We start from the raw sequence: 53274 nt of genomic DNA on the forward strand, positions 1-53274 counted from the left end.
ACGTTGCTTGCAACACATGCTTTTTCACCGGCGCTAGTGGAGCGCGCCGGTCGACTTCGCGCGACGATCCGGGCGACGGGCGTCACCAAATATGGGCAGGATGGTGGCCAGATGCCCAGCCTCCCTAGCGCCAAGCGCACGGTATTGGTCGTCGGGCAGGTGGAGGATGACCTGTCGGTCCAGCTTGGCGGCGCTGGGGTCGAGGGCAATCTGGGCCTGTTGAAGCGGGCGCGGCGGGCTGAGCCGGATGCCCATATCATCTACCGGCCCCATCCCGATGTGCAAGCCGGGCTGCGGCGCGGGCATTTGAGCGACGCCGTCGTGCATGAACATGCCGACGCGCTCGATTGTGGTGCACCGCTGATGACATTGGTGCAGGCGGTGGACGAAGTGCATGTGCTGTCATCGCTCACCGGGTTCGAGGCACTGCTGCGAGACCGGCCTGTCACGGTGCATGGCATGCCATTCTACGCCGGATGGGGCCTGACGCGAGACCTGGCCGAGCCCAATCCGCGTCGAGGGCGCAAGCTGACGATCGACCAGCTTGTGGCGGCCGCCCTGATTCTCTATCCACGTTACCTCGACCCGGTAACAGGTCTGCCCTGCGGCCCCGAAATCATGGTGGAGCGTTTGGGTAGTGGATCGACGTCATCAATTTCATGGCTGATCCGAATGCGGACGCTACAGGGGAAAATTAGAAGATTTATGACTTTGTCTGCCGAGCATCTCCATGGCTGACGGCCAAGCCAAGACCTTCCTTTTTCTTCAGGGACCGCATGGACCCTTTTTCGCGATGCTGGCGGACGCCTTGCGGGCGCGGGGGCATGGCGCGCTGCGGATCAACATCAACGGCGGCGACAAGGTCGATTGGCCGGGCGAAGCGACCGATTATCGTGGTTCCTTCCGCAACTGGCCGCTCTTCTTTGACGATTATATCGTCCAGCATGGCGTCACCGACCTGATCCTGTATGGCGATTGCCGCCCCTATCATGCGTCCGCGCACAAGATGGCGCGGCTGCGGGGCTTGCGCGTCCATGTGCTGGAGGAAGGCTATATCCGGCCGGATTTCATGACGTTGCAAGAGGACGGGGTGAACGGCAATTCAACGCTGCCGCTCGACCCGCAATGGTATCTGGATCAGGCGCTGGGCCTGCCGCCGGAGGGCGGGCGGGAGCCGCAAATTCCTTCGACCTTCCGCAGGCGCGCGGTGAATACGACGCGCAACGGACTGGCGTCGGCGATGATGTGGCCGGTCTTTCCCTTTTACCGGACGCATCGGCCGCAAAGCTTCCTGCTGGAGGCGGCGGGATGGTTCAAGAAGCTGATGCTGCGAAAGCGTGACGTGCGTTTGTCGCGGACCCAGTGGGACGAGATTAAGGACAAGCCCTATTTCGCCCTGCCGCTACAGCTGGATTCGGACTATCAGATTCGCGTGCATTCGCCCTTCGGCAATATGCGCGCGGCTTTGAGGTTCGTGATCAAAAGCTTCGCGCGATATGCACCCGAGGGCACTAACCTGTTGGTGAAGCGGCATCCGCTGGATTCGGGATTGGTCGCCTGGGAGCGGCTGACGCGGCGGCTCGCAGCCCGATATGGTGTCGCGGATCGGGTCTATTATCTTGCAGACCTCGACATCGCGCAGGTGGTGGGCCGGTCGCTTGGCGTGGTGACCGTCAACAGCACGGTGGGTACGCTGGCGCTGAACAAGGGTAAGCCGGTGCTGGTGCTGGGACATGCTGTCTACAAGGTGCCCGGCGTTGTTTATAGGGGGACGCTGGACGAATTCTGGCTCGATCCGGGCGCGCCGGACCAGACTCTCTATGCGGCGTTCCGCCGGGTGCTGATCGATCGATGCCTGATCCGGGGCGGCCTGCTAAGCGATCAGGGCCTCGATATGCTGGTGAACAATGCCGTGGAGCGGCTTTGCGAAGAAAGGCAGCAGGGGGAGCGCCGTTCGGATGGACCAGTGCGGCGGATCAATCTTGCGCGGGTCAGCTGAAGACCGGATTCGCGCGCCGCGTAGGGCGTTGTTCAGATAGCGGGTGAAAGCTGCATTGCGGACGGGAGGGCGTGCGCGGAGCCATGCTAGCGCGACGATGGGGCGCCATCGGGAAAGCTGATCGGGCGTGACACCGCTTTGCCTTTGATAGGCGAGGCCAAGCTGACGGGCGGCCCAGTCGCGCCAGATGTTGGTGATGGGGTCGGCAGGGCCCTCGCCGAACCGCATCAGCATCTCGCTCCTGACGGCATCGGCGGCGGGCACGCCGATCGCGGCCTTCGCCCAGTCGAGGATCACCAGCCCGCCATCGTTGACCAGAATATTGTCGATGTGGAAGTCGCCGTGGAGGAGTTGATTGCCCTCTGGGAGGCGCGCGAGATAATCGGTGGCGGCGCGCTTGAGCCGATCGGGCGCCGGGCCATATTCGATATCGGTTTGAAGCACGGACTTCACCGTGCGCAGTCCGGATGCCGAGCGACCGTGCATCTTATGGAAGAGGCGAGCCATGTCCCGGAGGAGGGAGGCCGCCGAGAAGGGCTTCTTGCGAATGGCTCTGGCGACGGATGGGCCGTCTATCTTTGGATAGATGAGGGCGCGTTTGTCATCGACCTCGACGCGCGCGCGGGGTGCGGCGGTGGGGAGGCCGAGGGAATCGGCCAGTGTGGCAGCCGCCCTTTCGCGCTCGATCATGTCTTCGGACACGGCGGGATGGAAGATCTTGATGACTTTTCCGTCGCCAATATGAAAAACCTCCGAGCTCTGGCCACGGTCGAGCAGCAGCCAATCGCTTCCCATTTCCAACGACATGTGCTGCATCATTTCCTCACTTCCGTGCATTTGCCGATCGCTCAATTGATGATAGCTGCGCCGACATGGAGTCCAGGAGCTTGCCCAAATGAAAGAGTTGATCGCCTTTGATCTCGACGGAACGCTGGCGGAAAGCAAGCAACCTTTGGGCGAAGAGATGGGGGAGGCGATGGCTGACCTGATGACAGTCGCGCATGTTGCCGTGATTTCCGGGGGTGACTGGCCGCAATTCAACAAGCAGGTGGCGAGCCGCCTGCCCGGCCGCGCGGACCTGTCGCGCCTGTGGCTGATGCCGACGACCGGCACCAAGCTTTTCACGCATCAGGCAGGCGCATGGACGCCGGTCTATGCCGAATTATTTGACGAAGCGCAGAAGCAGAACATCTTCGCTGCTTTCGATCAGGCGCTGGAAGCGACCGGTTTCGTGCCGGAAGAAACATGGGGCGAACGGATCGAGGATCGGGGCAGCCAGATCACCTTCTCCGCGCTGGGGCAGCAGGCTCCTATTCATGCGAAGGAGGGATGGGACCCCGACTTTGCCAAGCGCCGCATCATCCAGGCCGACTTGCGGGAGCGTCTGCCCGGCCTGTCGATCAACATGGGTGGCGCGACATCGATCGACATCACGCGGGAAGGTGTGGACAAGGCCTATGGCCTCAAGAAGTTGCGCGACGCGAGCGGCATCGCTCTGGATGCGATGATGTTTATTGGCGACGCGATCTTTCCGGGCGGCAATGACTATCCGGCCAAGGAACTGGGGCTGGACACGGTGCGCGTGCGTGACCCGGAAGAGACGCTGTCCGTGATCGCTGCCATTGTTTCCTGCCAGAAGTGACCGATTTACACTGATGCCGAGCGCCGTCGGTTGCGGCTTGCGGCCCATGATCTGAGAGGGGCGGGGGGTGTCCTTCACAGGCGAACCCCTCCACCCGGCCTAGCCGTTGCGGGCGATGCCCTTCAGATGATGGAGCAGAAGGTCGGCATTGGCCTCCCACGTAAAGCGCAGTGCCGCATCGCGCACCGCTTCGCGCTCGGGCGGGTTGTAGAGAATCTCTCCGATGGCGGCCGCGATAGCTTCAGGGTCGCGGTCAACGATCTGGCCCGCTTCCGGACGGTCGAGTAGTTCGCGCGCTCCGCCGACATCGGTGATGACGATCGGCGTGCCGCAGGCGAGCGATTCGACCCAGGCGTTGGCGAGCCCCTCAGAGGAGGAGGGCAGCGCCATCACGTCTGCGGCAGCATAGATGCGCGGCAGCCGGTCATGCGGGACCGAGCCCAGAAAACCGATGCGGCGATCGACGGCCAGTTCCTCCGCCTGCTTTTCCAGCGCCCGGCGATATTGACCCTGACCAGCGAAGAGCAAAGTGATGCCGGGCAGACGCGGAAGCGCCTGCACCAGCAGTTCCTGTCCCTTGCGTGGAATGAGCGCGCCGACGCACAGAACCACAGGGCCTTCAAAGCCCAATGCTTCCTTGGCGGCGGCGCGATCGGCCAGTTCAAAGCGATCAAGATCGACGCCGGTATAGTGAACGCGGATCTTTTCCGCGTCCATGCCGAGCTTGACCATCGACCGGCGCATTGCGCTGGACACGGCGAGCAGGCCCGCAGCTTCCGCCCCGGCGCGTTTTACCATGCCGCGCGTGTCGCGCCGTTTGCCCCAATAATGGATGTCGGCGCCGCGTGCCTTGACGGAATAGGGGATGCCGAGGGCGCGTGACAGGCGCTGCGCGACGGGGCCATCGGGGAAGAAGAAGCTGGCGTCGATGACGTCGAAGGGCTGCTGTTCATGCAGATGGCGTACCAGCGGCAAGATCGCGCGCGTCATGCTGCCGACATTGTAGCGCGCGCCGATCTTCGGGATCGTCGAAAAAATCGGGCGATAGACGGTGAGGTTCTGCCAGCGTTCCTTGCGCGGCAGGGCGCGGAGCGGCGCATATTGATTGCCAAGGCCAATCGGCCAGATCGGAACCCCGAGCGGCGCGATCACCGTGACATTGACATCGGGGCGGCTGGCGAGTTCCCGCGCCTGCCGTTCGACGAACACCCCGAAATTCGGACGGCTCATGTCCGGGAACAGGGTCGAGAGCGTAAGGACATTCAGCGTCATGCTGTCCCCCTTAAGGCATCGCGGTTAATCGAGAGTTAGGGCTGAAGCACGGCTTTGGCTATAATTGTCTCACCAACTGAACCGCCACGGCGCCCCAGGGTGGGTCGCTGATCACCTGCTGACGGCTCCCACTTCCGAGCGGCAGTATCTGCAACTTGTCACCCTCTCGTCCGATCAGTCTGCCAAAGACGAAGCGTCCGGCATGGCGTGGCAGCAATATGTCGCGATTGAGCGCGCTTGCAAATTCGTCCGGGCCGATGCGGCGGCACCAGATTTCATCGCCGCTGCGATAATCGCCGATGCTGGCCGAGACCTGGACGCCGATCATTGCGTCGGCAGGCACGGGTGGGGGGAAGGACAGGCTCCGCGTGGGCGCGCGGGCACCCTCGGGGCCGAGCAGCGCCGCGACCGGCACCACGCTTTGACCCGGCAGCGCCACCAACTCGGACGAGCCAACGCCCAGAGCGTCGGCAATGCGGTTCAACCAGTTGACCGATACGGTTCGCGTGCCGGTTTCCAGCCTGCCTATCGTCTGCGCAGTGGTTGCAGGGCGGCAAAGCGCCGCGACTTGCTCCAGCGTCAAACCCTTGGCTTTTCGAACTTCTCTAATCCGGGTGATCATGCCTATTCCCGATTTTTCACCTATTTGGTTTTTCGTCTTTCCTACAAATGGTTCGTCGTGGCAAGCCCCTTCGCATCATTCATGCATAAGGAGGAAGCCGATGCGAAGCCAATATGTGGAGCAGAAGATCGAGGACCCCGCAGGACATGTCCAGACAGTGGCAGTGAACTTAGGCGAATCACCGCTGGCATGGCTGCATGCGCGCGGTCACCTGAGTGAGCGCTATTTCAGGGCGGGGGAGTTGTTGCGCGCTGACTGGGAGAAGGCGGGGTTTGGTCCGCGTGTCACCATGCGATGGGACGCGGCGCCTTCGATCGGTGGCCCAAGGAGTGGCTCAGGAGCGCCCGATCCCAGCATGGCCCAACTGTCCGCGCGGGAGCGTTTCCATGCCGCCATCGCCGCCGCCGGGCCGGGGCTTAGCGACATATTATGGCGGGTTGCCTGCGCTGGCGAGGGGCTGGTCGCGGCGGAGCGGGCGCTCGGATGGCCAAGCAGGGCGGGCAAGCTGGTCCTGACGCTGGCGTTGGAGAGGGTAGCCGCTTGGTATCGCGTGCCGTGACGTTTAGCGGCTCAGCTCGGCACCGAGGAGCAGCAGCAGTTTGACGTCGATGGCAAAACCTTCGGCCCGCCAGACGGCGATCTGCGCCGCCAATTGATCCAGTGGAACGCGGTGGACGCGGATATCTTCCCCGTCCACGCCTCCACCATCGCCCGTCTTTTGCAGATCATGGGCGCGGAAAAGGCAGAAGCTTTCCGATACCATGCCGGGCGAACTGTAGAAGTCGCCAGCGGCCTCCATGTGACCTGCGCGGTATCCGGTTTCCTCTTCCAGTTCGCGGATGGCCGCGCGTTCGGATGCCTCGCCCTCCTCATCGTCGCCGACGAGGCCGGCGGGCAGTTCGATGCAGCGGCGGCCAAGCGGCACCCGGAATTGGTCGACGAGCAGCACATGCCGCCGCCCGTCCGCATCCTCGTCGATGGCGAGGATGACGGCAGCATGGATGCCGCGCGCCCGGCCGACATATTCCCACCTGCCGCGACGTTTGGCGGTGATGAAGCGGCCAGCCCACATGATTTCTTCCGGGGCGGCCATATCCTGCTCACTCATAATTCGATCAGCCTGTCTGGCAATTCGTTGATGTCATTATGCTCGCGCGGGAAATGAATCGCGAGGACGGCGCCGACCTGACGCACGGCCTGTGCCAGGCCCTGTCCGGGCTGGCCCGCCCGGATCGCATCGATTAGCGTCGCCATGGCATCACCCCATGCTTCGGGCGCGACTTTTTCGTTGATGGCGCGGTCGGCGACGATCTCGGCTCGATGCTCGTCAAGCGACAGGTAGATAAGGACGCCTGTGCGGCCGCGCGTGCGTGCTTCGGCGGCGGTGCGGAAGAGAAGGATCGCGCGGCGGCGCACCCGGCGGGCCTTGGTAGCGCGCGGCGTCATCAGCATCCGCAGCGGCATGATGGCGAGCAGATAGCGGACCACGAGAAACGTCAGGATGAGAAGGCCGGTCAGGCTTAGGATGAGCTTCCAGTCGGCAAGCTCATGTTCCCAATCCAGCAGCAGAGTGGACAGAAAGGCGCGCAGCTGCGCCGGGAACGCGGCCATGGAAGACAAAGCGAGGAATATGGCCACCACCGCCCAGCTGAGGCCGACGTCATGATAGCTGTCGGAACGGCGCGTGACGATCGTCACGATCTCGCCGGATGTTTGTGCCTCTGCTTCCTTGACGGCGGTGGTGACAACGTCGTGGTCGGCCTGATTGAGAAGGACTTGCATCACCAGCCCCCCGAGGCGCCGCCGCCGCCGAAACTGCCGCCACCTGAAAAGCCGCCTCCGCCACCGCCCCAGCTTGATCCGCCCCCGCCGCCAGAGCCCCATCCAGAGCCCATGCCGGGACCCCAGATAATGACAGGCGCGCCGCCACCACGGCGATAGCGCTTGCCGCCGCGCGCTCGTGACAGCAGTGGCAGCAGGACGAAGAAGATAAAGAACATGATGATCCAGAAGCCGAGGATGCCGCCGCCTCCGCTATCCTGCTGGCGGGCTTCGGCCTCCGCCTGCACGGCACGTGCTCGCGCCTGGTCCGGGGGCAGGGCGAGCAGCGACGTGATCTGATCGACGCCCGCGTCGATCCCGCCCGCCATGTCGCCAGCCTTGAAGCGGGGCGTGATCGCGTTGCGGATAATCTGCGACGACAGCGCGTCCGTCAGTATGCCTTCGACGCCATAGCCGACCTCGATCCGCACCTTGCGTTCATTGGGTGCGATGATCAGCAAAACGCCCTGGTTATTCTTGTCGCCAATCCCCCAGGCGCGGCCGAGGCGGTAGCCATAGTCCGATATGTCATAGCCTTGCAGGTCTGGAATGGTGGCTACCACCAGCGACCGCCCGCTCGCCTGCTTCTGCGCGATCAGCTTCTGGCTGAGCGCCTGTTCCTGCGCGGGGTCGAGGATGTTCGCGGCATCCACCACGCCCTTGTCGTCGAACTTCGGAAAGCTCTGGGCTCCGGCGGACGGAGCCATGCCAAGCATCGCTGACAGGAGCGCGAAGATCAGGAGCAGGCGGCGGAGCATCGCTGGCGCTTACTTGCTGAAGTCGACCTTGGGCGCTTCTTCGGCTCCCGGCGTGGTTGCCTGGAAGGGGGTCATCGGCTTGGCGCCATAGATGATCTTGGCACCGATCGCGTCAGGGAAGGTGCGGATGCGCGTATTATAGGCGCGCACTGCTTCATTATAGTCCCGAATGGCGACGGCGATGCGGTTCTCGGTACCTTCCAGCTGTGACTGGAGGTCGAGGAAATTCTGGTTGGTCTTGAGGTCGGGGTAAGCCTCCACCGATGCAAGAAGCCGCCCGAGGCCCTGGCTCAGTTGCGCCTGCGCTTGCTGGAATTGTTGGACCTTGGCGGGGTCGGAGAGATCCTCGGCGTTGACCTGTACCGATGTCGCCTTGGCGCGCGCCTCCGTGACCTTCACCAGCGTGTCCTGTTCCTGCTTGCCGGCCGCCTTCACGGTGGCGACCAGATTGCCGATCAGGTTGGAGCGGCGCTGATATTGCGCCTGAACGTCGGCCCATTTGGCTTTGGCCGCTTCCTCCGCAGTGGGGACGCTGTTGATGCCGCAGGCGGACAGCGCAAAGGCGGTCAGCAAAGGCAGGAGGAAAGCAGGGGAAAATCGGCGCAGGATCGTCATGGAACATCCTCGGCATTGTTACGATGTCGGAAATAGGTGGTTGTCGAAGCGGGTGCAACGGCTCATCCTGTTAAACACGCAATCAGTGCAAGGGGTTCTCACATGGGACTGATTTCCGAATTCAAGACATTCATCAACCGGGGCAGCGTGATCGACCTGGCTGTGGGCGTCATCATTGGCGGCGCCTTCGCCACCATCACCAAGTCCTTGACCGATGACCTGATCATGCCGGTGGTGGGCTATCTGTTCGGTGGGGCGGACTTTTCCCGCTATTTCATCCGGCTCGGCGACATACCGGCCGGGTTCAAGGGCAATCCGGAAAGCTATGCCGACCTCAAGGGCGCAGGGGTCGCCATGTTGGGGTGGGGCGAATTCCTGACCGTGCTGGTCAATTTCCTCATCCTCGCCTTCATCATCTTCCTGCTGGTGAGGGCAGTGAACAGGCTGATGCCCAAGCCCGATGAGGCGCCTGCTGCAACCCCGGAGGAGGTGCTGCTGCTCCGTGAAATTCGCGATAACCTCAAAAAATAATTCGTTTCTGCGACGAAAGGAGCCTGCGGCGGGAACCATCTGCCGTGCGACCAGTTGATCGCGGTCAGAGTTCTGGGTGCTTTGCGCGGCCGGAATTCTTGCCGAATGACGTCAGCCCCAGGGGGGCGCAACAGGAGAACACGCCGTGAAAACCATCGTCTCAGTCCTCGGCCTTGCCAGCTTGATCGCGCTTGCTGCGTGCGATTCCAAGCAGGAAAACAAGGTCGAGAACGCATACGAGAATCAGGCGGACGCCATCGACAACCAGGCCAGCAACATGGAAGCGATGGCCGATAACCTGTCCGGCAATGCCGAGAGAGCCGCTGAGAACGCCGCCGACGCTTTGGAGAACAAGGCCGAGGCCACTCGCGAAGCGGGTGAACGCGCTGCCGATGCCGTCGAAGAGAAGACGGAGCGCTAAGCTTTCGCTTTCCCAAGCCGGAAAGGGCGTCGCGATGATGATCGCGGCGCCCTTTTTGTTTGCTGTTCAACGTCTTTAACGAGCCTTTAACCACGCCTTCTCCATGGTGCCGTCGCGCGCATCCGTGAAGGCCAAGGGAATGGACGAACTACTTCAGGAATTCATTGCCGAGACACAGGAAACGCTGGAAGCCCTGGCGGGCGAGGTCGTTGCCTGGGAGGCCGATCCCAGCGATCGCGACCGGCTGGACGCCATTTTCCGCTTCTTCCATACGGTAAAGGGCAGCTGCGGCTTCCTCAACCTGCCGCGTTTTGAACGGCTGAGCCATGCGGCCGAGGACGTGCTGTCGGAAATCCGCGCTGGAAACCGTACCGCCGATCCGGCGACGGTGAGCGCCGTGCTGGGCATTATGGACCGGATCGCCGAACTTGCCGAGGCGGTGGCGATCGGCGCTGCGCTGCCGGATGAAAATGACGACTATCTGATTGGCGCTCTCGCCGCACGCGAGGAAGGACCGGCGGCGGCGGCGGACGTTGCTCCCGCGATCGAGGCCGTGCGTCAGGGTGGCGCGCAGGCGGTGCCACGGACCATCCGGTTGCCGCTATCGCTGATCGATCAGTTGATGAACGGCGTGTCGGACATGGTGCTGGCGCGCAACGAACTGTCCCGCAAGCTGCGCGAACGGTCGAGCGACCCTGAGCTGGAAAGCAGCTTCGAACGGCTTTCCACATGCGTTGCCGACATGCGGGACGCCATTTCCAAGACACGGATGCAGCGCGTGGAGCGGCTGTTTACCGCCATTCCGCGCATGGTGCGTGATCTGGGCCGCGAACTGGGCAAGAGGATCGACCTGGTCCTTGAGGGCGGCGACGTCGAAATGGACCGCGAGATGGTGGAGATGGTGGTCGATCCACTGACCCATATCGTGCGCAACAGCATCGACCATGGCATCGAAACGCCCGAGCGGCGCCAGGCGCTGGGCAAGCCCGAAGCCGGGACGCTGAAGTTGCAGGCACGCCAGTCGGGCAATCAGATCGTGATCGAGGTCAGCGACGACGGGCAGGGTATCGACACCGGGCGACTGGTGGAAAAGGCAGTCTCAGCAGGCAAGCTGACCCGCGATGCCGCCGCCAGAATGAGCGAGGCTGAAAAGCTGGAGCTGATCTTCCAGGCCGGGCTGTCGACCGCCAGCCACGTAACCGCGATATCGGGCCGGGGGGTCGGAATGGATGTGGTGCGCGCCAATGTGGAGCGTATCGGCGGCGTCATCGCGCTGCACAATGAGCTGGGGCGGGGATTGCGGATCGTGCTGCGCGTTCCGTTGACGCTGACGATCATTCCGGGCCTCATCATTCGGTCTGGGGGGCTGCACTTCGCCATTCCGCGCGCGGCGGTGGTCGAGATACTGCACGATAATAACGAGACGCTGCACGTCGCCGAAGTCGGTGGCGCGAAGATCGCGACGATCCGTTCGGTGCGTCATTCGATGATCGATCTGGAAGATGTTCTGGGAATGGAGAAGTCCGCTCAGCCGGGTCCGCGCGCAATCATGGTGGTGCGATCCGCGACCGGCGTTCCCTTCGCCCTGGGTGTCGCCGCTGTCGATAACCATGAGGAACTGGTTATTCGTCCCGCGTCTCCGCTGGTCATGGCGACCGGCGTCTATGCGGGCATGACGCTGCCCGACAATGGCAAGCCGATGCTGCTGCTCGACGCGGCGGGCCTCGCCAATGCCGCGCGCCTGCCGAATGTTGCGGATGAACGGGCCAATGATCAGGCGGATGACAATGACGATGGCGCTGTCCGGGTCGAGATGGTGTCGGCCCTGCGTTTTGAGGAGCTGTCGGGCGAACGACGGCTGATCAAGCTGTCGCTGGTTGAGCGGGTGGAGGACGTTGACGCGTCGCTCTTTGGTCGTTCGGGCGCTCATGCCTTTGTGCGGCTGGATGGACGGCTGGTGCCGGTGGCCAACGGCGCGCATAAATTTACTGCCGATCATGTTTCGGCGCTGCGGCTTCGGGATGGCAATCAGGAAGCCTGCTATCCGGTCGCCGCTGTTCTCGACATCGTGGAAATGCCTGCCGTGCCCGACATGGTCGCCCTGCAAGGCGTGCTGAGCGGCGTCGCCATGGTCGATGGCGAACATCTTGAGGTCCTTAATCCCTTCGCGCTGTTTGCCTCCCTGCCAGATAGTGGCTTCGCAAGACGGGTTCGGGGACGGTGCGTCCTTGCTGACAGCGAGGATGGCTGGACGCGTGAGATATTGGCGCCCTTGCTGCGTCAGGCGGGCCATGAAGTCCTTCTGGGCCTGCCCCAGGAAGAGGCCGTCGATCCGGCGGACGTGGTTCTTTGTTCTGACCGTGACCTGACGCAGGCGGCCGAGATATTGGGATGCCGCATCGTTCAACTGCGCGCGTCACCAAAACCGGCGGGGCCAGAGGATGGCAGCATCTACCGCTATGATCAGGACGCCCTGATGGCGGCCATCACCGGCACCCGGCGCTAAGGAGGGATTTATGGAGCAGCTTTACCTTCTGGCGACATTGGCCGACACCCGCGTCGCCGTGGAGGCGAATGAGGTCGAGGCGGTCGTCAAGCTGGCCGACATCTCACCGGTTCCGGGCATGCTGGGGCATGTCGCGGGACTGTCCGCCCTGCGCAGCCGTGTACTCACGATCATCGACGTGCCCGCCCTGATCCATGGCGCGCCCACGCCGCCGGATCGGCGGGGCCTGGCAATCATCGCCGACATCAGTGGGCACAGCTATGGCCTGATGGTGGATGCGGTGCATGATATTTGCCAGGTGCCCGAAGGCGATCTGCCGCTGCGTGGCCAGTTGCACAGTGCCTGGGCACCGTATGCGCGGGCGATCGTCGAACAGGATGGGCATCCGCACCTGTTGGTTTCGCTGGCGAGCTTCATCGAGACCGGGCTGCTGGCACAGGCCGCATAAATTCCTGGCTCGTTTACGAATTACTCGGCTTTGGTGGCTAATCTTCCTTCACGGGGAAAAATCCAAGGGACGCTTCATGAAAAACTGTCTGGTAGTCGATGATTCGAAAGTCATCCGCAAAGTTGCACGGCATATCCTGGAATCACTTGATTTGTCGGTAAGTGAAGCGGTGGATGGGCAGGATGCCCTGACCCAATGCGAAGCCGCAGCGCCGGACGTGGTCCTGCTGGACTGGAACATGCCGGTCATGAGCGGAATGGAATTTCTTCAGGCGCTTTCCACCGCGAAGGTAACCGCTCGGCCGAAGATCATCTTCTGCACCACTGAAAATGGCATCAGTCATATCAAGGCAGCGGTGGAGGCGGGCGCCGACGAATATGTGATGAAGCCGTTCGATCGCGAGACGCTTGAAAGCAAGCTGTCGATCGTGGGCGTCATCTGAACCGTTGATTCGCTGATTCGCCCCAGTTCTTTCCTGTCGCCAGAAAGCCCATCAATGTCCGCCGTCACGCCTATCCTGGCCAGCCAGAGCAGACCGCAAGTCCGCGCGATGGTTGTCGACGATTCCGTCGTCGTGCGGACAATGATCGCGCGTATCCTGGATAGCGATCCGGCGTTTTCGGTGGTTCACAAGACCAACAGCGCCGAACATGCATTGGGCTATCTGGCCGCGCATGAGGTCGATCTGGTCCTGTTGGACATCGAGTTGCCGGGGCAGAGCGGATTGTCGGCGCTTCCCGCCCTTCTTCGCGCGAATCCCGGCGGCAAGGTGGTCATCCTTTCCGGAAATTGCGAGGAAGGCAGCGGAGCCGCGATCGAGGCACTGGCGCTGGGAGCGAGCGACATTTTCACGAAGCCCGGCAGCGGTTGCTTCGGCGAACAGTTTCCCCAGGTGCTGATCGATCGGCTGTCGCGCCTGTTCGGCGCCAATCTGGCACAGGGGGCTGAGGCGCAGCCGGTCGTCATGGCGGCGAGCAAGCCCACCGCTCCGCTCGCCTGCCTCGGCATCGGTGCTTCGACAGGCGGTATCCACGCGCTGAGTCAGTTGTTTGCCGGCATGACCGAGCCGCTGGGCGTGCCGATCCTACTGACCCAGCATCTGCCGGTCAGCTTTACATCCTATTTCGTACAGCAGCTTGCCCGGATGACCAGTCTGCGCGTGAAGGTTGGCGAGCAGGGCGAAATGCTGGTGCCCGATACCATCTATGTCGCGCCCGGCGACGCCAATTTGCAGGTCCGCCGGGGGCTATATGGGCGGGTGATGGTCACGCTGAATCCCCAGCGCACGCCTGCGGGAAACCTGCCCGGCGTCGATCCGATGTTCACCACCATGGCCGAAGCCTATGGGCCAGGCGCAGCAGGCGTCGTCCTGACCGGGATGGGCCGTGACGGCACGGTCGGCGGACATGACATCGTTGACGCAGGCGGTTGGATCGTGGCGCAGAATGAAACGAGCAGCGTCGTTTGGGGCATGCCGGGATCGGTGACAGCGGCTGGGCTCAGCTGTGCGTTGCTGGACCCCTATGCCATCATGGATTTCGTCGCGCGGCGCGGAAAGAGCAGAGGTTTGACACATTGACCCTTTCGACCGATTCATCCTCGAGCGGCGCCGCCCGCATCTTTTCGGCTCTGCTGGAGGCGCGCACCGGGCAGATATTGTCGGAAAGCCGCGCATGGCGGATGGAAACGGCGCTGAAGCCGGTCATGCGCACCCATGGCCTTGCCGACATGGACGAACTGGCCGCCCGCTTGCTGGGCAATCGGGATCCGCGGCTGGAAGATGAGGTGATCAACGCGCTGCTCAACAACGAAAGCAGCTTTTTCCGCGATCTCCAGATCTTCGACATGATCCACCGGCATATCCTGCCGTCCTTTTATGCGGATCGGCGCGACCGGGTGCTGCGGATCTGGAGTGCGGGCTGTTCCACGGGTCAGGAAGTCTATTCCCTCGCGATTCAATTGCGCAACGACATCGCGCGCTGGCGTGGCTGGCGCATCGAAATACTGGCGACGGACATTTCGACCGCCGCCATAGATCAGGCGCGCAGCGGCGTCTTTTCGCAGATGGACGTTCAGCGCGGTCTTGCCGTTGGCGACCTGATCAAATGGTTCGAACCCGCTGGAGACAATTGGCGCGCCAGTCCAGAACTGCGCCGGATGATCGATTTCCGGACGGACAATCTGTTCGATCCGAAGGCCCCATCGGGTGAATATGATCTGCTTCTTTGCCGCAATGTGCTGCTTTATTTCACGCCGGAACGGCGGCAGGAGGTATTCCGCCTTCTGAAGCGGCACAGCCAGGAAAAGTCGGTGTTGTTGCTGGGAGCGGGCGAGACCGTGATCGGCCATAGCGAGGATTTCATGCCCCATCCTGAATTTCGCGGCGGATATGCGCGGCGGCTGGAAACGGCGCGGAAGAGCGACGAGGCGCTTCGCCGCGCCATCTGACCAGGTTTTTGCGCACATCCTGTCCCTGACGCGGGGTCAAAGGGAAGTGCTTGCGCTTGATCGGCCTATCGCTCTCGGTCATTGTCTGCGGCAGTTGCCCGTCCTGATGCGGCGGGGCGAGGACAGATGATGGTTACGGGTTTCCGATGAGCGACATTCCAATGATCGAAACGCCGTCGCCCAATTTTGACGACCGCAAGCTGCCCATATCCATGCTGGTGCTGCATTATACCGGCATGCCGGACGCCCAGAGCGCGATCAACTGGATGGCCAGCCCGGAATCCAAGGTTTCCGCCCATTATGTGGTGACCGAGGAGGGGAAGATCGTCCGCATGGTCGATGAAGCCAGACGGGCCTGGCATGCGGGCCGGTCCCACTGGCGCGGCACGGATGACGTCAATTCGGCGAGTATCGGGATCGAAATCGTCAATCCTGGCCATGAATGGGGTTATCGGCCCTTTGCCGAGGCGCAGATTGAGGCACTCATTCCGCTGATGCATGACATTGTGCAACGTCACGGCATCACGCGTGGCAATATCGTCGGGCATAGCGACGTCGCCCCGGCGCGCAAGCAGGACCCGGGCGAGCTTTTCCCCTGGTGGCGACTGTCCCGGCTGCGTCTGGCGCTGCCGCGTCCCACCCGCAATCTGATGGACCCGCTTTGGTCGGACAGTGCTTTCCTGCTGGCGCTGGAGCGCTTTGGCTATGACATTGCCGAGCCCGATGCGGCGGTGGTCGCGTTCCAGCGGCGCTTCCGGCCGGAATTGATCGACGGGGTGATCGATGGCGAATGCCGTGCGATCCTGCTCGCCTTGTTGCTGCCAAAGCCGAGGGGCGATGAATAAGCGGGGATGACGGGCGCGCGCAGTGCGTGTATAGCGCGCCGTGCCAGAGGGCCGGGCGGCCGCGGCGTGGCGGGTAACTTCCACGGCGAGGAAAGTCCGGGCTCCACGAAATGACGGTGCCGGCTAACGGCCGGCTGGAGTGATCCAAGGGACAGTGCAACAGAAAGCAGGTCGCTAACGCTTCGGCGCAGCGAAATTGAAAGGGTGCGGTAAGAGCGCACCGCGTCTCCGGCAACGGAAGGCGGCACGGTAAACCCCACCGGGAGCAAGACCGAATAGGGGCGGCGCGCAGCTTCGACTGCTAGGCCAGTTTCGGCTGAGACCGCCCGGGTTGGTTGCTTGAGGGACGGAGCAATCCGTCTCCTAGAGGAATGGCCGCCCATCTCCGCAAGGAGTGGACAGGACCCGGCTTATAGGCCCTCTGGCATTTAAGATCCTCCCCATCGTCAGATGGGGAGGGGGACCAGCCGGAGGCTGGTGGAGGGGCCGTCGCGTTAGCGACGGTTGCACCGCCGCTCCCCTCCACCATTCGCTTTGCGAACGGTCCCCCTCCCCCCGCTTCGCGCGGGGAGGATGAGATAGCAGTAATTTCATGAACCGCCGGGGTGGCGTTCTGCCTGCGGCTTACCTAATTGGGACCGATGGCACGAAGCAGCCGATCAAATGACTGGGGATTTCCCCGCTGGCGCAGCTACGGCGCATCGCGTGAGGCGCAACAGGTGCGCATGTGCGACCGGTATGGCTGTGACCAGCCGGGCAACTGCCCCGCGCCCAAGTCGCCCAACAGCCCGGAACGTTGGTATTTCTGTTCCGATCATGCGGGCGAATATAACCGCAACTGGGACTATTTTCAGGGGCTGGACAAGGAAGAGCGGGAGCAGCGCGAGCGTGCCGAGCGCCGCGACGCTGGCGGCTATCAGGGCAGCGCCTATCATGGTTGGGGCGGGCCGGGTGACGGCAGCCGGTCGCGGGACGAGCTTCACGCTTTGAAAGCGCTGGAACTGGAGGACGACGCCGATTTCGAGGCGGTGAAAAAGAGCTGGCGGCGTCTGGCCAAGGAATATCACCCCGACGTGAAGCCGGGCGACGCGGACGCCGCCGTCCGTTTCCAGACGATCCAGGCCGCCTATGAAGTGCTGCGGTCGGCGGAGGAACGGCGGACGTGGAAGCCGCGGGAGACCGTGGATTGAAGGATCAGGTCCGGTCCAACTGGCAGAATGCGGTCTTGGTCTGCCGCAAATGTTCGAAGAAGCTGGATGGGGGCTTTGGTCCCGATGGGGACGAGCGGCTCGCCAAGGCGCTACGGAAGTGGTTGTCGCTGAAGAAAGGACGCAAGGCGGCGGCGGGGATTATCGAGGTGAATTGCCTCGGTGTTTGCCCCAAGGGGGCGGTGACCGTGGTCAATGGCGCGCAGGCGCGGGACTGGCTGCTGGCCCGGCCGGGCGCTGATCTGGACGAAGTCGCGCGAAGCTTGGGTCTTGCCCCGGCCGATGGCGGGGTCAGCTAGCCTGTTTGAGCGGCGGCTCAAGCCCCGCTTGGGCGAGCAGGGGCATCAGCAGTTTCTCTTCCTTGCGCATCCGGTTGAGCAAGGCATCGATGATCTGGCGGCTTTCGCGGCAAAATTCGGGCCATTCGCGAGCAATGCGATCATCGCTCCATCGGGACATATAGTGGGTGAAGTCTAGCGCCAGCGGCGCCATTTCCGCTTGCAGCTTCGCCGCTGTTTCCCGCAGGGGTGCATGTGCCTGCCGCTGCATCGCGGGATAGAAGATATGGTCTTCCAGGGCGAGACGGGACATTAATTGCCGGGCAAACTGCCAGCGGAAGGTGCCAAGCTGGCGGGGCGTGGCGTTGTCGGAAATCAGCTGCAAAAATCCATCGGCGGCTACGTCAAGCGCGTCATGCTGGCTTTGTAATTGCTGCAGGTCCATCGGCCGTTTCCAAACATAGGATAAGATGCTTTTCGCACGGCGCCGTTAATAATCCGTTCTTTTCGGCGGATATTGACCGAGGGAGGCGCCGTCCGCCGCGCCTTTCGGGCGGCGGACGGCGTGAAAAGCATCAGCCCGGCTGATCGGCGCGGCTCGCGCCTTCGCCGTCCAGATTCAGCGCCACGAAATCCCAATCGATCGCGTCCTTCAGCAGGCGCTCGGCATAGTTGGGGCGCAGATTGCGATAGTCGATATAATAGGCATGTTCCCACACATCGAGGATCAGCAGCGGCGTGTGGCCATGCGCGACAGGGGTGTCGGCGTCATGATAGCTGGTGACTTCCAGCTTGCCGTCCTTCAGGATCAGCGCGGCCCAACCGCTGGCGAAATGGCCGACGGCCTCGGCCTTCAGCTTTTCGATCAAGGCATCGACCGAGCCGAAGCCTTCGTTGATGAGGGCGAGCAGCGTGCCGGTCGGCTGCTTCTTTTCCGGCGACAGCGACAGCCAGTAGAATGTGTGATTCCAGATCTGTCCGACCTGGTTGAACAGCGCGCCCTTGCTGCTCTTGATCAGCTCGACCAGCGACTTGCCCTGCAGGGCGGGGTCTGCGACGACCAGTTCATTCGCCTTCACGACATAGGCATTGTGATGCTTGCCATGGTGATAGTCGAAGGTTTCAACCGAAAGAATGTCGCCAAAGGCATCCTTGGGGTAAGGCAGATTGGGCAGCACAAAGGCCATGTCGGAACTCCTCGGGTTCTTGGGATGGATGGCGGCATAACGGGTATGCCACCGAAAGGGTCCCGGCCCCGTAGCAGCCTTATTGCACTGCGGAAAACAGGATATTTTCGTTTAGCTGCATGGAAATATCCATGTGACAGCAGCGTAACGATGACATAGAATCATCGGTCAGGCCGTTCACAAATAGCGGCCGGATAATAGGGGACGGATCAATGGCAAAATTCTTCGGTAATTTGCATCTCGTGCTCGCCGTGGGGCTGGCGTTTGCGCTTGTGGTGATTTTCTCGGTTCCGGCGAACACGATTCCAGAGCAAGCGATCCTGCGCTGGCTCCACCTGTTCTTCGGCATCGTGTGGATCGGCCTTCTTTATTATTTCAACTTCGTCCAGATCCCGACCATGCCCAAGGTTCCGGCCGAGCTCAAGCCGGGCGTGTCGAAGTTCATCGCGCCTTCGGCCCTGTTCTTCTTCCGCTGGGGCGCGGCGCTGACCGTGTTGACCGGGGCAACCATCGCCTGGCGCAGCGCCTATCTGGTGGAAGCGCTGACGCTTCAGCAGGGCTTCGTGCTGATCGGCGTGGGCATGTGGCTGGCGCTGGTGATGGCGTTCAATGTGTGGTTCATCATCTGGCCGAACCAGAAAAAGGCGCTGGGCATCGTGCCTGCCGAGGATGCGGTGAAGGCCAAGGCTGCGACCACGGCGATGATGTTTTCGCGCATGAACACCTTGCTGTCGTTGCCGATGCTTTACTGCATGGTGAACTTCAACGGCGGTTGATGATGAATGCGCGGGCGGGGCTGGTTGAGGCTGGCTCCGCCCTGCGTTTTATATGATGTGCTCCTGCCTTCGCAGGAGAACGGTAGTATAAGGGTTCTCCATCACCCCTGCGGCGGGGTGGTTTCGCCGATTTCCTCGCTGTCGATATTGTTGCCTAGCGTCAGTCCGTGGCGCGTAAGCATCGGGATATTGGCGAGGGCGAAGAGCAGCGAGACGATGGTGACGCCCCAGACTTTCACCGACAGCCATGCGTCGAAGGTCATTGAGTGGCGCATCAGTTCATTGGCGATCGCCATGGCGACAAAGAAGAAGCCCCAGTTGCGCGACAGCTTGCGCCAGCCTTCGTCGGTGAGGCCGTCATAGGCGGCTTGCAGCAGATATTTGAGCAGTGCCTTGCCGCGGAGCAGCCCGCCGAACAGCATCAGGGCGAAGAAGCTGTAGATGATCGTCGGCTTGATCTGAATGAAGCTCTGATCCTGGAAATAGATGGTGAGGCCGCCGAAAAAGAGGACGAGCATCGCTGACAACCACAGCATCGGCGACACGCGGCCGAGCTTTATCTTCGAAATGATCACGGCGATGACGATCGCGGCCATGAATGCGGCCGTGCTGAGGGTCATCGCGGTAATCGGATTGCCGGGACCCCAGATCCAGCCCGCGCCCTTGTAGCTCAGGAAGAAGACGAGCAGCGGGCCGAAGTCGAGCGCAAGGCTCAGATTGCCGCCGTGGGTGGGTTTTGTTTCAGTCATTGTGCATTTCCGTCCTCCCAGCGTTGAAATGAGGCGCGTGACTCATTTCAACTGGGATCTTATGAGGCTGGGTTGGGCCGTAGCGGCCCGAGATCCCAGCGTTCGCTGGGATGACGGAGGTTGGGAGCTTATCGCGCATAGGCTGTTCCCGCGATCGCGCGCGCCATGTCGCCTGCGTCGAAGGGGCGCAGATCCTCGATCTTTTCACCGACGCCGATCGCGTGGATGGGCAGGCGATATTTCTCCGCCGCCGCGACCAGCACGCCGCCGCGCGCGGTGCCGTCCAGCTTCGTCATGACGAGGCCGGTCACCTGCGCGACTTCCTTGAAGACCTCGATCTGGTTCAATGCATTTTGTCCCGTGGTCGCATCCAGCACCAGCACAACGTCATGGGGTGCGGCCGGGTTCAACCGGCCGAGGACGCGGCGAATCTTGGCCAGCTCGTCCATCAGCTCGGTCTTGTTCTGGAGGCGGCCTGCCGTATCGACGATCAGTACGTCGATGCCGGTGGCGGTCGCCTGCTTCACGGCATCGAAGACGATGCCTGCCGCGTCGCCGCCTTCCTTGCCCGCGACGATGGGGATGCCGAGGCGGTCGGCCCAAACCTTCAATTGCCCGATCGCGGCGGCGCGGAATGTGTCGCCCGCCGCCAACATCACGCCATAATCCTGCTCCAGGAAATTATTGGCGAGCTTGGCGATGGTGGTGGTCTTGCCGGAGCCATTGACGCCGATGACCAGGATCACCTGGGGGCGAGGGAAGGCTTCGATCTCCAGCGGGCGGGCGACCGGGGCGAGGACCTTCTCGATCTCCTCCGCGATGATCTCGCGCAGATAATCTTCGGTGAGTTCGCGGTTGTAGCGGCCTTCGGATAAGCGATCACGCACGCGGGCAGCCATTGCGGGGCCGAGGTCGCTGACGATCAACGCTTCCTCGATCTCGTCGAGCGTCTGGTCATCCAGAGCGGCCTTGGTGAAGAGGCCGGTGAGGTTTTCGCCGAGCTTGTCGGAGGTGCGCTTCAAGCCGCCGAAGAGGCGGTCGCGCCAGCTGGTGCCGGATTCAGTCATTGCCGAGCCTATTGCGCGATCAGCACGCCATTCTCAAGGGCCGTGATGGTCGCGGGCGTGATGGAGGAGGGGGGCTGGGGCGTTTCGAAACGCACCGGAGCGAAATTTTCCGCATGGCCGCTGAGACCGTTGCGCTCGACCAGCACAGACTGGGTGCTGCCAATGAGGCTTTGCAGCCATTGCTGGCGCTGCGCTTCGCAGGCCGAGCGGAGGCGGGCGGCGCGGGCCTTTATGGTGGCGCGATCAACCTGCGGCATGCGGGCAGCGGGTGTGCCCGCACGCGGGGAGTAGGGGAAGATGTGGCCGTGGACGATGGCGCATTGCTCGACCAGCTTCAGGCTGTTTTCGAACATCGCTTCGTCCTCGGTCGGGAAGCCGGCGATTATGTCTGCGCCGATGCTGATGGCGGGGCGGGCGGCCTTCAGGAGCTCAACTATGCGGATGGCGTCGGCGCGCATGTGGCGGCGTTTCATACGCTTGAGGATCATGTTGTCGCCAGCCTGGAGCGACAAATGGAGGTGCGGCATCATGCGCGGCTCATGGGCGATGAGGTCGAAGAGGCGGTCGTCAATCTCGACGCTGTCGATGGAGGAGAGGCGCAGGCGCGGCAGGGAGGGCACGGCTTTCAGGATGCGCTCGACCAGCAGGCCAAGCGAGGGTGATCCGGGGAGGTCGGGGCCATAGCTGGTGACGTCCACGCCGGTGAGCACGATTTCCTGATAGCCTGCTTCCACAAGCTCGCGCGCCTTGTCGATGACGGCGCCTGCGGGGACGGAGCGGCTGTTTCCTCGGCCATAGGGTATGATGCAGAAGGTGCAGCGGTGGTCGCAGCCATTTTGCACTTCGAGGAAGGCGCGGGCATGTTCGGCGAAGGCGCTGGCCATGTGCGGCGCTGTGTCGCGGACGGCCATGATGTCGGAGACGTTCACGACCGCCTCCGCCTCACACGTCACCCCAGCGAAGGCTGGGGTCTCATGCCCAACGCCGTGCCCTGCCGCCTGAGATCCCAGCTTCCGCTGGGATGACGGGTAGTGGGTGGGGTCGAGTTTCTCGCGGTTGCCAATCACCGCATCGACTTCCGCCATCCGCGCAAAGGTTTCCGGCTCGGTCTGTGCGGCGCAGCCGGTGACCATGATCCTCGCTTCTGGCCGTTCGCGGCGGGCGCGGCGGATGGCTTGGCGGGTTTGGCGCACCGCTTCGGCGGTTACCGCGCAGCTGTTGACGACGATCAAGTCGTCCTGCCCGCCTGCCATCTCGCGGATGGCTTCGCTTTCCGCGATGTTGAGGCGGCAGCCGAGGGTGATGATCTGCGGGCCGCTCATGCTCTAAAAGCGGGTCCAGTCGGCCTCGCCATCGAAGACGTGGGTGGCGGGGCCGGTCATCATGATGTGGCCGCCGGGCTGCCAATCGATGACGAGGTCGCCGCCGGGCAGGGTCACGCGGGTGGGGCCGCTGACGAGCTTGCGGCGCACGGCTGCGACGGCTGTTGCGCAGGCGCCGGTCCCGCAAGCGCGGGTGAGACCGGCGCCGCGTTCCCACACAACGAGGCGGATATGATTGTTGCCAATGATCTGTGCGAAGTTGACGTTGACGCGGGCGGGGAAGAGCGGATCACTCTCTATCAGCGGGCCAAGACGCTCAAAGTTCACACCGTCCAGATCGTCCACGAAGAAGACGACATGCGGGTTGCCGACATTGACAGCGGCGGGGGCGGGAAGGTCTTCCCAGCTGACCGGCATGGTGAGCATGTCCATAGCGTAGGCGAGCGGGATGGCGTCCCAGTCCAGCCGGGGCGCGCCCATATCGACGGTTGCGCCGCCATCGATCGCCTTGGCTTCTAGCAGTCCCGCCTTGGTTTCGATCAGCACGTCCCGGCCGACGAACAGGGGCACGCAGCGGGTAGCGTTGCCGCAGGCTTCGACTTCGCTGCCGTCGCTGTTGAAGATGCGCATGGATACGTCCGCGCGATCGGACTGGCCGATGAGGATGAGTTGGTCGCAGCCTATGCCTGCGTGGCGGTCGGCTATGGCTTGGGCGCGGGTGGGGGTCATTTCGACCGCCCCCTCGCGCGCGTCGATCACCACGAAGTCATTGCCCAGCCCGTGCATTTTGGAAAATCGGCCCATAATGGTCGCGCATGTAGGGGGTGTGGGGGGAAAAGGCCAGAGTTGCCCTTCATCCGTCACCCCGGGCTTGACCCGGGATCCCGCTTACTTGCGCGGGACCAAGCGGGACCCCGGATCAAGTCCGGGGTGACGGGTAGAGAATGTGGTTCGCGTCATTGCATCCCTCCCCCCTTTCCGCTAAGGGCCACATCGCAATTGGGCGGTTCGCCGTCTGATACCCTGACAGATCCATGGCGCTCACAAGGGAGCACCGGATGGACGCTGGCCGGCGAGTTTTCGCCCGCCGGCGGTTTTGTCGTTTAGCGGGGTGGTGCTGTTTTCCGGGCTTTTCGGCCCAAATGAGGTGATGATGTTCGATTCGCTAAGCGATCGTCTGAGCGGGGTATTCGACAAGCTGCGTGGGCGCGGTGCGCTGACGGAGGACGATGTCCGCGCCGCGATGCGCGAGGTGCGAATCGCGCTGCTGGAGGCCGACGTCGCGCTTCCGGTGGTGCGCCAGTTCGTCGATCAGGCGACCGAGCGGGCGGTGGGCAGCGATGTGCTGCGGTCGGTCACGCCGGGGCAGATGGTCGTCAAGATCGTCTCCGACACGCTGACCGAGACGCTCGGTTCCGAAACGTCCGATCTGCTGATCGATGTCAGCCCGCCCGCCGTCATCATGATGGTTGGTTTGCAGGGGTCGGGCAAGACCACCACCACCGCCAAGATCGCCAAGCGCTTGAAGGAAAAAGAGCGCAAGAAGGTGCTGATGGCGTCGCTCGACGTCCAGCGTCCGGCGGCGCAGGAGCAGCTGGCGGTGCTGGGCACGCAGACCGATGTCGCGACCCTGCCGATCGTGGCGGGCCAGCAGCCGGTCGATATCGCCAAGCGCGCGTTGCAGGCGGCGAAGCTTCAGGGCTTCGACGTGGTGATGCTCGACACGGCGGGCCGTCTGCACGTCGATCAGGCGCTGATGGACGAGATGAAGGCGGTGGCCGAAGTCTCGAACCCGGCGGAAATCCTGCTCGTTGTCGATTCGCTGACCGGGCAGGACGCGGTGAATGTCGCGACCAGCTTTACCGCGCAGGTGCCACTGACCGGCGTGGTGCTGACCCGTATGGATGGCGATGCGCGTGGCGGTGCGGCGCTGTCGATGCGCGCGGTCACGGGCCGTCCGATCAAATTTGCGGGCACGGGCGAAAAGCTCGACGCGATCGAGCCTTTCCATCCCGCGCGCGTGGCGCAGCGCATATTGGGCATGGGCGATGTCGTGTCGCTGGTCGAGCGTGCGGCCGAGACGATCGACGCTGAGGAAGCGGACAAGCTCGCCAAGAAGATGGCGAAGGGTCAGTTCGACATGAACGACCTGCGCAGCCAGCTTAATCAGATGCGGCGCATGGGCGGCCTTGGCGCGCTCGCGGGCATGCTGCCGGGCCTCAAGAAGGCGCAGGCGGCGATGGCGGCAAGTGGCGCCAGCGACAAGACGTTGATCCATCTGGACGCGATGATCGGGTCGATGACGCTCAAGGAGCGGGAAAAGCCCGCCCTGATCAACGCCAAGCGCAAGATTCGCATCGCCAAGGGTTCCGGCCGCACCGTGCAGGAAGTCAACAAGCTCCTGAAAATGCATCAGGAGATGGAAACGGCGATGAAGAAAATCCGCAAGATGGGCGGATTGAAGGGCCTCGCCAAGATGTTCACCGGCGGCGGCATGGACAAGCTGATGGGCGGCGCGGGCGGCGCGCCGGACCTTGGCGGTCTTGGTGGATTGGGCGGCCTTGGCGGCGGGGGCAATATGCCCAACCTGCCGCCGGGCTTTCAGAATTTCATGAAGAAGTGAAGTAGAGCGTCATCCCAGCGCAAGCTGGGATCTCACTTCTCTCCAAGGGCAGAGAGATCCCAGCTTCCGCTGGGATGACGAATTGAGAAACAAGTAGTTTTAGTACGGAAAGGTCAAAAACAGCATGGCAACGTCCATTCGTCTTTCGCGCGGTGGTTCCAAGAAGCGTCCTTATTACCGCATCGTCGTGGCCGACAGCCGCGCCCCGCGTGACGGCAAGTTCATCGAGCGTATCGGCAGCTACAACCCCGTCCTGCCCAAGGGCGACGAGAAGCGCGTCGTGATCGACGTTGAGCGTGCGAAGCACTGGGTTGCCGCTGGCGCGCAGCCGACCGACCGCGTTGCCCGCTTCCTGGACGCCGCTGGCGTGAAGGAACGCGCTGCTCGCAGCAACCCGAAGAAGGCTGAGCCGGGCCAGAAGGCCAAGGATCGCGCCGAAGATCGCGCGACCAAGGCTGCCGAAGCCGCTGAAGCTGCTGAAGCCGCCAAGGCTGCTGCCGCTGAGGCCGCTGCCGCTCCTGCGGTTGAAGAAGCTCCGGCTGTCGAAGAAGCGCCTGCCGCTGAGGAAGCTGCTCCCGAAGCCGCTTCTGAAGAACAGGCTGAAGGCTGACATGATGAAGCCCCTCCCTTTCAAGGGAGGGGTTGGGGTGGGTAGAGCGGGCCTCAGGCTCGCTTCGCTCGCACCCACCCCTCAATCCCCTCCCTGGAAGGGAGGGGAGGCATGAGTGGCGACAAACCCCTCACTCTCGCCGTCATCATTGGCGCGCATGGGGTGGCGGGCGAGGTTCGTCTGAAGCTCTTTGGGGAAGGCGTGGAAACGCTCAAATCCTACAAGAGCTTCGACGCTTCTGGCGCCAAGCTGACATTGAAGTCGGTGCGCGCCGGTTCCAATGGCGCGGTTGCGCGTTTCGCCGAGGTCAATGACCGAAGCGAGGCCGAAGCCCTGCGCGGGACGGAACTCACCGTTCCCCGCTCTGCCCTGCCTCCATTGGAGGAGGGCGAATATTATCATGCCGACCTCATCGGCTTGCCCTGTTTCTCGAGCGAGAGTGAGGGGCTGGGCAATATCGTCGCGGTCGAGAATTTCGGCGCTGGCGATATCATCGAGGTCGAACGGCCCAACGGCAAACGCTTCATGGCGCCCATGCATGCGGTCGCGATCGCGGACGGACGGGCCGTGATCGAAGCGGCCTTTGCGGTTTGATCGGCTGTCGCTGATGCCCCAAATTCTTACCGCCCTCTATCTGCTCATGATGATCGCCGCAGGGTGGCGCCTGTTCACCATGCCATGGAAGCGCGCGTTGAAGATTGGCGCGGCGGTGGCGCTGGTCATCCCTATTCCCATGATGTTTCTCCTGCCTGCTTTGATGAACCCGGAGCGGCCCTTTGCCGATTTGCTGCGTGCGATCGGCATAGCCCTGATGGCAGGCGGCGCCGTGTCGTTGCTGGGCGGCATGTCCGCGGCGTGGCTACGCAAGCGCAAGGCGTGAGTTTTCGGACGCAAATATTGACGCTTTATCCGGAGATGTTTCCGGGACCGCTGGGCGTTTCGCTGGCGGGGCGCGCTCTGGCGCAAGGGAAATGGTCGTGCGAGCCGATCCATATCCGCGATTTTGCGACCGACAAGCACCGCACCGTTGACGACACGCCAGCGGGCGGTGGCGCGGGGATGGTGCTGCGCGCCGACATATTGGGGCTGGCTATCGATCATGCGCTGGAGCAGGGGCCGGACCTGCCGGTGATCGCCATGACGCCGCGTGGCAAGCCGATCACCCAGACACGCGTGCGCGAAATGGCGGCGGGTCCGGGCGCGACGATATTGTGCGGGCGGTTCGAGGGCTTTGACGAGCGTATTTTTGAGGCGCGGCCGGTGGAGCAGATCAGCATGGGCGACATCATTTTGTCCGGCGGCGAGATGGGTGCGCTGATGCTGCTCGATGCTTGCATTCGGCTGCTTCCCGGAGTAATGGGCGCGGCTTCCAGTGGGGATGACGAGAGCTTCGAAAGCGGACTTCTCGAATATCCGCACTATACCCGGCCCGCTCTGTGGGAAGGGCGCGCGATCCCTGAAGTGTTGCGATCGGGGGATCATGCGAAAATCGCCGCCTGGCGGAAACAAAGGGCGGAAGAAGATACACGGCTAAGGCGGCCGGACCTTTGGGAACGTCATATCGGCGTTCGGGACCAGTCGCCCTCTGGTGCGCAACGCGAAAAGTAGGACTTGAGTTATGAACTTGATCCAGCAGATCGAGGCAGAAAACATCGCGGCTCTCGCCAAGGATATCCCGGAATTCCGCCCCGGTGACACGCTGCGCGTCGGCGTGAAGGTCATCGAAGGTGACCGCAGCCGCGTCCAGAATTATGAAGGCGTGTGCATCGCCCGCTCGAACAAGGGCATGGGCAGCAACTTCACCGTGCGCAAGATTTCGTTCGGTGAAGGCGTGGAGCGCGTGTTCCCGCTTTACTCGCCGAACCTCGATTCGATCACCGTCGTCCGCCGTGGCGTCGTGCGTCGTGCGAAGCTCTATTATCTGCGTGGCCGTACCGGCAAGCGCGCTCGCATCGCCGAGCGCCGCGACGTCCGCACCGAGGATTGATCCTCCTCGCGGCTTTACGGTCGCCAAGTTGAACAGGCGGCGCTCGAAAGGGCGCCGCCTGTTTGCTTTTGGGGCCGATTGACCCGATCAGATCCTACTGGACTTCGGCAGGAAGCGTCGCCTTTTCTGGTCGCGTCTTCCACAATGACCAACCCACGCCGCCTGCCAAAATGGCGAAGGTGACGGCCAGCGAGACCGGCGGCGGGATTTTAGCCAGGCCCAACGCGTCGGCGACAAATATCTTCGATCCAATGAAGATCAGCAGCAGGCTGAGCGCATATTTGAGATAGTGGAAACGCTCCACCATCGCGGCCAGAGCGAAATACAGCGCGCGCAGGCCAAGGATCGCGAAGATGTTGGACGTATAGACGATGAACGGGTCCGTGGTGATCGCGAAGATCGCCGGCACCGAATCGACCGCGAACACGACATCGACAAATTCGATCATGACCAGCGCCAGGAACAGCGGCGTGAAGAACAGAGCCATCTTTCCATTCCGGGGATCGGCCTGCCTCACCCAGAAATGCCGACCATGCAGAGTGTCGGTCACCCTCATGCGGCGCTTCACCCAGCGCAGCACAGGCGACGCGCCGACGTCATAGTCCTTCTCTGCGGTCATCCACATCTTGATGCCGGTCGCGATCAGGAAGGCGGCGAAGAAATAGAGCAGCCAACCCCAGTGCTGCACCGCCGCCGCGCCGAAGCCGATCATCACCGCGCGCAACAGGATGACGCCCAATATGCCCCAGAAGAGCACCCGATGCTGATAGAGACGCGGTATGCCGAAATAGGTGAATATCATCGCGATGACGAAGACATTGTCCATCGCCAGGCTTTTTTCGACCACAAAGCCGGTGACGTAGTTGAGGCCCGCCGTCGCGCCTATCTGCCACCATATCCAGGCACCGAACCCAAGGCCGAGAAGGATGTAGAAGGCGGAAAGAGTAAGACTCTCGCGCACGCCAATCTCGCGTTCGCGCCGGTGCAGGACGCCGAGGTCCAGCGCCAGCAGGGCGATCACGATGCCAAGGAAGGCCAGCCACATCCAGAGCGGCGTGCCGAGCCAGACAAGCGATAGGAAATCCATGGCGTCAGCTCCCGTTCCACGCGGGGCGCGCTATCGACCGGCGCAGGCGGGCGTTCAGCTGCTCCCTGCGCTGCAACAGCCTTTCGATGCGGCGGGGATCAGGCGCTGAGCGCAGCTGCTCCATCCGCAGCCGGTCATCGACGCGCTGCGCCAGAAGCATGAGAATAAAGGTAAAAGGCTTCATATGTGCCATCCTCTTTCGTGCGTTTCGCTCGATCGGATGACAGGGAAGGATAAGGAACCTGCACCGGTGTCACCCGATGCGGTCCGACATCACGTCGCTTCTAGGGAGAAGCAGCGCCAGAGGGGCCCGGTCCGCAGAGATTGGGATAACCGGTTCCCGGGCGGGGCGCAAGTCTGGTGGGTGACCTAGCGCTAGGCCGGTTGTCGGCTTGTGAACCACAGCCCGCCCAAGCTGATCGCGGCTGCCGCTGACATATAGAGGCCGACGAGCGCCACCCCCTGCACCTGGATCAGCCATGTTGCAACGATAGGGGCGAGCGCACCGCCGATGATGCCGCCGAGGTTGAAGGAGAAGGAGGCGCCTGTGTAGCGCAGTTGGACCGGGAAGAGGTGGGGCAGATAGGCCCCCAATGGTCCATAGACGAAGCCCATTAGGAACAGGGCGAGGCTGAGGATCAGGAAGATCGGCAGCAGTTGGCCCGTGCCCATGGCGGGGCCGAAGATGATGCCCATCAGGACGGTGCCGATGCAGCCTGCGACCAGCACGCGGGTGGGGCTGGTCTTGTCCGCCCACCATCCGGCGATGATGATGCTGAGAGCCATGAAAAGGATCGCGCCGAGCTGGATCGCCAGGAAGGTCTCGCGATCGATCTTGAGGGTGGTGGTGCCATAGCCAAGGGCGAAGGCGGTCGCGATATAATAGACGGCGAAACAGGCGACGACGGCGAAGGTGCCCGCGATCGCTGCGCCCAAGTGGTTCGAGAGGAGCGTCGCGAGGGGGAGTGCGGGCGGCGGCGCTTCGGCTTGGGCGGCGGCGAACTCGGGGGTTTCGGTGAGTTTCAGGCGGACCCAGAGGCCGAGGAACACCAGCACCGCGCTGCCAAGGAAGGGCAGGCGCCAGCCCCAAGCGAAGAAATCCTTGTCCGTCAGGAACATGCCTAGGATCAGGAATAGGCCGTTGGCGGCGAGGAAGCCGACTGGCGCGCCGAGCTGGGGGAACATGCCGAAGCGGGCGCGCCATCCGGGCGGGGCGTTTTCCACCGCCAGCAGCGCCGCGCCGCCCCATTCGCCGCCAAGGCCGAAGCCCTGACCGAAGCGCAGGATGCAGAGGATCAGAGGCGCCCACCAGCCGATCATCTGGTAGGTAGGCAGAAAACCAATGGCGAGCGTCGATCCGCCCATCAGCATGAGCGACGTGACGAGCGTCGCCTTGCGGCCGATGCGGTCGCCATAATGGCCGAACACCGCCGCGCCCAGGGGCCGCGCGAAGAAGGCGAGGGCGAGGGAGCCGTAGGCGGCGAGAAGCTGCGCCGAAGGGGAGGAGGCGGGAAAGAAGAGGGGGCCGAACACGAGGCTGGCGGCGGTGGCGTAGATGTAGAAGTCGTAAAACTCGACCGCCGTGCCGATCAGGCTGGCTGCCAGCACCCGCTTGTGGCGCAGCATCGCGCCTATTCCGTCCGCAGCCATGTCTTCCCCGCCCCTTGCCATGTCTTAAGTCTTCTTCGCTCGTTTCTGGTTCAGCAGTTCATAGGCCATTACAGCACAGGCCACGGCCGCGTTCAGGCTGTCCGCTTTGCCCAGCATCGGCATTTTTACCAGCTGGTCGCACTCGGCCTCATAGGATTCGGGCAGGCCCTGCGCTTCATTGCCGACCAACAGGAAGGAGGGGCTGGCATAGCGCGGTTCTTGATAGTCCTGCGTGGCCTTGAGGCTGGTGCCGATGAGTTCGCCCGGCCCCTGCCGCAGCCAGTGCATGAATTCGCCCCAGCGCGCCTGGGTGATCGACTGGGTGAAGAGCGCGCCCATGCTGGCACGGACGGACTCCACCGAAAAGGGATCGACGCAATCGTCGATCAGGATGAGGCCGCCAGCGCCCACCGCGTCGCCGGTGCGCAATATGGTGCCGAGGTTGCCGGGATCGCGGAGCGACTGGGCGACGATCCAGATGTCGGCCTTGCTTCGGTCGAGCTTGGCCAGCGGGGTCAGCCGGTCGCGATAGACGCCGACGACGGCTTGCGCATTATCCTTGCCGGAAATCTTGGAAAGAATGTCCGGCGTGGTTTCGATGACGTCGCCACCCGATGCCTCCATCGCCCCGATCAGGTCGGCGGCGAGGGGATGGGTGGACCCGGCGTGAAACAACATTTCGGGCAGCACGCCTTCTTCGCGCGCTTCGGTGAGGATACGGAGCCCTTCGGCCAGGAAAAGCCCCTCGGCCTTGCGGAATTTCTTTTCGCGCAAGGAGCGGACACGCTTCACCAGCGGGTTGGAAAATCCGGTGATTTCGCGTGCCACTGCGCCTGCTTTCCTCCTTGGAACGAGGCGGCCTCTCTATCGGGCCGGGGCGGAGCGCGGAAGAGCTATTCTTCGCCGAACTTGTCTTCGACCAGCGTGACCAGCTTTCCCAGCGATTCTTCCGCGCTGGGGCCGGTGGCGCTGATGACGATCGAATCGCCCAGCGCCGCGCCCAGCATCATGAGGCCCATGATCGATGTGCCGGTCACTTCGCTGCCATCCTTGCGCACGGTGATCTGGGCGGGAAGGCCGCTGGCCAGCGTCACGAACTTGGCGCTGGCGCGCGCGTGGAGGCCGCGCTTGTTGCTGATCAGGACTTCCTGACTGATTTCGCTCATGTAGTGCTGCCCAACAATTCGGATGCGACGCTGATATATTTTTGGCCGGCTTCACGCGCGGCGGCGACGGCCTGGCGCACGTCCATGACCTTGCGCGCGCTTTCCAGGCGGATGAGCATGGGCAGGTTGATGCCCGCGATAACCTCGATCTCGCCCGCCTTCAGCAGCGATATGGCAAGGTTGGACGGGGTGCCGCCGAACAGGTCGGTGAGCAGGATGACGCCCGAACCGTCATTCACCCGCTCCACCGCCGATGCGATGTCGGCGCGGCGCACCTCCATATCGTCTTCCGGGCCGATGCAGATGGTCGCGATCTGCTGCTGCGGGCCGACCACATGCTCCATCGCGACGACGAATTCCGTCGCCAGCGACCCATGAGTGACGAGAACAAGTCCTATCATCTACTTACCGGCCCACATTGTTTCATGATTTAAGCTTTCGGGCCTCCCGGCTCGCGCTTCTCCAGACTATCCTGGGGCGCTGATTCCATATTGCGGTGCGAGACCGTGGGCGAAAAGCCCGCCTCTTGCAAGTATTTGGCGACCCGTTCGGCGACATGGACCGAACGGTGCCGTCCGCCGGTGCAGCCGAAAGCGACGGTCACATAGGATTTGCCGCTGTCCTGATAGCGGGGAATGAGCAGGGCCAGCAGTTCCTCGATCCGGTGCACTGCTTCCTCATAGGCGGGGTCTTCGATGATATAGGCGGCGACATCGGGGTCCAGCCCGGTCTTGGGCCTCAGTTCCGCTTCCCAATGCGGATTGCGCAGAAAGCGCATGTCGAAGACCAAATCCGCGTTCAGCGGGACGCCTCGTGAAAAGCCGAACGACATGATCGTCAGCACCGGAGCGGACAGCCCCTCGCGCGAAAAGCGGTTGCGGATTTCCTGTTGCAGCGCGTTGCTGGTCAGGCTGGTCGTGTCGATGACATGGCTGGACCAGCGGCGCAGCGGGTCGGTCAGTTCCCGTTCGCGGGCGAGGCCGTGAGTCGCGGGGCGATCCGATGCCAACGGGTGGCGGCGGCGCGTCTCGGCAAAGCGGCGCTCCAGTTCCATGTCGGAGCAATCGAGAAAGAGTGTTTCGACGTCATGGCCCCGGCGCGTTCGCAGGGCCTTTATGCGCTGAACGATCGTCTGCGCGTCGAACCCACGTGTGCGCGCGTCGATGCCGAGCGCCAGCGGACGGTCATCCAGTTCCTCGTGACCAGCTGGCACGGGCGTGTCGAGCAGCCGCTCCAGCAGGAGGAGGGGAAGGTTGTCCACGACTTCCCAGCCCATATCCTCCAGCGTCTTGAGCGCCGTCGTCTTACCCGCGCCGGAAAGGCCGGACACCAGCAGGATGGTCTTGGGCGTCCGTGCGGTCACGCCAGCCCCATCGTTTTTAGCGCGAGTTCGACCTTGATCGGCGCCGATGCTTCAAAGGGTGAAACCTTGACCACTGGCAGGGGGGCACCGGCGACGAGCCATTCTTCCGGGTCGCCCGGCATGCGATCAATGTCCTGCGAAAGGTCGATGATCAACGCCAGCCGCGCCCCGTCGATCGACGGCAAGTCTACGACTCCGACGCCGCGCACCTCCATCTTTCCGGCGATCGTGGTTGGCGCGGACGCCTCCAGCTGCCCCCCGCTGGATCGCACGATGGTGTAATCGTCGCTGATGAGCGTGGCGCCGCGGTCGATCAGGCGCAGGGCGAGATCCGATTTGCCGGCGCCACTCGCGCCGCAGATCAGCACGGCCCGCCCGTCTATCGCGACGCTGGTCGCATGCATTGTTTCGGTTGAGTCTTGCGCCGCCATGTCCCTGAACGCATCCTAGACCTAGAGACGGTGCGTGTGAATCGAATTGACGCAAAGAATTCACGCAAAGGTCAAAAACTTCGAGCAGCCGTCCTATTCCGAGACAATACCGGGGTCGCGTTCAACCCCCATGGGAAGGCGCAGCATGAAACAGGCGCCCTGCTGATTATCCTCACGGTCGGCGATGCTGATCTTGCCCTGATGCCCTTCGACGATCGACCGGGCGATGGCGAGGCCGAGACCTGAATGCTTGCCGAAGCTCTCCATTTCCGGGCGGACACTATGAAAGCGGCGGAAGACATGCTCGCGCTGGGACTCGGGTACGCCGGGGCCTTCATCCTCGACGCTGACGAGGACTTCATGATCGGCCACGGTCGCGACGATCTGCACTAGCCCGCCATCGGGTGAGAAGGAGATGGCGTTGTCGATAAGATTGTCGAGCACGCGGATCAGGCGTTGCTCTTCGCCCAGCACGACGGCGACATCCTTGCGCGGGCGGGCGAAGGCGAGGCGGATGCCGCGCGGAACGCCCCGTGCCTCGCGGGCCACCACCATGCGCTCGATCAGCAGGCCAAGGTCGATCGGCTCGAACCGCGTGCGGGAGAGCTGCGCGTCGATGCGGGAGGCTTCGGCAATGTCGGTGACGAGCCGGTCCAGCCGCCGCACATCGTCCTGGGCAATCGCCATCAGCTGATCGCGCAGCTCCGGCTTGTCGATCCGTTCCAGCGCGTCGAGGGCGGAGCGGAGCGAGGCGATGGGGTTTTTAAGCTCATGGCTGACATCGGCGGCAAAGGCGTCGGTGGCATCGATCCGCTGGCGCAGCGCGTGGCTCATGTCCGACAGCGCGCGGGCGAGCATGCCGATCTCGTCGCGCCGTTCGGGCAGGCGGGGCACCGTCACCTCTCGCGCGCGGCCAAGGCGGACGCGTACCGCTGCGCGGGCGAGGCGCTGCAGCGGCTGCACAATGGTCCGGGCGAGGAAAAGCGACAGCAGCACCGACGCCAGCACGGCCGTGGCGATCACGATGCCCAGCCTCAGCCGCTCGGCGCGCACCGTCCGGGTGATGTCGCGGGCATTTTCGGTCGCGAGGAGGCTGCCGCCGTCCTTCAAGCCCGTCGCGGCCGAGATCATGAAGGTGCGGTCGGGCGCATAGCGGTTCTTCGCCTGCGGCTGGCCGGTCTTGCGGGCGAGCAGCAGCTCCGGCCAGGCATCGGCGCGATCGATCGCAGGTTCTTCGAAATTGGGCGGTCGGTCGGCGAAGACGACGCGGTCCACCGCCTTGTCCAGAAAACGCGCGACATGGCGCCGCCACCCTTCTTCCGACGGCAGGGTCAGCCGGTAACGAGGAGCATTCATCGCAAAGCTGTCGGCGATCAGCCGTCCGTCCGGGCCATAGCGGCGAACGCGATCACGCGTCTGCCTGGCATAGGCGGCGATCAGGGCATTGTGCCGTTCGGCCGGCGCCGTCTCCAGGCCGATCGCCAGCAGCTTCAACTCGCGCGCGGACTGGTCGAGGCGCGCGTCCACGATCCGGGTGCGATAGCTGTCCAGATAGAAGAAGCCGCCCGCCAGCAGGGCCAGCGCGAACACGTTGACCGCCAGGATGCGCGGCGTCAGGCTGATCCGGCCCGACCAACGCAACCCGCCGTCCCGCGGATCACTCTTCGGAGAATCGGTATCCGGCGCCATAGAGCGTATCGATTGCGTTGAATTCAGGATCGGCCTCACGGAATTTGCGGCGTAGCCGCTTGATGTGGCTGTCGATGGTGCGGTCATCGACATAGACGTCATCCTGATACGCCGCATCCATCAACTGGTTGCGATTCTTGACGACGCCGGGGCGCGCCGCAAGTGTTTCGAGGATCAGGAATTCGGTAACGGTCAGCGTGACATCCTGGCCCATCCATTTGACGCGATGGCGGGCGGGGTCCATTTCAAGCCGTCCGCGTATGATCGGGTCGGCTGCGGGCTCGTCACTGGCATCGGCCATCCGGCCCACCTCCGCTCGGCGCAGGATGGCGCGGATGCGGGCGATCAACAGGCGTTGGGAAAAGGGCTTGGCGATATAATCGTCTGCACCCATGGCAAGGCCCAGCGCTTCGTCCAGCTCATCGGTCTTGGAAGTCAGGAAGATCACAGGCATCTGGCTTTTCTCGCGCAGGCGCCGGAGCAGTTCCAGGCCGTCCATGCCCGGCATCTTGATGTCGAACACGGCAAGATCGGCCGGGTTGTCCAGCAACGCCTTCAGCGCCGCCTCCGGGTCCGAATAAAGGCGCGTCAGGAAGCCTTCGGCCTGCAGCGCGATGGACACGGAAGTCAGGATATTCTTGTCATCATCCACAAGGGCGATGGTTGGAGTCATGCTTCTTCCCAATGATCTTGGCCGCCCTGCTCAGGCCTTCCTGTCCAGCGTTAGACGATGGCTGCCCTGCTCGCAAGAAAGGGGTAGGACGGCAATTATGCGGTTTGCGCCACTTAATCTGGGACAAACGGCTTGCTGGCGGGATTTGACGCTGGGGATGCAAAGGCTTATTGGGCCTCCCATCTGCAGGAATGTCGCCGCCCACAAGGGAGAGCGGCGCTGGGAGCGGATCGGTCGCAAGCGTTCGTTGTTGGCGAGCCGGAGTAATCACATCAGGAGCTAAGGCGTGCAGGCCAAATCCTCAATTACCCTGGATCAGCAGGGCATTTCCACGACCGCTGAACAACATTGGAATCTCGGCACTGCGCCGCTCGTCGAAGCTGCCATCGCAAATGGCGAGGGCATCCTGTCGAAGGATGGCCCGCTGGTCGTGAAGACCGGCAAGCACACCGGCCGTTCGGCCAACGACAAGTTCATCGTCAAGGACGCCGAGACCGAATCGACCGTATGGTGGGGCAAGACCAACGTTCCCATGACGCCGGAGCATTTCGCCGCGCTGAAGGAAGATTTTTTCAAGGCGCTGGGCGAGAAGAACAAGCTCTACGTCGCCGACCTGTTCGGCGGTTCGCAGCCCGAGCATCGTGTCAACGTCCGCGTCATCAACGAACTCGCCTGGCACAATCTGTTCATCCGCACGCTGCTCGTGCGTCCTGGCCACGAAGAGCTGAGCGCCTTTGCGCCTGAATATACGATCATCGATCTGCCCACTTTCCGGGCGGACCCGGCGCGTCACGGATCGCGCAGCGAAACGGTGATCGCGGTCAATTTCACCGAAAAGCTGATCCTGATCGGCGGCACCAAATATGCTGGCGAGATGAAGAAGTCGGTTTTCGGCATCCTCAACTATCTGCTGCCGACCAAGGGCGTGATGCCCATGCACTGTTCGGCCAATATCGGCTCGAACGGCGACACGGCGGTCTTCTTCGGCCTGTCGGGCACCGGCAAGACGACCCTGTCGGCCGACGCCAGCCGCACGCTGATCGGCGATGACGAACATGGCTGGTCGGACACGGCGGTCTTCAATTTCGAAGGCGGCTGCTATGCCAAGATGATCAACCTGTCGGCCGACGCCGAACCGGAGATTTTCGCCACCACCAAGCGTTTCGGGACGGTGCTCGAAAATGTCGTCATCCACGAGCATACGCGCGAGATCGATCTCGACGACAACAGCCTGGCTGAAAACAGCCGTGGTTCCTATCCGATCGACTTCATCCCCAATGCGTCGGAGAAGAATCTGGGGCCGGTGCCCAAGAACATCATCTTCCTGACCGCCGACGCCTATGGCGTTCTGCCGCCGATCGCGCGGTTGACCCCGGATCAGGCGATGTATCACTTCCTGTCGGGCTACACCGCGCGCGTGGCGGGTACGGAAATCGGCGTTACCGAGCCTTCGGCGACCTTCTCCACCTGCTTCGGCGCGCCGTTCATGCCGCGTCACCCTTCGATCTACGGCAACCTGCTCAAGGACCGGATCAACAAGGGCGGCGTGACCTGCTGGCTGGTCAACACCGGCTGGACCGGCGGCAAATATGGCGTTGGCAAGCGCATGCCGATCAAGGTGACGCGCGCCCTGCTGAACGCGGCACTGGACGGCAGCCTCAATGATGTCGAGTTCCGGATCGATCCCAATTTCGGGTTTGAGGTGCCGGTCGCGGTGCCGGGCGTTGATGCGACCATCCTTGATCCGCGTGCGACCTGGGCCGATCAGGCGGCCTATGACGAGACGGCGGGCAAGCTGGTCAAGCAGTTCGTGGACAATTTCGCCCAGTTTGAAGAGCATGTCGATGCTTCGGTGCGGCAGGCTGCGCTGACGGCGGCCTGACAAGCGGGCTGCCCGCTTCCAAAGGTTGAAAAAGAGCCGGGAGCAGTGCTTCCGGCTCTTTTGCTTTCGGGCGGCGGCTTACGGTGCTATTCTGGTGCCCAATTCAACGGGATTATGGCGATGCTTGACCAACTGATAAACAGCGTGGGCGGATTGGAAGCAGTGGCGGCGAAGCTCGGGCTGTCGGCCGAGCAGATGCAGGCGCTGATGGCGGAGATTGGCGGCAAGATCGCTGCTGGCGAAACCGATGTCGCGGCGCTCGCTACCACGGCGGCGGAGCATGGCGTGTCGGCGGACAAGTTGCAGGAATTGTTCGCTCAGTTCGGCGGTCCCGAGGCGATTCTGGGCAAGCTTGGCGGCCTGTTCGACAGCGATGGCGACGGTAGCCCGATCGGCGAACTCAGCAGGCTGGCCAAGGGGCTGTTCGGCTGAAAATCTGGCTGAAGCTGGCGGGGCATGATCGTCAGCTATCGGCCGTGAAAGTTTTTTCACCTTGCCTTAGCGGGGCCGAAAAGGCATTCGCGCCGCCATCACTTATTGCGAAAGCCACGCAACTGGCGTCCTGACCGGGCGTTGGCGAAGTGGATTTGGCAGGAGACAAGGTTTTGAGCGACGTGACGATCGAAAAGCCGGTACTGGAGCCGACCGGCGCCCTGACTGTCGAAACCGTGCTGTCGGTGCGGCATTGGAACGAGCATCTGTTCAGCTTCCGCATCAGCCGCCCCGCAAGCTTCCGCTTCCGTTCGGGCGAGTTCGTGATGATCGGGTTGCAGGGCGACAATGGCAAGCCGCTGCTGCGCGCCTATTCCGTGGCCAGCCCCGCTTGGGACGAGGAACTGGAGTTCCTGTCGATCAAGGTGCAGGACGGGCCGCTGACGTCCAAGCTCCAGCTGATCCAGCCGGGCGACCAGATCTATCTGGGTCGCAAGCCGACCGGCACGCTGGTGACCGACGCGCTGCTGCCGGGCAAGCGGCTGTTCATGCTGTCGACCGGAACCGGCCTGGCGCCCTTCCTCAGCCTGGCGCGCGATCCGGACGTGTACGACTTTTATGAAGAGGTTGTCGTCGTCCACTCCGTCCGCCGGGTCAGCGACCTTGCCTTCCATGACGAGATGACCGGCAAACTGGCGGAGGACCCGCTTGTCTCCGAACAGGCCGCGAACCAGTTCCATTATGTGCCGACCGTCACGCGCGAACCGTTCCGCAACAATGTGCGGATCGACAAGCTGGTCGAGAGCGGGGCGCTGTTCGAAGGCATCTCGGGCGACAAGAAGTTCAACCCGGAAACCGACCGCGTGATGATGTGCGGCAGCATGGAGATGATCAAGCAGTTCGCCGCGTTCTTCGAGGGCGAAGGTTTTGTTGAGGGCTCCAACGCGGCGCCGGGCGCTTTCGTGATCGAGCGTGCTTTCGTCGGGTAAGCGGGCGGAGATCAGTGGTACGAGAGGGGCTGGCGGTGACGCTGGCCCTTTTTGTTTGGGGATGGGCGAACCTCCGCGCAGGACCATTTGTTGTCACTGCACTTCGGTCATTCCAGCGAAAGCTGGGATCTTGTGAGGGTTGGCCGAGCGCCATCGACTGAGATGCCAGCTTCCGCTGGCATGACGAAGTGAGGAGGGTCCGCTAACGACCAGTTGCTGCCGCTGAATGACTAAAGCTCCTTGCCTAAAAGCGGCCATAACCTCAGGATCGTCGCATGGGGAGATATGCTGTAGTCGCGGCGGTATTGTTTGCCATCCAGGGGGCCTCGAGCCCAGCAAAGACGCCCTTGCCTAGGACAGCGGATGTCCTGAGGGCCGAGCGCGCAGATTGGCAAGCGGCGATGTTGGGTATCGTTGGAAATGATGGGGCCACTGATCCGGATTTCTCGGCTAGTCCTCAGGCGATCTTCAATCTCAGATGCAGTGCCAAAGGGGCTGGACGCGCCTTTTGCAATTATGTGGTTACCGGTTTTCGCGGTTCGCATCGCCGGACTGGCAAACGACTTATGATCATGCGCGAATCCGGTCACTGGACGCGAGCCCTAGATGACGAGTAGCTATCGACCAGAAATTGCCGTTGGTGTTTGCAAATGCCATAGCTAAAATCGGTCACTCGGTCCCTATGGTTGAGGAAACCTATGCTCCGTAGATACTTTGGGATATTCAGCGTTCTTGGATTAGCGATGGCCGCGCCGGGGCTTGCTCAAAAATCCGATGCGGAAACTCTGGTCGAGAATATGCCGGTTATGCAACTCTGGTCCGATCCGAAGTTGGCTGCCACTTACAAGCCCTACTTTGACTGTTTTGCCGAAGCATTAGGAAATGGGGGCGGTTCGATGTTGGTGAATGATACAGATGTGTCGGAAGCAGCGAGCCGTGCTCAGGCCCGATGCGGCGAACAAAAAGGTAGCTCCACCGTCCTAGCAGATCGTCACCTAACTGCGCTCAAGCCAGGCCTGCCGCAGCAAGTACGCGCCGACATCTTGGCCAAGTATCGGCGACAAATGGGATTTTTTGCTGTGGCGGAGTGGTACAGGTCAAATGGTCGCTACTCGCAATTCCAAAGTTATCTAGAAAGAAGTGGGCGCTCAGCGAAGCGTGGACATGTACCGGTGATGTTTAGCACTGAATAGGGTTCGCCCAACTGTCAGCTTTCACGGCATGCGGGCCTGAAAGCCGCCAGTCCGCTTCCCACCCGTTCAAGTCATCACTCTCCCGATTATGGGAGGGCTAGGGGAGGGTGCGAGCGGAGCGAGCTTCTGGGTTATGTTTCACATAACAAGGCAGATGTTGTGCCAGCCCACCCCCTAACCCCTTCAAACGAGTCCCGTGCCTCGTTTGAACGCTAGCGGGAGGGGGGAATGACACCTCAGGCCAACTCCACCTGTAGCACTGATGCGTCGGCTCCCACCACGCGCACGCGGCTACCCACCGGCGCGTCGGGGCCTCGGCAGGACCAGACGCTGTCGCCCACCTTCACGCGGCCGTGGCCTGCTTCGATGGGTTCGACCACCAGCACGATCTCGCCGATCAGGCGGGCGGTGCGGTCATTGAGCAATGGGTCCTGCGAGTTCACAGGATTGGCGACATACCAGCGGCGGCCGCCCCAGACCGATACCAGGCAAAGCAGGGCGAAGATCAGCAATTGCACCGGCACTGATACCGGCAACAGTAGCGCGATCAGCCCCGTCACCGCCGCCGCCAGCGCGACCCAGATCAGGAACACGCCGGGGATCATCACTTCGGCGACGCCGAGCAGGGCGGCGAAGACCAGCCAACCCCAATGATCGTCCAGCATGCTGAGCCAGTCCATCAGCTCTGACCCTGCGCGAAGGGGCTGCGGCGGGGCGGGGCGGGGGGCGAGGTCGGTGCGCCGTCACTGCCGAGCGCTTCCTTGGCGAGCGCGCCGATGCCGCCCAGCGTGCCGATCAGCTGCGTCGCCTCTACCGGGAACAGGATGGTCTTGGCATTGGGCGAGGTGGCGAATTGGCTCACCGCATCGACATATTTCTGGGCGACGAAATAGTTGATCGCCTGTGCGTTGCCGTTCGCGATCGCTTCCGACACCATCTGCGTCGCCTTGGCCTCCGCCTCGGCCTCGCGTTCACGGGCTTCGGCGTCGCGGAAGGCAGCTTCGCGACGGCCTTCGGCTTCCAGGATCTGGCTTTGCTTCTGCCCTTCGGCTTTCAGGATTTCAGAAGCGCGCAGACCTTCCGATTCAAGGATCAGCGCGCGCTTTTCGCGTTCGGCCTTCATCTGGCGGCCCATGGCGTTGACGATGTCGGCTGGCGGGCGGATGTCCTTCAGCTCCACGCGCGTGATCTTGATGCCCCAGGCGTTGGTCGCATGATCGACCACAGAGAGCAGGCGGGCGTTGATTTCGTCGCGCTTCGAGAGGGTTTCGTCGAGGTCCATCGACCCCATCACGGTGCGCAGGTTGGTCGTCGCCAGCTGCATGATCGCGACGTACAGTTCCGAGACTTCATAGGCGGCCTTGGCGGCGTCCAGCACTTGGAAGAAGACGACGCCATCGACCGACACCATGGCATTGTCCTTGGTGATGATCTCCTGCCCCGGAATGTCGACCACCTGCTCCATCATGTTGATCTTGCGCCCGACGGCGTAGAAGAAGGCCGGGTAGAAATTGAGGCCAGGGCGCGCGACTTCGGTGAAACGGCCGAAGCGTTCTATGGTATATTGATAGCCCTGACGCACCACCTTGACGCTCACGGCCAGATAGAAGAGCACCAGGAAAGTCACCGTTAGCGCGAAGGTCGTCAGCATCTTTTTCCCCCTTAAGAAGCGCTTGACTATGACGCGGATTCGTTAACGGGGAAAGTCAAACCGTCACGCCGCCGCCCAGCCCGAAAAGGAGACCTGCCATGTTGCTGCGCCACGCCCGATCGTTGCTGTTCCTGCCGGCGTCGAACAAGCGCGCCATCGCCAAGGCGCGCACGCTTTCCTGCGACATGGTCATGCTGGACCTGGAAGATGCGGTGGCTGACGACCGGAAGGAAGAGGCGCGCGCCAACGCTGTCGAAGCTGCCGCTGAAGGCTTTGGCAAACGGCTGTGCGCCGTGCGGATCAATGCTGAAGGGACGCCGTGGCACGGCCCGGAAATGATCGCGGTCAAGCGTTCCTCGGCCAACTATGTCATCCTGCCCAAGGTCGAAAGCGGCAAGCAGGTGCGCGACGTGTTCAGCGTCTGCCAGAAGCCGGTCATCGCCATGATCGAGAGCGCGGCTGGCGTTCTTGCCGCCACGTCGATCGCGGCGGAGGAGGGCACGGCTGGACTGTTCATGGGCACCAATGACCTGCGGCAGGACCTTGGCATTCCTCCTTCGGCGGGTCGGGAAGGGCTGAGCTTCGCCTTGCAGTCCGTGATCCTGAGCGCGCGGGCGGCGCGGATTGCGGTATTCGATGGCGTGTTCAACCGGCTGGACGATGAAGCGGGGTTCGAAGCGGAATGCGCCGCCGGGCATGCCCTTGGTTTTGACGGGAAGACGCTGATCCACCCGAGCCAGGTGCCGGTCGCCAATCAGGTGTTCGGGCCGGACGCGCAGGCGGTGGCTGATGCCCGGCGGCTGATCGAGGCGGCGACGGGCGGGGCTGAGCGGTTTGAGGGGCGCATGATCGAGGGGATGCATGTTGAGGAGGCACGGGCGCTTGTTGCTCGGGCTGAGGCGGTGGTGGGTTGATGGGTGGAGTGTGATTATCTCGCGTGGCTCGTCATCCCAGCGGAAGCTGGGATCTCGTTAGGCTGGGTTGAGCGCTATCGAGGGAGATGCCAGCCCGCGCTGGCATGACGGAATAGTTTGCGAGCAACTTCAACATTTTCCCCTCCCGCAGGCGTTCACACGAGGCGCGCGACTCGTTTGAAGGGTTAGGGGTGGGCGCGAGCGTAGCGAGCTTGGGGGCTGGCCGTGAAGAATAAGCTCCAGCGTTGCGCAGGCCCACCCCCGACACCTCCCGCCTGCGGGAGGGGGGATATGGCCTCTATCGCTCCGTAGCGTTGGCCGCATTCCCCGCCTCTGAAGGCACCGCCCCCTTCGCCGCAAAAACACGCAAGCTATCGAGCACCTTCTTCGCGATCGGCTGATATTGCTCGCTCAGCATCTCCGGGTAAACGAAGGTGGCGGTGACGATCCCCCCGTTCGGCTGGCGGAGCAGGCGGACGGCGACATTGTTACCCTCGCCATCATTGGCCGTGCCGCGATATTCATTGTCGCCGATGAAGTCGCCATCGACGCCTTCTGAACCGCTGCTCATCGACTGGACGACCTGCTGGAGCGTCTGCTGCTCGCCATTGCGCTGCCAGAAGACGCGGACGTCGGCGCCTGCGCCGGGGTCTTGAAAGACCGTGCCCTCGGGCGTGCTTGCGGCGGCATCCTGTTCCCAGCCTTCGGGGAAGCTGACCGAAAAGCCGCGATCGTCATTCACATAATTGCGGTTCTCGGCAGCCTCCGCCTTGCTTTCCGCGAGTGCCTTTGCCGTGGCGGCATTGGCTGCGGCGGCCAGTTCCTCCTGGCTCGGCATATCCGACACCGGCTCGGCGCGTCCGCAGGCGGCCAGCAGGAGGACGGAGAGGAGGGCGGCTTGGCTGAGCTTTTTCATGCCCTGTCCAAAGCATAGGCGGCCCGACATTTCAACGTCGCAACGATGCCGAGCGGCGGATGAGCGCTACGCCGCGACGGGCGCGGTTCAGGCGGCGCTGTCGATCCCGAGTTCGGCAAGCTTGCGGTAAAGGGTCGAACGGCCGATGCCGAGGCGGCGGGCGACCTCCGTCATGCGGCCCCGATAATGGCCGATGGCGAGGCGGATGACGTCCGCTTCGATTTCCGCAAGCTGGCGGACATGGCCGTCACCTTCGAACAGGGTGATGCCCGCCGCTTCCCGATGCGTCTGCGGCACGGTGCGCAGGCGGGGGTGGAGCGGCTCGCCACTGGCGCGCGTCCGGATGTGGGCGGCGATCTGTGGAAAATCCTGCGGCGTCAAGGCGTCCCCTTCGCACAGGACGGCGGCGCGGAAGAGGGCGTTTTGCAGCTGGCGCACATTGCCCGGCCATTCATGCTGCATCAGCAGCGCGAGCGCGTCGTCGGTCAGGCCCAGGCCACGCAGCCCCGGCTGGGTGGCGATGCGGGCTAGCAAATGGCGGCAGAGCGCGGGCACGTCGCCGATCCGCTCCCGCAGCGGCGGGATGGTCAGCTGCACGACGTTCAGGCGATAATAGAGGTCCTCGCGGAAGCGGCCCGCTTCGATTTCATCGACCAGCCGCTTATTGGTCGCGGCGATGATCCGCACATCGACATGGACCGGCCGCCGCGCGCCCAGGGGTTGCACTTCGCCATCCTGAAGGACGCGCAGCAGCTTCACCTGAGCGTCGAGCGGCATTTCGCTGACTTCATCGAGGAAGATCGTGCCCATGTCGGCGGCGACGAACTTGCCGACCTGACGCTCGAATGCGCCGGTGAAGGCGCCGCGCTCATGGCCGAACAGGTCGGATTCGACCAGGTTGGCCGGGATGGCTCCGCAATTGACTGTGATCATCGCCTGCTTGTGGCGGGGCGAGGCCGCGTGGATGGCGCGGGCGATGACGTCCTTGCCGACGCCGCTTTCGCCTTCGATCAGGACGGGCACGCGGGCGCGCGCGGCCTTTGCCGCAATGGCGAGGGCAGCGCGGAATTGCGGCGCGGCGCCGACGACATCCTCGAACGACAGGGCGGCGGAGATTTTTTCGGTGAGCGGGCGCAGTTCGCCTTTGCCATGCTCCTGCGACAGGGTGGCATTGAGCGCGGCGAGCAGCCTTTCGGGTGCGACCGGCTTGGCCAGATAGTCCGTCGCACCAGCGCGCATCGCATCGACGGCAACCGCGACACTGTTATGCGCGGTCAGTATCAATATGGGCAGGGCAGGGCGGCGGCTGCGCAATTCGCGGACGAGGCCGGTGGCTTCCGGACCCGGAATCCATTGGTCGAGCAGCACCGCGTCGAGCCGCATGCCGTCCTGCGTGCCGAGCATGGCGATCGCCATGTCACCGTCGCTGGCGAAGATCGTGCGCCACCCGGCGCGTGCGGCGAGCGCCGACACAAGCCTGCGCTGGGCAGGCTCTTCATCGATCAGCATCAGCATGGGAACGCCGTCGCGCGCCATCTTACCCCTCTTCTTGTTCCGTGGCAGCAGCCTAGCCCAAGGGGGTAAAGGCGCCCTTAACCGGAAAGTTTTTCTTGCGTTGTTTCGAGGTTGAGGGGGGAGAACCTTGTCGATAAGAGGGGCGCGCTTAAAAACACAGGCGACTAAGGGAATGGAAATGGCGTCAGAAGGAAATATGGAGAGCGCGACCCAGACCTATTCGGGGTTCGTGTCCCTCGTGAAGTGGGGCACCACCGCATGCGTGGTGCTGGCTGCGATCGTCGTCCTGCTGATCTCCAGCTAAGATTGGAGCGGCGAGGGGGATGTCGATGAAGATCGCAATCATCAAGGAGCTTGCCGAAGGTGAGCGCCGCGTGGCCGGTACGCCGGAAACCGTCAAGAAGTTCAAGGCGCTGGGCGCCGATGTCGCGGTGGAAGCAGGCGCGGGCCTGACCGCCGCCATCGCTGACGCCGACTATGCCGCGATGGGCGCAACGATTGCCGATCGCGCCGCGACGGTGGCGGGCGCGGACATTATCCTGGGCGTTCAGGGGCCGGACGTCGCGACCATTACAGGCGCGAAGCCCGGCGCGTGGATCGTCGCGGGTCTCAATCCCTTCGTGGAGCGCGCGCGTGTCGATGCCTATGCATCGGCGGGTTATGAAGCGCTGGCGATGGAGTTCATGCCGCGCATCACCCGCGCGCAGTCGATGGACATACTTTCCTCGCAATCGAACCTTGCTGGCTACAAGGCCGTGCTGGACGCGGCGGCCGAATATGGCCGCGCTTTCCCGATGATGATGACGGCGGCGGGCACGATATCCCCGGCCAAGGCGTTCGTCATGGGCGTGGGCGTCGCCGGGCTTCAGGCGATTGCCACGGCCAAGCGGCTGGGCGCGCAGGTGTCGGCGACCGACGTGCGCTCCGCCACCAAGGAGCAGATCGAAAGCCTTGGCGCGAAGGCGGTTTTCGTCGAAAGCGTCGCGGGTATCGAGGGCGAGGGCAAGGGCGGCTATGCCACCGAAATGTCCGAGGATTACCAGAAGGCTCAGGCCGAACTGGTGTCGAGCCACATCGCCAAGCAGGACATCGTCATCACCACCGCGTTGATCCCGGGTAAACCCGCCCCGCGCCTCATCACCGACGCGCAGATCGCGACGATGAAACCGGGCAGCGTGATCGTCGACCTCGCCGTCGAGCAGGGCGGCAATGTCGAAGGCGCGGTGCTGGGCCAGGTGGTCGAGCGTCATGGCGTCAAGATCGTCGGGCACAAGAATGTGCCTTCGCGGCTTGCCGCCGATGCTTCGGCCCTGTTCGCGCGCAACCTCTATAATTTCCTCTCCGCCTTCTGGAACAAGGACCAGAATGCGCCGGTGCTGGACGAGGAAATCGGTAACGCCATCCGTCTGACGCAGGGCGGCAAGGTCGTCAGCGACCGATTGCAGTAAAGGGCTGTTCCTCTCCCGTGCGTTGCGCGGGGGAGGAGGTCTTCGTTTTGGGGACGAGCAGTAGCGGTGGCCCTGCCGTGCGGAACGCCGTTTCGATCGGCCTCAACATGACCTTCAAAAGGCAGGAATGAGCGGGCTTCTCCTCTTCTATTTCCTTCTTGCCTGCGCGGTTGGTGCGATAGCCGCATGGCGTCTGTCGATGGACGACCTGAGCAGCCGAGTCGTCCCGCTGTTCCTGCTCACCCCGGCTGGCATCGCCGGAACGCTAGTGGTTGCGGCGGAAGTGAGCAGCCCTTGGGCGCGCTATCTGAGCCTGATCGCCCTCATTCTTGCCAGCGCTTCCTTTTGCGGCGGCTATGTCGCGACGCGCCGGGCTGAAAAATCGCAACAGGCGGAAAAACGCCCGTGAGCCCGAGCTTTGACGCGATCATCCTTGCTCAGACCGTAGCGGCGGCGCTGTTCGTTTTCGCGTTGTGGCCGCTGGGCACCGTGGCTGGCAGGCGGCGGCGCCAGGCGGCTCTGGCAGGGACGGTGATCCTGTCCGCAGCCGCCGTCTACGACATGGACGTGCTCAACGCGCCGGAGATTATCGGCGCGCTACTGATCGGCGGGGCGTTTGGCCTGTTGCTCGGACGGGAATGGCCGGAAAGCCGGTTGACGGTGCTGCTGACGATTTTCGCCGGGTTTGCGGGAGCGGCGATGATTTCCGCCGCCGCTGCGGCCTGGCTCAATCCCTTCGCCTTCGGACTGGTTGATGAGGGAAGCGCCGATGTCGCGACGCGCCATTTGCTGGCTCTCGGCGCGGTGGCGCTGACGGGAAGTGGCGCCTGTGCCGCTGCTGTCTTCGCGCTGCTGAGGCGAGGGGGCGGAAATATGGCATTGCTCGCGATCAGCATCGGCATGGTCGGCTGGGCCGCCGCAGCCTTCGCTTTTCTGCTGGAAAATATGGGCCTGGCCGTTGCCGGAGGGCTTGGCGGAGCGGCGGGAACGGGAATCGCGCTGCGCTTATGCGGTGGCGCGCGCTGGAAGGGGCTTGCCGACGCGAAGGCCCGTCCGTAACGCTGAAGCGGACAGACGCCGGGGCACTCCCGGACGGCAATTGGGGTAAGGCGCACCATGCAGAAGCTCGGCCTGATCGGCGGTCTCAGCTGGACATCGACGGCACGTTATTATCAGATCATCAATCAGGCGGTGTACCGTGCGAAGGGCGGGCAGCACAGCGCCCCTTTGCTGATCGAAAGTCTCGACTTCGCCGACATCGGCCGCTCCACCACGGAGGAGGAGTGGGCGCATGCCGCGCAGGTGCTGACCGCGTCCGCCCGGCGGCTGGAGCAGGCGGGGGCAAAGGCGCTGCTGATCTGCGCCAACAGCATGCATCGCGTCTATGACGAAGTGCAGGGCGGGGTGGACACGCCGATCATCAACATCGCCGATGCGGTCGGCCGCAAGATGAAGGCGGACGGCGTGCAAAGGGCCGCGCTGATCGGCACCCGCAACGTCATGACCGAGAAATTCTACCGCCAGCGGCTGGTTGGCCATGGCATTTCGCTGCTGCCTGCGGACCTGGAACTCGCCGAGCGGATCGACCGCATCGTTTATGAGGAACTGACGATCGGCAAGGTCAGCCGCGAATCCGAACGCTATATGCGGTCGGAACTGACGGACATCGCCAAGGAGAATGTGCAGGCGGCGATCCTTGCCTGCACCGAACTGGAAATGATCGTGGATGTGAAGGCGAACGTGCTGCCCATCTATGACGGCACGGCGATCCACGCGCGGGCCGGGGTCGATGTTATCCTGGGCGACTGATCCCTTCAGAGCATCGTGCGCTTGTCTGAATTACCTAACCCATTCGGGCTGAGCTTGTCGAAGCCCTCTTCTTTCGAGAGGAAGTAGAGCCCTTCGACAGGCTCAGGGCGAACGGTAACGGGGTGCGATGTTCCAGCCGATCAAAGGGAACGGCTTGGCCGAGCAGACAAGAAAAGGGGACGCCCTCTCGGACGTCCCCTTCCTCCCCTTTTTAGCTTGTCTCAGAATGCCGTGCTGATCGAGCAGGCCGCAGGGCCAAGGATCACGACGAACAGCGTCGGCAGAATGAAAAGGATGAGCGGCACCGTCATGATGGCGGGCAGACGCGCGGCCTTTTCCTCGGCGCGCATCATGCGTTCATGGCGGAATTCAGCGGACAGCACGCGCAGGGCCGAAGCGAGCGGTGTGCCGTATTTCTCGGTCTGGATCATGGTCGTGACCACGCCCTTGATCGCATCCAGCTTCACGCGGTTGGCGAGATTTTCGAAGGCCATACGCCGTTCGGTCAGGAAGCTGAGTTCGATCGCTGTCAGCTGGAACTCGTCGCCCAGTTCCGGATAGGCCTTGCCCAATTCCTTGGCGACGCGGCTGAAGGCGGCATCGACGGTCAGGCCAGCCTCGGCGCAGATGACGAGCAGGTCGAGCGCGTCGGGCAACCCCTTGCGGATCGCGGCGGAGCGCTTCTGGATCTTGTTGTCGATGAAGATGTCGGGCGCCTTGTAGGCCAGCAGCAGAGCCACGGCGAAGGCCATGAAACGCTTCGCGCCGCCCCAGTCGGGATAAATGCCGACACCGTAGAGCAGCAGCGCGGCCAGACCGCCGATGACGATCGGCAGCACCATGCGGCCGAAGATGACGGCGACCGCCAAATCCTTCGACCGGATGCCCGCCTGCGCCAGCTTCAGCTGGGCCTCCTTCAGCTGGTCGTCCTGCAACACCTTCAGGCTGGACAAGAAGGACCGCATCTGGTCGGTCGTCTGGCTCTTCTTGACCAGCTTGGCGCGGCGGCGCGCGGTGGACGCGGTGATCCCCGCCTTCAACTGTTCGCGCCGTTCATTGAGCGCCTTGACCCGCTTTGCCATCGGGTCGCGCACGGTCATCACCGTATAGAGCACGAACAGCATGGCCAGCGTCGCCATGGCGGCCAGCAAGGTGCCGAAATCCGTGGCGTTCATGCCGAAAAGAGTGCCGGCGGGGGAAGCGGTTTCCATGTCTTTCTATCCCCCGTCAGATTTCGAAGTTGATCATCTGCGCCATGATGAAGACGCCTATGCTCATCCAGCACATGCCGCCCAGACCGATGACCTGCATCGTCGACATCCCGAACAGGCCTGCCGGATCGGGCGTGAAGAAGGGGTGCATGTAGCTGAAGTTGATGTAGCAGATCATGCCGAACACCAGGAACGGCAAGGCGCCGATGATGTAGGCCGACGCCTTGGATTCTGACGACATGGCCCGGATTTTCAGCTTCATCTGCGCACGCTGACGTAGCACGGTCGCGAGGTTGGACAGGGTTTCGGCAAGGTTGCCGCCCGTTTCCCGCTGGATCGCGAGGCTGATGACGAAGAACTGGAATTCCGGCGTGCCGAGGCGATCGGCCGTTTCCTGCAACGCCTGATCCATCGTCTTGCCGATCTTGATGCGTTCGGTGATCAGCTTGAATTCCTCACCCACTGGCCCAGGCACTTCGTTTGCCACGACACCTAGCGTTTCGGTGATGGGCAGGCCCGATCGCAGACCGCGTGTCAGCAGTTCGAGCGCGTCGGGGAATTTCATCGTGAACTGCATCACCCGCTTCTTGATCAGGCGGCCGACCCACATGTGGGGCAGGGCGAGCCCTGCGGCCAGGCTGACCATGATGGCGAGGAGCGGTGCGAAGCCGCGCACGAACAGAAAGGCGCAGATGCCCAGAGCAATGAAGGCGCAGGAGGTCATATATTGGCTGACCGTCCATTTCTTGCCGGTCATGCGGATACGTTTGGCCAGATTTTCCGGATTGGGAACCAGCGAAACGAGCATCTTCATCTCGTTGCCGGGCTGCCGATTGGAAATGGCCTTGCGCATGCGCGCTTCCATCAGCGCGTCGGTCGATCCGCTGTGACGTTCGCGGATCAGGGCGACACGGCGCTTGCTGGCCTTTTCAGCCGAGGGGCCAGCAAAGGCCATCGCTATAAGACCCAGGAAGGCCGCCAGCAGCATGATCAGCAATATCGAATTGCTCATGGTATCGCCCGTTCCGTAAAGGGGCATGCCGCCAGATGACGGCATGCCAGAACCAAATCTAGGCCTTGGCCTTGTCCTTGCGCGCCGGGATCAGCCCCCTGAGGTCACCGATCTTGCCGAGCAGGGAGTCGCCCTTTTTCTTCGCGGGCTTGCCATCAGCTTCGCCATCCTCGGCCGCCCCCATGGTGGCATCGAGCAGGCTGACGCACGCGGCGCCGACCTTGCTGCCCTTGGCGGCTTCGGCCAATGTCTGGCCCAGCTTGGCGGCCTGCGCCGCGACCCGCAGGTCGAAGGGGATCAAAATGTCGACCTTGCGTTCGATCGAGGTTTCGAAATCCTTGCGGCTCATTTCCTGCGCGCCTGCATGGACGCGGTTGGCAACCACGATCACGCGCGTTTGGGGCGCGTTGCTCTTCAGCCAGGACAGGATGCGGATCGAATCGCGCGCCGCCGCCAGCGTCAGTTCCGTGACCACTACGGCGACATTGACGTCGCTCATCAGGTGCGGATGCTGGATCAGCATGTGACGCGGCAGATCGACGACGCTGCATTCGAAAGCGGCGCGGAACTCCTCCAGCAGCTGGTAGAAGGCGCCACCATCGGTCAGCATCGGCTGACTGATCGGCGCTTCGGCCGACAGGATGGCCAGCGTGTCGCTCGCCCGTACCATTGCGCGCTCGATGAAAAGACCATCGATGCGGCTGGGGTTATCGATCGCGTCGGTCAGGCCACGTCCCGGCTCCAGGTCCATCGCCAGTGCGTTGGTGCCGAAATGAACGTCGAGGTCGAGCAGCGCGGTAGGCCGCTTCTGCTTGTCGCTAAGTAGCCAGGCGAGCGAGGTGGCGATGCTGGAAGCGCCCACGCCGCCGCGCGTGCCGATGACGGCGGTGGTGAGATGCGGCCGTTCAGGCGCCGCGTCGCGCGGGGCGAAGAACACCGCCTGCGCCTGAGCCAGTGCGTCGCGAAGCTGGTCCGCGCCAAAGGGCTTCAGCAGATAATCCTGAATGCCGCTGGCGACGAGGTCGCGGTAAAGCCGCACGTCATTGACCTGACCGGCGGCGATCACCACCGTGCCGGGTTCGCACACTTCGGCAAGGCTGTTGATGTCGTTCAGCGGGTCGCCGCTTTCGGACATATCGACGAATAGGATTTGCGGGCTGGCGCTGACCGACAGGCTCTGCACGGCATTGCGCATGCCGCCCTTGTTCACCTTTTCCGGTGCCCAGCCCATCTCGGCCGCGACCATCGCCAGCAGATCGTGGCTATGATCGTCGCAAACAAAGGCGTGGAAGGGATCGCGCTGTCCAGACATGGCAGGTTTCCAGGGTGCGTTCATGATCAGCGTCCTAAGTTCTTGAGATCGCCCGAACCGGTCGGCGTCTTTTCACGGTAGGTCGAAATGGCCCGGTTGGATGTCGCTGTGCGCAGGTCGCTTTCGCTGCTCTGGCCGCGCACCAGATCTTCAGGATTGGCGACCATCGCGGCAAGATTGCTGTTCACGGCGCAACCGTAGTTGGAGGTGGCGCCGAGCTGGGATTCGGTTTCCTTCTTGCTCGACCAATCGGGGCAGCCGGGCACGCGTGCCGTTGCACGGCGCACCACCAGCCGGACGCTGCCAGCAGGCGCGGAGCCTGCCGCGGCGGAGCTGTCCTCACCCACCAGCATGCCGTGGCGGGCGACGACATCGGCGATGCTTTCGCGCAATTCAGGACTGTAATAGGCATCGGTAACAATCGCGACCTGATCGCCATAGCCAAGGCCGATGGAAGCGAACCAGTCGTCCAGGCGCCGCGCTTCCGAAGGGGCAAGGGCGCCGTCAGGGCCAGCCTGAACGTCGAAAGTGTAGGCATCGTGGCTGACGACCGGCTGATGCACCGATTCGACCCCGCGATTGACGCTGGAATTGCAGGCGGCAAGCGGCAGCGCCAACATGGCGAGCGTGCCGAAGCGGAGGATATTTTTGGCGGACAGGGAAGTCATGACTGTCGTCCTTCCGATCAGAAGCTGAAGCCAGGCGCGGCGGCGGCTTTCGCCGAACGTTTGCCTGAGTCGCGGGGAGCTGCCGCCCGCGGGTCGGACGTCGGCGCCGGGCCGGGTTCGCGGCGTGGCAAGGGCGCGCGCGCGCCGCTCACCCCATCATTCCCCTGCTGGAGCAGAAGGCCCTGGGCGATATTGGCATTGCGGAAGCCATCGGTCGGCAAGTGCACGTCCGACGCGTTCATCGGCTTCACCAGATAAGGGGTGACGACGATGACCAGTTCGGTCTCATGACGCTGGAACCGGCGTGACTTGAACAGGCTGCCAAGGATCGGGATTTCGCCGAAGCCCGGCGTCTTGCTGATCGAGTTGGCGGTGTCGTTGTTGAGCAGGCCAGCGATCATGAAGGCCTGGCCCGAACCCAGTTCGACGGTAGTTTCAGCCGTGCGGCTCTTGAGCGCCGGGACGGTGGTGTTCACCGAGAAGTCGAGGCTCGACACGGTGGGGCGTACGCGCAGCGAGATGCGGCCA

General features: G+C 63.0%; 62 protein-coding genes, 1 other RNA gene and 1 pseudogene (2 of these 64 only partly in view). 32 read left to right on the forward strand and 32 right to left on the reverse strand.

Annotation, left to right across the window (positions count from 1 at the left end; all coding sequences use genetic code 11):
* Nucleotides 1-738, forward strand: the end of a protein-coding gene (locus tag ACYU81_RS09960) for a capsular polysaccharide export protein, LipB/KpsS family (RefSeq protein WP_460987499.1). Its footprint begins 855 nt before the window's first position; only the last 738 of its 1593 coding nucleotides appear in the window; the start codon falls outside the window, past its left edge; its stop codon occupies nucleotides 736-738.
* Nucleotides 731-1999, forward strand: coding sequence for a capsule biosynthesis protein (locus tag ACYU81_RS09965; RefSeq protein WP_460987500.1), 1269 nt, complete (start codon nucleotides 731-733; stop codon nucleotides 1997-1999). Before ACYU81_RS09960 ends, ACYU81_RS09965 begins: the two co-directional genes overlap by 8 nt.
* Before the next feature lie 198 nt (nucleotides 2000-2197).
* Here the strand turns inward: ACYU81_RS09965 and ACYU81_RS09970 are convergent.
* Nucleotides 2198-2836 (reverse strand): annotated as a pseudogene (locus tag ACYU81_RS09970) (phosphotransferase family protein); the annotation flags it as partial.
* A gap of 58 nt (nucleotides 2837-2894) precedes the next feature.
* On the opposite strand from ACYU81_RS09970, the gene ACYU81_RS09975 reads away from it, so the two are divergent.
* On the forward strand, nucleotides 2895-3641 hold the full coding sequence (locus tag ACYU81_RS09975; RefSeq protein ID WP_460987501.1) for an HAD-IIB family hydrolase: 747 nt from the start codon (nucleotides 2895-2897) through the stop codon (nucleotides 3639-3641).
* A gap of 99 nt (nucleotides 3642-3740) precedes the next feature.
* On the opposite strand, the gene ACYU81_RS09980 is transcribed toward ACYU81_RS09975, so the two are convergent.
* Together ACYU81_RS09980 and ACYU81_RS09985 are read right to left on the reverse strand one after the other, a co-directional pair.
* On the reverse strand, nucleotides 3741-4913 hold the full coding sequence (locus tag ACYU81_RS09980; RefSeq protein WP_460987502.1) for a glycosyltransferase: 1173 nt from the start codon (nucleotides 4911-4913) through the stop codon (nucleotides 3741-3743).
* A 58-nt stretch (nucleotides 4914-4971) separates the two neighbouring features.
* On the reverse strand, nucleotides 4972-5535 hold the full coding sequence (locus tag ACYU81_RS09985) for a helix-turn-helix domain-containing protein (RefSeq protein ID WP_449471217.1): 564 nt from the start codon (nucleotides 5533-5535) through the stop codon (nucleotides 4972-4974).
* Nucleotides 5536-5635: 100 nt separating this feature from the next.
* On the opposite strand from ACYU81_RS09985, the gene ACYU81_RS09990 reads away from it, so the two are divergent.
* A complete protein-coding gene (locus ACYU81_RS09990) occupies nucleotides 5636-6094 on the forward strand; it encodes a DUF6456 domain-containing protein (protein ID WP_460987503.1) in 459 nt (152 codons plus the stop codon).
* Nucleotides 6095-6097: 3 nt separating this feature from the next.
* Here the strand turns inward: ACYU81_RS09990 and ACYU81_RS09995 are convergent, their stop codons facing one another.
* Genes ACYU81_RS09995 through ACYU81_RS10010 form a run of 4 tightly spaced genes read right to left on the reverse strand, consistent with a single transcriptional unit; the run spans nucleotide 6098 to nucleotide 8729 of the window.
* Nucleotides 6098-6643: an NUDIX hydrolase gene (locus ACYU81_RS09995; RefSeq protein ID WP_449471220.1), complete on the reverse strand. Its 546-nt coding sequence runs from the start codon at nucleotides 6641-6643 to the stop codon at nucleotides 6098-6100.
* A complete protein-coding gene (locus ACYU81_RS10000; protein WP_460987504.1) occupies nucleotides 6640-7317 on the reverse strand; it encodes a TPM domain-containing protein in 678 nt (225 codons plus the stop codon). Before ACYU81_RS10000 ends, ACYU81_RS09995 begins: the two co-directional genes overlap by 4 nt.
* Entirely contained in the window at nucleotides 7317-8114 is a 798-nt protein-coding gene (locus ACYU81_RS10005) for a TPM domain-containing protein (protein WP_460987505.1), read from the reverse strand. Before ACYU81_RS10005 ends, ACYU81_RS10000 begins: the two co-directional genes overlap by 1 nt.
* 9 nt (nucleotides 8115-8123) lie before the next feature.
* Nucleotides 8124-8729, reverse strand: a complete 606-nt coding sequence (locus tag ACYU81_RS10010) for a LemA family protein (RefSeq protein ID WP_449471225.1) — start codon at nucleotides 8727-8729, stop codon at nucleotides 8124-8126.
* Nucleotides 8730-8831: 102 nt separating this feature from the next.
* Here ACYU81_RS10010 and mscL point away from each other — a divergent pair, with 102 nt between their 5' ends.
* The 11 genes from mscL (at nucleotide 8832) to ACYU81_RS10065 (ending at nucleotide 17435) form a co-directional block, all read left to right on the forward strand.
* Nucleotides 8832-9260: a large conductance mechanosensitive channel protein MscL gene (gene mscL, locus ACYU81_RS10015; RefSeq protein ID WP_196225374.1), complete on the forward strand. Its 429-nt coding sequence runs from the start codon at nucleotides 8832-8834 to the stop codon at nucleotides 9258-9260.
* 145 nt (nucleotides 9261-9405) lie between these two features.
* The gene (locus ACYU81_RS10020) at nucleotides 9406-9681 is read left to right on the forward strand and encodes a hypothetical protein (protein ID WP_449471228.1); all 276 of its coding nucleotides are present in this window, start codon (nucleotides 9406-9408) and stop codon (nucleotides 9679-9681) included.
* 139 nt (nucleotides 9682-9820) lie between these two features.
* Nucleotides 9821-12187: a chemotaxis protein CheA gene (locus ACYU81_RS10025; protein WP_460987506.1), complete on the forward strand. Its 2367-nt coding sequence runs from the start codon at nucleotides 9821-9823 to the stop codon at nucleotides 12185-12187.
* Nucleotides 12188-12197: 10 nt separating this feature from the next.
* Nucleotides 12198-12635, forward strand: a complete 438-nt coding sequence (locus tag ACYU81_RS10030; protein WP_460987507.1) for a chemotaxis protein CheW — start codon at nucleotides 12198-12200, stop codon at nucleotides 12633-12635.
* A 76-nt stretch (nucleotides 12636-12711) separates the two neighbouring features.
* Nucleotides 12712-13077 carry a response regulator gene (locus ACYU81_RS10035; protein WP_196225378.1) on the forward strand — a complete coding sequence of 122 codons (366 nt, stop codon included), beginning with the start codon at nucleotides 12712-12714 and terminating at the stop codon, nucleotides 13075-13077.
* Nucleotides 13078-13131: 54 nt separating this feature from the next.
* Nucleotides 13132-14214 (forward strand): chemotaxis protein CheB, encoded by a 1083-nt coding sequence (locus ACYU81_RS10040; protein WP_460987508.1) that lies wholly within the window; start codon nucleotides 13132-13134, stop codon nucleotides 14212-14214.
* Entirely contained in the window at nucleotides 14211-15083 is an 873-nt protein-coding gene (locus tag ACYU81_RS10045; protein WP_460987509.1) for a CheR family methyltransferase, read from the forward strand. The genes ACYU81_RS10040 and ACYU81_RS10045 overlap by 4 nt, the downstream gene beginning before the upstream one ends.
* Nucleotides 15084-15229: 146 nt before the next feature.
* Nucleotides 15230-15928, forward strand: a complete 699-nt coding sequence (locus ACYU81_RS10050) for an N-acetylmuramoyl-L-alanine amidase (RefSeq protein ID WP_460987510.1) — start codon at nucleotides 15230-15232, stop codon at nucleotides 15926-15928.
* A 43-nt stretch (nucleotides 15929-15971) separates the two neighbouring features.
* Nucleotides 15972-16357: RNase P RNA component class A (rnpB, locus tag ACYU81_RS10055), an RNA gene on the forward strand.
* Between the two features lie 212 nt (nucleotides 16358-16569).
* Nucleotides 16570-17118: a J domain-containing protein gene (locus ACYU81_RS10060; protein ID WP_460987511.1), complete on the forward strand. Its 549-nt coding sequence runs from the start codon at nucleotides 16570-16572 to the stop codon at nucleotides 17116-17118.
* The gene (locus ACYU81_RS10065) at nucleotides 17091-17435 is read left to right on the forward strand and encodes a (2Fe-2S) ferredoxin domain-containing protein (protein WP_460987512.1); all 345 of its coding nucleotides are present in this window, start codon (nucleotides 17091-17093) and stop codon (nucleotides 17433-17435) included. Before ACYU81_RS10060 ends, ACYU81_RS10065 begins: the two co-directional genes overlap by 28 nt.
* On the opposite strand, the gene ACYU81_RS10070 is transcribed toward ACYU81_RS10065, so the two are convergent.
* The gene (locus tag ACYU81_RS10070) at nucleotides 17428-17859 is read right to left on the reverse strand and encodes a hemerythrin domain-containing protein (RefSeq protein WP_460987513.1); all 432 of its coding nucleotides are present in this window, start codon (nucleotides 17857-17859) and stop codon (nucleotides 17428-17430) included. The genes ACYU81_RS10065 and ACYU81_RS10070 overlap by 8 nt on opposite strands.
* A 130-nt stretch (nucleotides 17860-17989) precedes the next feature.
* Entirely contained in the window at nucleotides 17990-18601 is a 612-nt protein-coding gene (locus ACYU81_RS10075; RefSeq protein ID WP_460987514.1) for a superoxide dismutase, read from the reverse strand.
* Between the two features lie 212 nt (nucleotides 18602-18813).
* Here ACYU81_RS10075 and ACYU81_RS10080 point away from each other — a divergent pair, with 212 nt between their 5' ends.
* Nucleotides 18814-19377, forward strand: coding sequence for a urate hydroxylase PuuD (locus ACYU81_RS10080; RefSeq protein WP_460987515.1), 564 nt, complete (start codon nucleotides 18814-18816; stop codon nucleotides 19375-19377).
* 101 nt (nucleotides 19378-19478) lie between these two features.
* Here ACYU81_RS10080 and ispZ read toward each other — a convergent pair whose 3' ends face one another.
* From ispZ to dapF, 4 genes are all read right to left on the reverse strand, one after another.
* Nucleotides 19479-20126, reverse strand: coding sequence for a septation protein IspZ (gene ispZ / locus ACYU81_RS10085; RefSeq protein ID WP_460987516.1), 648 nt, complete (start codon nucleotides 20124-20126; stop codon nucleotides 19479-19481).
* Between the two features lie 128 nt (nucleotides 20127-20254).
* Nucleotides 20255-21193, reverse strand: coding sequence for a signal recognition particle-docking protein FtsY (gene ftsY, locus ACYU81_RS10090; protein WP_460987517.1), 939 nt, complete (start codon nucleotides 21191-21193; stop codon nucleotides 20255-20257).
* 8 nt (nucleotides 21194-21201) lie between these two features.
* Complete coding sequence (gene mtaB, locus ACYU81_RS10095; RefSeq protein WP_460987518.1) at nucleotides 21202-22515, reverse strand: tRNA (N(6)-L-threonylcarbamoyladenosine(37)-C(2))-methylthiotransferase MtaB; 1314 nt, start codon at nucleotides 22513-22515, stop codon at nucleotides 21202-21204.
* A gap of 3 nt (nucleotides 22516-22518) precedes the next feature.
* Nucleotides 22519-23322: a diaminopimelate epimerase gene (dapF, locus tag ACYU81_RS10100; RefSeq protein ID WP_460988163.1), complete on the reverse strand. Its 804-nt coding sequence runs from the start codon at nucleotides 23320-23322 to the stop codon at nucleotides 22519-22521.
* A 343-nt stretch (nucleotides 23323-23665) separates the two neighbouring features.
* Here dapF and ffh point away from each other — a divergent pair, with 343 nt between their 5' ends.
* The 6 genes from ffh (at nucleotide 23666) to rplS (ending at nucleotide 27735) form a co-directional block, all read left to right on the forward strand.
* Nucleotides 23666-25138 (forward strand): signal recognition particle protein, encoded by a 1473-nt coding sequence (gene ffh, locus ACYU81_RS10105; RefSeq protein WP_460988164.1) that lies wholly within the window; start codon nucleotides 23666-23668, stop codon nucleotides 25136-25138.
* Between the two features lie 124 nt (nucleotides 25139-25262).
* Entirely contained in the window at nucleotides 25263-25748 is a 486-nt protein-coding gene (gene rpsP / locus ACYU81_RS10110; protein WP_449471253.1) for a 30S ribosomal protein S16, read from the forward strand.
* Nucleotides 25749-25859: 111 nt separating this feature from the next.
* Nucleotides 25860-26342: a ribosome maturation factor RimM gene (gene rimM, locus ACYU81_RS10115; RefSeq protein WP_460987519.1), complete on the forward strand. Its 483-nt coding sequence runs from the start codon at nucleotides 25860-25862 to the stop codon at nucleotides 26340-26342.
* Nucleotides 26343-26355: 13 nt separating this feature from the next.
* Nucleotides 26356-26628, forward strand: coding sequence for a hypothetical protein (locus ACYU81_RS10120; protein WP_460987520.1), 273 nt, complete (start codon nucleotides 26356-26358; stop codon nucleotides 26626-26628).
* A complete protein-coding gene (gene trmD / locus ACYU81_RS10125; RefSeq protein ID WP_460987521.1) occupies nucleotides 26625-27356 on the forward strand; it encodes a tRNA (guanosine(37)-N1)-methyltransferase TrmD in 732 nt (243 codons plus the stop codon). The genes ACYU81_RS10120 and trmD overlap by 4 nt, the downstream gene beginning before the upstream one ends.
* A 10-nt stretch (nucleotides 27357-27366) precedes the next feature.
* A complete protein-coding gene (gene rplS, locus ACYU81_RS10130) occupies nucleotides 27367-27735 on the forward strand; it encodes a 50S ribosomal protein L19 (protein WP_449471260.1) in 369 nt (122 codons plus the stop codon).
* 94 nt (nucleotides 27736-27829) lie between these two features.
* Here rplS and ACYU81_RS10135 read toward each other — a convergent pair whose 3' ends face one another.
* From ACYU81_RS10135 to ACYU81_RS10180, 10 genes are all read right to left on the reverse strand, one after another.
* On the reverse strand, nucleotides 27830-28822 hold the full coding sequence (locus ACYU81_RS10135; protein ID WP_460987522.1) for a TerC family protein: 993 nt from the start codon (nucleotides 28820-28822) through the stop codon (nucleotides 27830-27832).
* Nucleotides 28823-28826: 4 nt separating this feature from the next.
* Nucleotides 28827-29006, reverse strand: a complete 180-nt coding sequence (locus tag ACYU81_RS10140; protein WP_460987523.1) for a hypothetical protein — start codon at nucleotides 29004-29006, stop codon at nucleotides 28827-28829.
* Between the two features lie 191 nt (nucleotides 29007-29197).
* The gene (locus ACYU81_RS10145; RefSeq protein WP_460987524.1) at nucleotides 29198-30472 is read right to left on the reverse strand and encodes an MFS transporter; all 1275 of its coding nucleotides are present in this window, start codon (nucleotides 30470-30472) and stop codon (nucleotides 29198-29200) included.
* Nucleotides 30473-30496: 24 nt separating this feature from the next.
* A complete protein-coding gene (locus tag ACYU81_RS10150) occupies nucleotides 30497-31300 on the reverse strand; it encodes a TrmH family RNA methyltransferase (RefSeq protein ID WP_460987525.1) in 804 nt (267 codons plus the stop codon).
* A gap of 65 nt (nucleotides 31301-31365) precedes the next feature.
* Complete coding sequence (locus ACYU81_RS10155) at nucleotides 31366-31638, reverse strand: HPr family phosphocarrier protein (RefSeq protein ID WP_449471266.1); 273 nt, start codon at nucleotides 31636-31638, stop codon at nucleotides 31366-31368.
* Nucleotides 31635-32039 (reverse strand): PTS sugar transporter subunit IIA, encoded by a 405-nt coding sequence (locus tag ACYU81_RS10160; protein ID WP_097091003.1) that lies wholly within the window; start codon nucleotides 32037-32039, stop codon nucleotides 31635-31637. Before ACYU81_RS10160 ends, ACYU81_RS10155 begins: the two co-directional genes overlap by 4 nt.
* Before the next feature lie 29 nt (nucleotides 32040-32068).
* The gene (gene rapZ, locus ACYU81_RS10165) at nucleotides 32069-33001 is read right to left on the reverse strand and encodes an RNase adapter RapZ (RefSeq protein WP_460987526.1); all 933 of its coding nucleotides are present in this window, start codon (nucleotides 32999-33001) and stop codon (nucleotides 32069-32071) included.
* On the reverse strand, nucleotides 32998-33432 hold the full coding sequence (locus tag ACYU81_RS10170; RefSeq protein WP_460987527.1) for an HPr kinase/phosphorylase: 435 nt from the start codon (nucleotides 33430-33432) through the stop codon (nucleotides 32998-33000). Before ACYU81_RS10170 ends, rapZ begins: the two co-directional genes overlap by 4 nt.
* Before the next feature lie 93 nt (nucleotides 33433-33525).
* Nucleotides 33526-35121 (reverse strand): ATP-binding protein, encoded by a 1596-nt coding sequence (locus ACYU81_RS10175; RefSeq protein WP_460987528.1) that lies wholly within the window; start codon nucleotides 35119-35121, stop codon nucleotides 33526-33528.
* A complete protein-coding gene (locus ACYU81_RS10180) occupies nucleotides 35090-35794 on the reverse strand; it encodes a response regulator (RefSeq protein ID WP_460987529.1) in 705 nt (234 codons plus the stop codon). Before ACYU81_RS10180 ends, ACYU81_RS10175 begins: the two co-directional genes overlap by 32 nt.
* Nucleotides 35795-36080: 286 nt before the next feature.
* On the opposite strand from ACYU81_RS10180, the gene ACYU81_RS10185 reads away from it, so the two are divergent.
* From ACYU81_RS10185 to ACYU81_RS10200, 4 genes are all read left to right on the forward strand, one after another.
* Nucleotides 36081-37676, forward strand: a complete 1596-nt coding sequence (locus ACYU81_RS10185; RefSeq protein ID WP_460987530.1) for a phosphoenolpyruvate carboxykinase — start codon at nucleotides 36081-36083, stop codon at nucleotides 37674-37676.
* 114 nt (nucleotides 37677-37790) lie between these two features.
* Complete coding sequence (locus ACYU81_RS10190) at nucleotides 37791-38108, forward strand: hypothetical protein (protein WP_460987531.1); 318 nt, start codon at nucleotides 37791-37793, stop codon at nucleotides 38106-38108.
* A 173-nt stretch (nucleotides 38109-38281) separates the two neighbouring features.
* Nucleotides 38282-39097 (forward strand): ferredoxin--NADP reductase, encoded by an 816-nt coding sequence (locus ACYU81_RS10195; protein ID WP_449471277.1) that lies wholly within the window; start codon nucleotides 38282-38284, stop codon nucleotides 39095-39097.
* Nucleotides 39098-39840: 743 nt separating this feature from the next.
* A complete protein-coding gene (locus ACYU81_RS10200) occupies nucleotides 39841-40290 on the forward strand; it encodes a hypothetical protein (RefSeq protein ID WP_449471198.1) in 450 nt (149 codons plus the stop codon).
* Between the two features lie 236 nt (nucleotides 40291-40526).
* On the opposite strand, the gene ACYU81_RS10205 is transcribed toward ACYU81_RS10200, so the two are convergent.
* Nucleotides 40527-40970 (reverse strand): NfeD family protein, encoded by a 444-nt coding sequence (locus ACYU81_RS10205; protein ID WP_460987532.1) that lies wholly within the window; start codon nucleotides 40968-40970, stop codon nucleotides 40527-40529.
* Nucleotides 40970-41941 carry an SPFH domain-containing protein gene (locus tag ACYU81_RS10210; protein ID WP_460987533.1) on the reverse strand — a complete coding sequence of 324 codons (972 nt, stop codon included), beginning with the start codon at nucleotides 41939-41941 and terminating at the stop codon, nucleotides 40970-40972. Before ACYU81_RS10210 ends, ACYU81_RS10205 begins: the two co-directional genes overlap by 1 nt.
* A gap of 98 nt (nucleotides 41942-42039) precedes the next feature.
* Between ACYU81_RS10210 and ACYU81_RS10215 the strand changes: the two genes are divergently transcribed.
* On the forward strand, nucleotides 42040-42855 hold the full coding sequence (locus ACYU81_RS10215; protein WP_460987534.1) for an HpcH/HpaI aldolase/citrate lyase family protein: 816 nt from the start codon (nucleotides 42040-42042) through the stop codon (nucleotides 42853-42855).
* A 298-nt stretch (nucleotides 42856-43153) separates the two neighbouring features.
* Here ACYU81_RS10215 and ACYU81_RS10220 read toward each other — a convergent pair whose 3' ends face one another.
* A complete protein-coding gene (locus ACYU81_RS10220; protein WP_460987535.1) occupies nucleotides 43154-43771 on the reverse strand; it encodes a hypothetical protein in 618 nt (205 codons plus the stop codon).
* Between the two features lie 87 nt (nucleotides 43772-43858).
* Entirely contained in the window at nucleotides 43859-45307 is a 1449-nt protein-coding gene (locus ACYU81_RS10225) for a sigma-54-dependent transcriptional regulator (RefSeq protein ID WP_449471287.1), read from the reverse strand.
* 157 nt (nucleotides 45308-45464) lie between these two features.
* Here ACYU81_RS10225 and ACYU81_RS10230 point away from each other — a divergent pair, with 157 nt between their 5' ends.
* The 5 genes from ACYU81_RS10230 (at nucleotide 45465) to ACYU81_RS10250 (ending at nucleotide 48543) form a co-directional block, all read left to right on the forward strand.
* Nucleotides 45465-45590 carry an aa3-type cytochrome c oxidase subunit IV gene (locus ACYU81_RS10230; protein ID WP_449471288.1) on the forward strand — a complete coding sequence of 42 codons (126 nt, stop codon included), beginning with the start codon at nucleotides 45465-45467 and terminating at the stop codon, nucleotides 45588-45590.
* A 25-nt stretch (nucleotides 45591-45615) separates the two neighbouring features.
* Nucleotides 45616-46734: an NAD(P) transhydrogenase subunit alpha gene (locus tag ACYU81_RS10235; RefSeq protein ID WP_460987536.1), complete on the forward strand. Its 1119-nt coding sequence runs from the start codon at nucleotides 45616-45618 to the stop codon at nucleotides 46732-46734.
* Nucleotides 46735-46861: 127 nt separating this feature from the next.
* Nucleotides 46862-47143 (forward strand): NAD(P) transhydrogenase subunit alpha part 2, encoded by a 282-nt coding sequence (locus ACYU81_RS10240; protein ID WP_460987537.1) that lies wholly within the window; start codon nucleotides 46862-46864, stop codon nucleotides 47141-47143.
* Nucleotides 47140-47793, forward strand: a complete 654-nt coding sequence (locus ACYU81_RS10245) for an NAD(P)(+) transhydrogenase (Re/Si-specific) subunit beta (RefSeq protein ID WP_460987538.1) — start codon at nucleotides 47140-47142, stop codon at nucleotides 47791-47793. The genes ACYU81_RS10240 and ACYU81_RS10245 overlap by 4 nt, the downstream gene beginning before the upstream one ends.
* A gap of 57 nt (nucleotides 47794-47850) precedes the next feature.
* Nucleotides 47851-48543, forward strand: coding sequence for an aspartate/glutamate racemase family protein (locus ACYU81_RS10250; protein WP_449471293.1), 693 nt, complete (start codon nucleotides 47851-47853; stop codon nucleotides 48541-48543).
* Between the two features lie 221 nt (nucleotides 48544-48764).
* Here ACYU81_RS10250 and ACYU81_RS10255 read toward each other — a convergent pair whose 3' ends face one another.
* The 5 genes in view from ACYU81_RS10255 to ACYU81_RS10275 are tightly spaced (at most 58 nt apart) and all read right to left on the reverse strand, a layout consistent with a single transcriptional unit that may run on beyond the window.
* Nucleotides 48765-49754 (reverse strand): type II secretion system F family protein, encoded by a 990-nt coding sequence (locus ACYU81_RS10255; RefSeq protein WP_196225418.1) that lies wholly within the window; start codon nucleotides 49752-49754, stop codon nucleotides 48765-48767.
* A 16-nt stretch (nucleotides 49755-49770) separates the two neighbouring features.
* Nucleotides 49771-50766: a type II secretion system F family protein gene (locus tag ACYU81_RS10260; RefSeq protein WP_460987539.1), complete on the reverse strand. Its 996-nt coding sequence runs from the start codon at nucleotides 50764-50766 to the stop codon at nucleotides 49771-49773.
* A gap of 58 nt (nucleotides 50767-50824) precedes the next feature.
* A complete protein-coding gene (locus ACYU81_RS10265) occupies nucleotides 50825-52102 on the reverse strand; it encodes an AAA family ATPase (RefSeq protein ID WP_460987540.1) in 1278 nt (425 codons plus the stop codon).
* Nucleotides 52103-52104: 2 nt separating this feature from the next.
* Nucleotides 52105-52746, reverse strand: coding sequence for a CpaD family pilus assembly protein (locus ACYU81_RS10270; RefSeq protein WP_460987541.1), 642 nt, complete (start codon nucleotides 52744-52746; stop codon nucleotides 52105-52107).
* Between the two features lie 17 nt (nucleotides 52747-52763).
* A protein-coding gene (locus tag ACYU81_RS10275) for a type II and III secretion system protein family protein (RefSeq protein ID WP_460987542.1) crosses the window boundary here: on the reverse strand, nucleotides 52764-53274 show its end. The gene runs 1010 nt beyond the window's last position; the window shows 511 of its 1521 coding nt (coding positions 1011-1521); the start codon falls outside the window, past its right edge; its stop codon occupies nucleotides 52764-52766.

It is taken from the genome of Sphingobium sp. TomTYG75 (assembly GCF_054771635.1).

Excerpts from the sequence above, each read along its gene's own strand:
- ACYU81_RS09965 (WP_460987500.1), top strand. The coding sequence starts at position 731 with ATGGCTGACGGCCAAGCCAAGACCTTCCTTTTTCTTCAGGGACCGCAT.
- ACYU81_RS09975 (WP_460987501.1), top strand. The coding sequence starts at position 2,895 with ATGAAAGAGTTGATCGCCTTTGATCTCGACGGAACGCTGGCGGAAAGC.
- ACYU81_RS09980 (WP_460987502.1), bottom strand. The coding sequence starts at position 4,913 with ATGACGCTGAATGTCCTTACGCTCTCGACCCTGTTCCCGGACATGAGC.
- ACYU81_RS09985 (WP_449471217.1), bottom strand. The coding sequence starts at position 5,535 with ATGATCACCCGGATTAGAGAAGTTCGAAAAGCCAAGGGTTTGACGCTG.
- ACYU81_RS09990 (WP_460987503.1), top strand. The coding sequence starts at position 5,636 with ATGCGAAGCCAATATGTGGAGCAGAAGATCGAGGACCCCGCAGGACAT.
- ACYU81_RS09995 (WP_449471220.1), bottom strand. The coding sequence starts at position 6,643 with ATGAGTGAGCAGGATATGGCCGCCCCGGAAGAAATCATGTGGGCTGGC.
- ACYU81_RS10000 (WP_460987504.1), bottom strand. The coding sequence starts at position 7,317 with ATGCAAGTCCTTCTCAATCAGGCCGACCACGACGTTGTCACCACCGCC.
- ACYU81_RS10005 (WP_460987505.1), bottom strand. The coding sequence starts at position 8,114 with ATGCTCCGCCGCCTGCTCCTGATCTTCGCGCTCCTGTCAGCGATGCTT.
- ACYU81_RS10010 (WP_449471225.1), bottom strand. The coding sequence starts at position 8,729 with ATGACGATCCTGCGCCGATTTTCCCCTGCTTTCCTCCTGCCTTTGCTG.
- mscL (WP_196225374.1), top strand. The coding sequence starts at position 8,832 with ATGGGACTGATTTCCGAATTCAAGACATTCATCAACCGGGGCAGCGTG.
- ACYU81_RS10025 (WP_460987506.1), top strand. The coding sequence starts at position 9,821 with ATGGACGAACTACTTCAGGAATTCATTGCCGAGACACAGGAAACGCTG.
- ACYU81_RS10030 (WP_460987507.1), top strand. The coding sequence starts at position 12,198 with ATGGAGCAGCTTTACCTTCTGGCGACATTGGCCGACACCCGCGTCGCC.
- ACYU81_RS10035 (WP_196225378.1), top strand. The coding sequence starts at position 12,712 with ATGAAAAACTGTCTGGTAGTCGATGATTCGAAAGTCATCCGCAAAGTT.
- ACYU81_RS10040 (WP_460987508.1), top strand. The coding sequence starts at position 13,132 with ATGTCCGCCGTCACGCCTATCCTGGCCAGCCAGAGCAGACCGCAAGTC.
- ACYU81_RS10050 (WP_460987510.1), top strand. The coding sequence starts at position 15,230 with ATGAGCGACATTCCAATGATCGAAACGCCGTCGCCCAATTTTGACGAC.
- ACYU81_RS10060 (WP_460987511.1), top strand. The coding sequence starts at position 16,570 with ATGGCACGAAGCAGCCGATCAAATGACTGGGGATTTCCCCGCTGGCGC.
- ACYU81_RS10070 (WP_460987513.1), bottom strand. The coding sequence starts at position 17,859 with ATGGACCTGCAGCAATTACAAAGCCAGCATGACGCGCTTGACGTAGCC.
- ACYU81_RS10075 (WP_460987514.1), bottom strand. The coding sequence starts at position 18,601 with ATGGCCTTTGTGCTGCCCAATCTGCCTTACCCCAAGGATGCCTTTGGC.
- ACYU81_RS10080 (WP_460987515.1), top strand. The coding sequence starts at position 18,814 with ATGGCAAAATTCTTCGGTAATTTGCATCTCGTGCTCGCCGTGGGGCTG.
- ispZ (WP_460987516.1), bottom strand. The coding sequence starts at position 20,126 with ATGACTGAAACAAAACCCACCCACGGCGGCAATCTGAGCCTTGCGCTC.
- ftsY (WP_460987517.1), bottom strand. The coding sequence starts at position 21,193 with ATGACTGAATCCGGCACCAGCTGGCGCGACCGCCTCTTCGGCGGCTTG.
- mtaB (WP_460987518.1), bottom strand. The coding sequence starts at position 22,515 with ATGAGCGGCCCGCAGATCATCACCCTCGGCTGCCGCCTCAACATCGCG.
- ffh (WP_460988164.1), top strand. The coding sequence starts at position 23,666 with ATGATGTTCGATTCGCTAAGCGATCGTCTGAGCGGGGTATTCGACAAG.
- rpsP (WP_449471253.1), top strand. The coding sequence starts at position 25,263 with ATGGCAACGTCCATTCGTCTTTCGCGCGGTGGTTCCAAGAAGCGTCCT.
- rimM (WP_460987519.1), top strand. The coding sequence starts at position 25,860 with ATGAGTGGCGACAAACCCCTCACTCTCGCCGTCATCATTGGCGCGCAT.
- ACYU81_RS10120 (WP_460987520.1), top strand. The coding sequence starts at position 26,356 with ATGCCCCAAATTCTTACCGCCCTCTATCTGCTCATGATGATCGCCGCA.
- rplS (WP_449471260.1), top strand. The coding sequence starts at position 27,367 with ATGAACTTGATCCAGCAGATCGAGGCAGAAAACATCGCGGCTCTCGCC.
- ACYU81_RS10135 (WP_460987522.1), bottom strand. The coding sequence starts at position 28,822 with ATGGATTTCCTATCGCTTGTCTGGCTCGGCACGCCGCTCTGGATGTGG.
- ACYU81_RS10140 (WP_460987523.1), bottom strand. The coding sequence starts at position 29,006 with ATGAAGCCTTTTACCTTTATTCTCATGCTTCTGGCGCAGCGCGTCGAT.
- ACYU81_RS10145 (WP_460987524.1), bottom strand. The coding sequence starts at position 30,472 with ATGGCTGCGGACGGAATAGGCGCGATGCTGCGCCACAAGCGGGTGCTG.
- ACYU81_RS10155 (WP_449471266.1), bottom strand. The coding sequence starts at position 31,638 with ATGAGCGAAATCAGTCAGGAAGTCCTGATCAGCAACAAGCGCGGCCTC.
- ACYU81_RS10160 (WP_097091003.1), bottom strand. The coding sequence starts at position 32,039 with ATGATAGGACTTGTTCTCGTCACTCATGGGTCGCTGGCGACGGAATTC.
- ACYU81_RS10170 (WP_460987527.1), bottom strand. The coding sequence starts at position 33,432 with ATGGCGGCGCAAGACTCAACCGAAACAATGCATGCGACCAGCGTCGCG.
- ACYU81_RS10175 (WP_460987528.1), bottom strand. The coding sequence starts at position 35,121 with ATGGCGCCGGATACCGATTCTCCGAAGAGTGATCCGCGGGACGGCGGG.
- ACYU81_RS10180 (WP_460987529.1), bottom strand. The coding sequence starts at position 35,794 with ATGACTCCAACCATCGCCCTTGTGGATGATGACAAGAATATCCTGACT.
- ACYU81_RS10190 (WP_460987531.1), top strand. The coding sequence starts at position 37,791 with ATGGCGATGCTTGACCAACTGATAAACAGCGTGGGCGGATTGGAAGCA.
- ACYU81_RS10200 (WP_449471198.1), top strand. The coding sequence starts at position 39,841 with ATGGCCGCGCCGGGGCTTGCTCAAAAATCCGATGCGGAAACTCTGGTC.
- ACYU81_RS10205 (WP_460987532.1), bottom strand. The coding sequence starts at position 40,970 with ATGGACTGGCTCAGCATGCTGGACGATCATTGGGGTTGGCTGGTCTTC.
- ACYU81_RS10210 (WP_460987533.1), bottom strand. The coding sequence starts at position 41,941 with ATGCTGACGACCTTCGCGCTAACGGTGACTTTCCTGGTGCTCTTCTAT.
- ACYU81_RS10215 (WP_460987534.1), top strand. The coding sequence starts at position 42,040 with ATGTTGCTGCGCCACGCCCGATCGTTGCTGTTCCTGCCGGCGTCGAAC.
- ACYU81_RS10220 (WP_460987535.1), bottom strand. The coding sequence starts at position 43,771 with ATGAAAAAGCTCAGCCAAGCCGCCCTCCTCTCCGTCCTCCTGCTGGCC.
- ACYU81_RS10225 (WP_449471287.1), bottom strand. The coding sequence starts at position 45,307 with ATGGCGCGCGACGGCGTTCCCATGCTGATGCTGATCGATGAAGAGCCT.
- ACYU81_RS10230 (WP_449471288.1), top strand. The coding sequence starts at position 45,465 with ATGGCGTCAGAAGGAAATATGGAGAGCGCGACCCAGACCTATTCGGGG.
- ACYU81_RS10235 (WP_460987536.1), top strand. The coding sequence starts at position 45,616 with ATGAAGATCGCAATCATCAAGGAGCTTGCCGAAGGTGAGCGCCGCGTG.
- ACYU81_RS10240 (WP_460987537.1), top strand. The coding sequence starts at position 46,862 with ATGAGCGGGCTTCTCCTCTTCTATTTCCTTCTTGCCTGCGCGGTTGGT.
- ACYU81_RS10250 (WP_449471293.1), top strand. The coding sequence starts at position 47,851 with ATGCAGAAGCTCGGCCTGATCGGCGGTCTCAGCTGGACATCGACGGCA.
- ACYU81_RS10255 (WP_196225418.1), bottom strand. The coding sequence starts at position 49,754 with ATGGAAACCGCTTCCCCCGCCGGCACTCTTTTCGGCATGAACGCCACG.
- ACYU81_RS10260 (WP_460987539.1), bottom strand. The coding sequence starts at position 50,766 with ATGAGCAATTCGATATTGCTGATCATGCTGCTGGCGGCCTTCCTGGGT.
- ACYU81_RS10265 (WP_460987540.1), bottom strand. The coding sequence starts at position 52,102 with ATGAACGCACCCTGGAAACCTGCCATGTCTGGACAGCGCGATCCCTTC.
- ACYU81_RS10270 (WP_460987541.1), bottom strand. The coding sequence starts at position 52,746 with ATGACTTCCCTGTCCGCCAAAAATATCCTCCGCTTCGGCACGCTCGCC.